Source organism: Streptomyces sp. NPDC049915, assembly GCF_040656475.1.
Taxonomy (GTDB): domain Bacteria; phylum Actinomycetota; class Actinomycetes; order Streptomycetales; family Streptomycetaceae; genus Streptomyces.
In genome coordinates this window covers 55,435-110,827 of the sequence record NZ_JBFAMH010000017.1, presented here as the reverse complement: position 1 = coordinate 110,827, position 55,393 = coordinate 55,435, and the positions used below count along the sequence as shown (strand labels likewise).

Annotated in this window: 51 protein-coding genes and 1 pseudogene (2 of these 52 running past the window's edge); 32 read left to right on the top strand and 20 right to left on the bottom strand. The window is 73.0% G+C overall.

Translation table 11 applies throughout. The features are described 5' to 3' along the window. Together AB0J12_RS26495 and AB0J12_RS26490 are read left to right on the top strand one after the other, a co-directional pair. A protein-coding gene (locus tag AB0J12_RS26495) for an MFS transporter (RefSeq protein WP_363266911.1) crosses the window boundary here: on the top strand, positions 1-1,442 show its 3' portion. The gene continues 160 nt to the left of window position 1, outside the view; only the last 1,442 of its 1,602 coding nucleotides appear in the window; the start codon falls outside the window, past its left edge; the stop codon is at positions 1,440-1,442. A gap of 110 nt (positions 1,443-1,552) precedes the next feature. Continuing rightward, positions 1,553-2,722, top strand: a complete 1,170-nt coding sequence (locus tag AB0J12_RS26490; protein ID WP_363266910.1) for an acyl-CoA dehydrogenase family protein — start codon at positions 1,553-1,555, stop codon at positions 2,720-2,722. Positions 2,723-2,761: 39 nt separating this feature from the next. Here the strand turns inward: AB0J12_RS26490 and AB0J12_RS26485 are convergent, their stop codons facing one another. Further along, positions 2,762-3,199, bottom strand: coding sequence for a cell division protein SepF (locus AB0J12_RS26485; RefSeq protein ID WP_363266909.1), 438 nt, complete (start codon positions 3,197-3,199; stop codon positions 2,762-2,764). Positions 3,200-3,447: 248 nt separating this feature from the next. Between AB0J12_RS26485 and AB0J12_RS26480 the strand changes: the two genes are divergently transcribed. Beyond that, on the top strand, positions 3,448-4,611 hold the full coding sequence (locus AB0J12_RS26480) for a DUF5685 family protein (protein WP_363266954.1): 1,164 nt from the start codon (positions 3,448-3,450) through the stop codon (positions 4,609-4,611). Positions 4,612-4,625: 14 nt separating this feature from the next. On the opposite strand, the gene AB0J12_RS26475 is transcribed toward AB0J12_RS26480, so the two are convergent. After that, positions 4,626-5,576 (bottom strand): ABC transporter substrate-binding protein, encoded by a 951-nt coding sequence (locus tag AB0J12_RS26475; protein WP_363266908.1) that lies wholly within the window; start codon positions 5,574-5,576, stop codon positions 4,626-4,628. 433 nt (positions 5,577-6,009) lie between these two features. On the opposite strand from AB0J12_RS26475, the gene AB0J12_RS26470 reads away from it, so the two are divergent. The 7 genes and pseudogenes from AB0J12_RS26470 to AB0J12_RS26440 all read left to right on the top strand — a co-directional run bounded on the left by AB0J12_RS26470 (position 6,010) and on the right by AB0J12_RS26440 (position 13,089). Beyond that, positions 6,010-6,867, top strand: a complete 858-nt coding sequence (locus AB0J12_RS26470) for an amino acid ABC transporter permease (RefSeq protein ID WP_363266907.1) — start codon at positions 6,010-6,012, stop codon at positions 6,865-6,867. Beyond that, positions 6,864-8,618 carry an FAD/NAD(P)-binding protein gene (locus AB0J12_RS26465; RefSeq protein ID WP_363266906.1) on the top strand — a complete coding sequence of 585 codons (1,755 nt, stop codon included), beginning with the start codon at positions 6,864-6,866 and terminating at the stop codon, positions 8,616-8,618. Before AB0J12_RS26470 ends, AB0J12_RS26465 begins: the two co-directional genes overlap by 4 nt. 45 nt (positions 8,619-8,663) lie before the next feature. Beyond that, positions 8,664-9,425, top strand: coding sequence for an amino acid ABC transporter ATP-binding protein (locus tag AB0J12_RS26460; RefSeq protein WP_363266905.1), 762 nt, complete (start codon positions 8,664-8,666; stop codon positions 9,423-9,425). A 23-nt stretch (positions 9,426-9,448) separates the two neighbouring features. Next, positions 9,449-10,276 carry an FMNH2-dependent monooxygenase gene (locus AB0J12_RS26455; RefSeq protein ID WP_363266904.1) on the top strand — a complete coding sequence of 276 codons (828 nt, stop codon included), beginning with the start codon at positions 9,449-9,451 and terminating at the stop codon, positions 10,274-10,276. Further along, positions 10,273-11,073, top strand: coding sequence for an LLM class flavin-dependent oxidoreductase (locus AB0J12_RS26450; RefSeq protein WP_363266903.1), 801 nt, complete (start codon positions 10,273-10,275; stop codon positions 11,071-11,073). The genes AB0J12_RS26455 and AB0J12_RS26450 overlap by 4 nt, the downstream gene beginning before the upstream one ends. Positions 11,074-11,077: 4 nt before the next feature. Beyond that, positions 11,078-11,946: pseudogene (locus AB0J12_RS26445) on the top strand (DUF1684 domain-containing protein). A 237-nt stretch (positions 11,947-12,183) separates the two neighbouring features. After that, the gene (locus AB0J12_RS26440) at positions 12,184-13,089 is read left to right on the top strand and encodes a S1 family peptidase (protein ID WP_363266902.1); all 906 of its coding nucleotides are present in this window, start codon (positions 12,184-12,186) and stop codon (positions 13,087-13,089) included. A 237-nt stretch (positions 13,090-13,326) separates the two neighbouring features. Here AB0J12_RS26440 and AB0J12_RS26435 read toward each other — a convergent pair whose 3' ends face one another. After that, positions 13,327-14,388 (bottom strand): DUF3533 domain-containing protein, encoded by a 1,062-nt coding sequence (locus AB0J12_RS26435; RefSeq protein WP_363266901.1) that lies wholly within the window; start codon positions 14,386-14,388, stop codon positions 13,327-13,329. A 123-nt stretch (positions 14,389-14,511) separates the two neighbouring features. On the opposite strand from AB0J12_RS26435, the gene AB0J12_RS26430 reads away from it, so the two are divergent. Then, positions 14,512-17,946 (top strand): DNA polymerase III subunit alpha, encoded by a 3,435-nt coding sequence (locus AB0J12_RS26430; protein WP_363266900.1) that lies wholly within the window; start codon positions 14,512-14,514, stop codon positions 17,944-17,946. Then, a complete protein-coding gene (locus AB0J12_RS26425; RefSeq protein WP_363266899.1) occupies positions 17,943-18,911 on the top strand; it encodes a hypothetical protein in 969 nt (322 codons plus the stop codon). The genes AB0J12_RS26430 and AB0J12_RS26425 overlap by 4 nt, the downstream gene beginning before the upstream one ends. Positions 18,912-18,944: 33 nt before the next feature. On the opposite strand, the gene AB0J12_RS26420 is transcribed toward AB0J12_RS26425, so the two are convergent. Then, positions 18,945-19,319 (bottom strand): cupin domain-containing protein, encoded by a 375-nt coding sequence (locus tag AB0J12_RS26420; protein WP_363266898.1) that lies wholly within the window; start codon positions 19,317-19,319, stop codon positions 18,945-18,947. A gap of 84 nt (positions 19,320-19,403) precedes the next feature. Here AB0J12_RS26420 and AB0J12_RS26415 point away from each other — a divergent pair, with 84 nt between their 5' ends. Together AB0J12_RS26415 and AB0J12_RS26410 are read left to right on the top strand one after the other, a co-directional pair. Next, a complete protein-coding gene (locus AB0J12_RS26415) occupies positions 19,404-19,850 on the top strand; it encodes a MarR family winged helix-turn-helix transcriptional regulator (protein ID WP_363266897.1) in 447 nt (148 codons plus the stop codon). A gap of 195 nt (positions 19,851-20,045) precedes the next feature. Then, a complete protein-coding gene (locus tag AB0J12_RS26410) occupies positions 20,046-20,903 on the top strand; it encodes an alpha/beta fold hydrolase (protein ID WP_363266896.1) in 858 nt (285 codons plus the stop codon). A 59-nt stretch (positions 20,904-20,962) separates the two neighbouring features. Here the strand turns inward: AB0J12_RS26410 and AB0J12_RS26405 are convergent, their stop codons facing one another. Next, positions 20,963-21,976 (bottom strand): lytic polysaccharide monooxygenase, encoded by a 1,014-nt coding sequence (locus AB0J12_RS26405; RefSeq protein ID WP_363266895.1) that lies wholly within the window; start codon positions 21,974-21,976, stop codon positions 20,963-20,965. A 168-nt stretch (positions 21,977-22,144) separates the two neighbouring features. Here AB0J12_RS26405 and AB0J12_RS26400 point away from each other — a divergent pair, with 168 nt between their 5' ends. After that, positions 22,145-22,594 (top strand): GNAT family N-acetyltransferase, encoded by a 450-nt coding sequence (locus AB0J12_RS26400; protein WP_363266893.1) that lies wholly within the window; start codon positions 22,145-22,147, stop codon positions 22,592-22,594. A 25-nt stretch (positions 22,595-22,619) separates the two neighbouring features. Here the strand turns inward: AB0J12_RS26400 and AB0J12_RS26395 are convergent, their stop codons facing one another. Continuing rightward, the gene (locus tag AB0J12_RS26395) at positions 22,620-22,754 is read right to left on the bottom strand and encodes a hypothetical protein (RefSeq protein ID WP_361625759.1); all 135 of its coding nucleotides are present in this window, start codon (positions 22,752-22,754) and stop codon (positions 22,620-22,622) included. A 140-nt stretch (positions 22,755-22,894) separates the two neighbouring features. Between AB0J12_RS26395 and AB0J12_RS26390 the strand changes: the two genes are divergently transcribed. Then, positions 22,895-23,509 carry a class I SAM-dependent methyltransferase gene (locus AB0J12_RS26390; protein WP_363266892.1) on the top strand — a complete coding sequence of 205 codons (615 nt, stop codon included), beginning with the start codon at positions 22,895-22,897 and terminating at the stop codon, positions 23,507-23,509. 25 nt (positions 23,510-23,534) lie between these two features. On the opposite strand, the gene AB0J12_RS26385 is transcribed toward AB0J12_RS26390, so the two are convergent. Continuing rightward, positions 23,535-24,035 (bottom strand): DUF402 domain-containing protein, encoded by a 501-nt coding sequence (locus AB0J12_RS26385; protein ID WP_363266891.1) that lies wholly within the window; start codon positions 24,033-24,035, stop codon positions 23,535-23,537. After that, positions 24,016-24,945, bottom strand: coding sequence for a GNAT family N-acetyltransferase (locus AB0J12_RS26380; protein ID WP_363266890.1), 930 nt, complete (start codon positions 24,943-24,945; stop codon positions 24,016-24,018). The genes AB0J12_RS26385 and AB0J12_RS26380 overlap by 20 nt, the downstream gene beginning before the upstream one ends. Positions 24,946-25,016: 71 nt before the next feature. Here AB0J12_RS26380 and AB0J12_RS26375 point away from each other — a divergent pair, with 71 nt between their 5' ends. Further along, positions 25,017-25,385 (top strand): GntR family transcriptional regulator, encoded by a 369-nt coding sequence (locus tag AB0J12_RS26375; protein WP_363266889.1) that lies wholly within the window; start codon positions 25,017-25,019, stop codon positions 25,383-25,385. Positions 25,386-25,460: 75 nt separating this feature from the next. On the opposite strand, the gene AB0J12_RS26370 is transcribed toward AB0J12_RS26375, so the two are convergent. Both AB0J12_RS26370 and AB0J12_RS26365 read right to left on the bottom strand, forming a co-directional pair. Next, entirely contained in the window at positions 25,461-26,231 is a 771-nt protein-coding gene (locus tag AB0J12_RS26370; protein ID WP_363266888.1) for a DUF72 domain-containing protein, read from the bottom strand. A 29-nt stretch (positions 26,232-26,260) separates the two neighbouring features. After that, positions 26,261-27,370, bottom strand: a complete 1,110-nt coding sequence (locus AB0J12_RS26365) for a DUF5925 domain-containing protein (RefSeq protein WP_363266886.1) — start codon at positions 27,368-27,370, stop codon at positions 26,261-26,263. A 422-nt stretch (positions 27,371-27,792) separates the two neighbouring features. Here AB0J12_RS26365 and AB0J12_RS26360 point away from each other — a divergent pair, with 422 nt between their 5' ends. Beyond that, a complete protein-coding gene (locus AB0J12_RS26360) occupies positions 27,793-28,596 on the top strand; it encodes an SGNH/GDSL hydrolase family protein (protein ID WP_363266885.1) in 804 nt (267 codons plus the stop codon). A 25-nt stretch (positions 28,597-28,621) separates the two neighbouring features. Here AB0J12_RS26360 and AB0J12_RS26355 read toward each other — a convergent pair whose 3' ends face one another. The 4 genes from AB0J12_RS26355 to AB0J12_RS26340 are packed head-to-tail and all read right to left on the bottom strand — an operon-like array spanning position 28,622 to position 34,686. Next, on the bottom strand, positions 28,622-30,226 hold the full coding sequence (locus tag AB0J12_RS26355; RefSeq protein ID WP_363266884.1) for a serine/threonine-protein kinase: 1,605 nt from the start codon (positions 30,224-30,226) through the stop codon (positions 28,622-28,624). A 53-nt stretch (positions 30,227-30,279) separates the two neighbouring features. After that, positions 30,280-31,785: a nickel transporter gene (locus tag AB0J12_RS26350; RefSeq protein ID WP_363266953.1), complete on the bottom strand. Its 1,506-nt coding sequence runs from the start codon at positions 31,783-31,785 to the stop codon at positions 30,280-30,282. Between the two features lie 8 nt (positions 31,786-31,793). After that, entirely contained in the window at positions 31,794-33,200 is a 1,407-nt protein-coding gene (locus AB0J12_RS26345; RefSeq protein ID WP_363266952.1) for a tetratricopeptide repeat protein, read from the bottom strand. After that, on the bottom strand, positions 33,160-34,686 hold the full coding sequence (locus tag AB0J12_RS26340) for a DUF4331 domain-containing protein (RefSeq protein WP_363266883.1): 1,527 nt from the start codon (positions 34,684-34,686) through the stop codon (positions 33,160-33,162). The genes AB0J12_RS26345 and AB0J12_RS26340 overlap by 41 nt, the downstream gene beginning before the upstream one ends. A 206-nt stretch (positions 34,687-34,892) precedes the next feature. On the opposite strand from AB0J12_RS26340, the gene sigK reads away from it, so the two are divergent. The 3 genes from sigK (at position 34,893) to AB0J12_RS26325 (ending at position 36,690) form a co-directional block, all read left to right on the top strand. Then, positions 34,893-35,435, top strand: coding sequence for an ECF RNA polymerase sigma factor SigK (sigK, locus tag AB0J12_RS26335; protein ID WP_363266882.1), 543 nt, complete (start codon positions 34,893-34,895; stop codon positions 35,433-35,435). Between the two features lie 40 nt (positions 35,436-35,475). After that, positions 35,476-36,288: an anti-sigma factor gene (locus AB0J12_RS26330; protein ID WP_363266881.1), complete on the top strand. Its 813-nt coding sequence runs from the start codon at positions 35,476-35,478 to the stop codon at positions 36,286-36,288. A 126-nt stretch (positions 36,289-36,414) separates the two neighbouring features. After that, the gene (locus tag AB0J12_RS26325; RefSeq protein ID WP_363266880.1) at positions 36,415-36,690 is read left to right on the top strand and encodes a hypothetical protein; all 276 of its coding nucleotides are present in this window, start codon (positions 36,415-36,417) and stop codon (positions 36,688-36,690) included. Between the two features lie 9 nt (positions 36,691-36,699). Here AB0J12_RS26325 and AB0J12_RS26320 read toward each other — a convergent pair whose 3' ends face one another. Genes AB0J12_RS26320 through AB0J12_RS26310 form a run of 3 tightly spaced genes read right to left on the bottom strand, consistent with a single transcriptional unit; the run spans position 36,700 to position 39,663 of the window. After that, complete coding sequence (locus tag AB0J12_RS26320; protein WP_363266878.1) at positions 36,700-37,896, bottom strand: CaiB/BaiF CoA-transferase family protein; 1,197 nt, start codon at positions 37,894-37,896, stop codon at positions 36,700-36,702. A gap of 43 nt (positions 37,897-37,939) precedes the next feature. Continuing rightward, positions 37,940-38,722 (bottom strand): ABC transporter permease, encoded by a 783-nt coding sequence (locus AB0J12_RS26315; protein WP_363266877.1) that lies wholly within the window; start codon positions 38,720-38,722, stop codon positions 37,940-37,942. Beyond that, a complete protein-coding gene (locus AB0J12_RS26310; protein ID WP_363266876.1) occupies positions 38,719-39,663 on the bottom strand; it encodes an ATP-binding cassette domain-containing protein in 945 nt (314 codons plus the stop codon). The genes AB0J12_RS26315 and AB0J12_RS26310 overlap by 4 nt, the downstream gene beginning before the upstream one ends. A gap of 63 nt (positions 39,664-39,726) precedes the next feature. Between AB0J12_RS26310 and AB0J12_RS26305 the strand changes: the two genes are divergently transcribed. Next, the gene (locus tag AB0J12_RS26305; RefSeq protein ID WP_363266875.1) at positions 39,727-40,440 is read left to right on the top strand and encodes a TetR/AcrR family transcriptional regulator; all 714 of its coding nucleotides are present in this window, start codon (positions 39,727-39,729) and stop codon (positions 40,438-40,440) included. Here AB0J12_RS26305 and AB0J12_RS26300 read toward each other — a convergent pair whose 3' ends face one another. Genes AB0J12_RS26300 through hmgA form a run of 3 tightly spaced genes read right to left on the bottom strand, consistent with a single transcriptional unit; the run spans position 40,441 to position 43,725 of the window. Beyond that, positions 40,441-41,586: a type ISP restriction/modification enzyme gene (locus AB0J12_RS26300; protein WP_363266874.1), complete on the bottom strand. Its 1,146-nt coding sequence runs from the start codon at positions 41,584-41,586 to the stop codon at positions 40,441-40,443. It abuts the gene before it with no gap. A 12-nt stretch (positions 41,587-41,598) separates the two neighbouring features. Continuing rightward, positions 41,599-42,348 carry a GntR family transcriptional regulator gene (locus AB0J12_RS26295; RefSeq protein WP_363266873.1) on the bottom strand — a complete coding sequence of 250 codons (750 nt, stop codon included), beginning with the start codon at positions 42,346-42,348 and terminating at the stop codon, positions 41,599-41,601. Between the two features lie 42 nt (positions 42,349-42,390). Continuing rightward, entirely contained in the window at positions 42,391-43,725 is a 1,335-nt protein-coding gene (gene hmgA, locus AB0J12_RS26290; RefSeq protein WP_363266872.1) for a homogentisate 1,2-dioxygenase, read from the bottom strand. A gap of 196 nt (positions 43,726-43,921) precedes the next feature. On the opposite strand from hmgA, the gene AB0J12_RS26285 reads away from it, so the two are divergent. The 10 genes from AB0J12_RS26285 to AB0J12_RS26240 form a co-directional block, all read left to right on the top strand. Further along, positions 43,922-44,482, top strand: a complete 561-nt coding sequence (locus tag AB0J12_RS26285) for a hypothetical protein (RefSeq protein ID WP_363266871.1) — start codon at positions 43,922-43,924, stop codon at positions 44,480-44,482. A gap of 94 nt (positions 44,483-44,576) precedes the next feature. Further along, complete coding sequence (locus tag AB0J12_RS26280) at positions 44,577-45,194, top strand: TetR/AcrR family transcriptional regulator (RefSeq protein WP_363266870.1); 618 nt, start codon at positions 44,577-44,579, stop codon at positions 45,192-45,194. A 271-nt stretch (positions 45,195-45,465) separates the two neighbouring features. Next, on the top strand, positions 45,466-47,757 hold the full coding sequence (locus tag AB0J12_RS26275) for a molybdopterin oxidoreductase family protein (RefSeq protein WP_363266869.1): 2,292 nt from the start codon (positions 45,466-45,468) through the stop codon (positions 47,755-47,757). Positions 47,758-47,893: 136 nt separating this feature from the next. Next, a complete protein-coding gene (locus AB0J12_RS26270) occupies positions 47,894-49,309 on the top strand; it encodes a citrate:proton symporter (RefSeq protein WP_363266868.1) in 1,416 nt (471 codons plus the stop codon). A gap of 21 nt (positions 49,310-49,330) precedes the next feature. Beyond that, positions 49,331-50,578 carry an MFS transporter gene (locus tag AB0J12_RS26265; RefSeq protein WP_363266867.1) on the top strand — a complete coding sequence of 416 codons (1,248 nt, stop codon included), beginning with the start codon at positions 49,331-49,333 and terminating at the stop codon, positions 50,576-50,578. Between the two features lie 101 nt (positions 50,579-50,679). Continuing rightward, positions 50,680-51,336 carry a hypothetical protein gene (locus AB0J12_RS26260; RefSeq protein ID WP_363266866.1) on the top strand — a complete coding sequence of 219 codons (657 nt, stop codon included), beginning with the start codon at positions 50,680-50,682 and terminating at the stop codon, positions 51,334-51,336. Continuing rightward, on the top strand, positions 51,323-52,126 hold the full coding sequence (locus AB0J12_RS26255) for a class F sortase (protein ID WP_363266865.1): 804 nt from the start codon (positions 51,323-51,325) through the stop codon (positions 52,124-52,126). Before AB0J12_RS26260 ends, AB0J12_RS26255 begins: the two co-directional genes overlap by 14 nt. A gap of 244 nt (positions 52,127-52,370) precedes the next feature. After that, on the top strand, positions 52,371-53,705 hold the full coding sequence (locus AB0J12_RS26250; RefSeq protein WP_363266864.1) for an ABC transporter ATP-binding protein: 1,335 nt from the start codon (positions 52,371-52,373) through the stop codon (positions 53,703-53,705). 284 nt (positions 53,706-53,989) lie between these two features. Beyond that, positions 53,990-55,378: an aldehyde dehydrogenase family protein gene (locus tag AB0J12_RS26245; RefSeq protein WP_363266863.1), complete on the top strand. Its 1,389-nt coding sequence runs from the start codon at positions 53,990-53,992 to the stop codon at positions 55,376-55,378. Between the two features lie 10 nt (positions 55,379-55,388). Further along, positions 55,389-55,393, top strand: the 5' end (the start) of a protein-coding gene (locus AB0J12_RS26240; RefSeq protein WP_363266862.1) for a Zn-dependent alcohol dehydrogenase. The gene runs 1,075 nt beyond the window's last position; 5 of the gene's 1,080 nt are visible here — the first part of the coding sequence; its start codon is at positions 55,389-55,391; its stop codon lies beyond the right edge, outside the window.

The following is a 55,393-nucleotide window of genomic DNA, read 5'->3' as shown; positions in this document are numbered from 1 at the left end:
GGCCCGGCGCCATCGAGCTGCTCTGGATCGTCGACACCTACCCCCTCGTCTGCGCCTCGCTGCTGATCCTGTTCGGCACGCTCGGCGACAAGGTCGGCCGCAGACGCGTTCTGCTGCTCGGTTACGCCCTCTTCGGCGTGGCCTCGGCGCTCGCGGCCTTCGCTCCGAACGCGCAGGTGCTGATCCTGGCGCGGGCCCTCCTCGGCGTGGGCGGCGCGATGATCATGCCCGCGACGCTGTCGATCCTGCGGCAGGTCTTCCCCGACCGGCGCGAGCGGGCCCTCGCGATCGGCGTGTGGAGCGCCGTCGCCGCGGTCGGCGCGGCCGTCGGCCCGCTGCTCGGCGGCTTCCTGCTGGAGCACTTCTGGTGGGGATCGGTCTTCCTCGTCAACATCCCTCTGATGCTGATCAGCCTGCCGGTGGGCCGGCTGCTGCTGCCCGAGTCGACCGGAGGGGACGACGGCCCCTGGGACGTCGTCGGCGCCCTGATGGCCGCGGCCGGACTCTTCGGCGCGGTGTTCGGCGTCAAGCGGCTGGGCGGCGGGGAGCCGGCGGGCAGCGCGCTCACGGTGCTGCCCCTGGCCGTCGGCGCGGTCCTGCTGGTCCTCTTCGTGCGACGGCAGAGGCGGCGCCGGTATCCGCTGGTGGACCTCGGGATGTTCGCCCGGCCGGCGTTCAGCACCTCCGTCGGATGCATCGTGCTGGCGATGCTCGCCCTGGTCGGCCTCGAGCTGATCGCGGCGCAGTATCTGCAGCTGGTGCTCGGTCTGTCGCCGTTGCAGACAGGGCTGCGACTGCTGCCGCTGACCTTCGCGGCGATGGCGGCCGGGCTGCTCGGGGCGCGGATGCTGCGCCGGTTCGGTCCGCGCCGGATGGTGTGCGCCGGGTTCTGTCTGACCGCGGCCGCGGTGGTGGCGCTCACGGCGATGGGCGCGACCGACAACGTGCCCCTGCTGCTGGCGGGCTTCGTCCTGCTCGGCTTCGGACTGGAGACGACGCTCTTCGGGGCGTACGAGTCGATGCTGAGCGAGGCGCCGGCCGAGCAGTCGGGCGGCGCGGCGGCGATCGGTGAGACGTCGTACCAGCTGGGGGCCGGGATCGGGATCGCGCTGCTGGGCAGTGTGATGAACGCCGCGTACTCGCCCGGGCTCGCGGACGTGCCGGGCGTGCCGACGCCGGCCTCGGCGGCGGCCGGGCACTCGCTCGGGGAGGCCTACGAGGTCGCCGGCCGGCTCGGCGGGACGGCCGGGGACGCGCTGCGCGCTGCGGCGCGGGCGTCCTTCGTTCACGGGCTGCACGTGACGCTGCTGGTGAGCGCGGGCCTGTTGCTGTTGGGCGCGGTGATGGCGCTGCGGCTGCCGCGCGTGATGCAGTGCGGCGAGCCGGAGCCGGTGGAGCTGCCGGCGCCCCGCGAGGCGCAGAGGTCGCGCGTCTCGGCGTGAGACCGCGCCGACGCACCCTGGGACTGGACGTACGGGACACCGCGTCGTAACGTCAGCGGCACCAATCGTAACTAGCGGTGCTAGTTTTCGCGTTCGCCGGAGGATGTGCCATGTCCTTTGACCCCACCGATCCCCTGGGGATCGACGACCTTCTTCAACCCGAGGATCTGGCCATCAGGGACACCGTCCGCAGCTGGGCGGCGGACCGCGTGCTGCCCCACATCGCCGAGTGGTACGAGAAGGGGGAGCTGCCCGGCATCCGCGAGCTGGCGAGGGAACTCGGCGGGATCGGCGCGCTCGGCATGTCCCTGGAGGGCTACGGCTGCGCCGGCGCCTCCGCGGTGCAGTACGGCCTCGCCTGCCTGGAACTGGAGGCCGCCGACTCCGGCATCCGGTCCCTGGTCTCGGTGCAGGGCTCGCTCGCTATGTACGCCATCCACCGCTTCGGCAGCGAGGAGCAGAAGCAGACCTGGCTGCCGCGCATGGCCGCCGGTGAGGTCATCGGCTGCTTCGGGCTGACCGAGCCCGACCACGGCTCCGACCCCGCCTCCATGCGGACGCACGCCAAGCGCGACGGCACGGACTGGGTGCTCAACGGCCGCAAGATGTGGATCACCAACGGCTCCGTCGCCGGTGTGGCCGTCGTATGGGCGCAGACCGAGGACGGCATCCGCGGGTTCGTCGTGCCCACCGGAACCCCCGGCTTCTCCGCCCCCGAGATCAAGCACAAGTGGTCGCTGCGGGCGAGCGTCACCAGCGAGCTGGTGCTGGACGACGTACGGCTGCCGGCCGACGCGGTGCTGCCGGAGGTCACCGGGCTGCGCGGACCGCTGAGCTGTCTGTCCCACGCCCGTTACGGGATCGTCTGGGGGGCCATGGGCGCGGCCCGGTCCTCGTTCGAGGCCGCACTGGAGTACGCGAAGACGCGCGAGCAGTTCGGCCGGCCCATCGGCGGCTTCCAGCTCACGCAGGCCAAGCTCGCCGACATGGCGGTCGAGCTGCACAAGGGGATTCTGCTCGCCCATCACCTCGGGCGGCGCATGGACGCCGGCCGCCTGCGTCCCGAGCAGGTCAGCTTCGGCAAGCTCAACAACGTACGGGAAGCGATCGAGATCTGCCGTACCGCGCGCACCATCCTCGGCGCGAACGGGATCTCGCTGGAGTACCCCGTGATGCGGCACGCGACCAACCTGGAGTCGGTGCTCACCTATGAGGGCACCGTCGAGATGCACCAGCTGGTGCTGGGCAAGGCGCTCACCGGACTCGACGCGTTCCGGTGACGGACCCCGAGCAGGGCGGGGCCGGTGAGCGGCCCCGCCTCAGCTCTGGTTGAAGAAACCGTCCGAACGGTGTGCGGCCGGCTCGCCGCAGATGATCTCCGTGTCGGCCGGGGACAGCAGGAACACGCGCGTGGAGATCCGGTCGATCGAGCCGCGCAGCCCGAAGATGAGCCCCGCCGCGAAGTCCACCACGCGCTTGGCGTCGGTGGGCTCCATGGCCGTGAGGTTCATGATGACCGGGACTCCCTCACGGAACAGCTCGCCGATCGCGCGGGCGTCCCGGAAGCTGTCCGGGGTCACCGTGCCGATCCGGCGGCCCTTGTCCTCGGCCGTGTCCGTTGCCACCTTCACCCGGGGGTCGGTGACCCAGGCGTCCCCGGACTCGGTCCCCTCGGTGTAGTCGTCGTCGTAGTAGCGCTCGTCATCGTTGTCGTCGACGAGGCCGAGCCACGCACTCGCCTTGCGCACCGATCCCATGGACGCCTCCTCTCACAGCGGCCTTGTCTTGCCTTCCGCATTCCCCATGGTCGTCCATGATGCGGATGTCGCGCCAAGTGGATAGACGCCGTGCGGGGGGTTTGTGACGGTACTGGTGCACAGCCGATCCGTCGAGAGCCCGTGTTTCCCAAGGGGCGCGCCCCAAACGGCTGCTGACTGTGAGTGAAATATGATTCTCCCCGGCGTCCGGGTGACGGGCGGGGCGTATGGGTGAACGGGGGCGCGTGGTGTTCGGAATCGTCAGGCCCTGCAGGCATCGGCTCGGTGAGGCCCTGGGTGTCCAGTGGACGGCCCATCTGTGCGGGCTGTGTCTCGCGCTGCGCAAGGACCACGGACAGTTCGCCCGCATCGTGACGAACTATGACGGGCTGCTCATATCGGTTCTGACGGAGGCTCAGGCCGGGAAGATCCCAGGTGGATGGCGTACGGCAGGACCGTGTCCGCTGCGCGGCATGCGGACCGCCTCCGTCGCTCAGGGTGAGGGTGCGCGGCTGGCCGCCGCCGTGTCGCTGGTCCTCGCCGCCGCCAAGGTGCACGACCATGTCGCCGACCGTGACGGGCTGCTGGCCCGGCGGCCCGTGGCGCTCGCCGCCCGCCGGGTCGCCGCAGGGTGGGCGCGGGCCGGGGAACGCGGCGGCGCCGCCGTCGGTTTCGACACCGCCGTCCTCGTCGACGCCGTCGACCGGCAGACCGGCCTGGAAGTGCTGGCCGGTCCGGGCACACCGATCCTGGCCGTCACCGAACCCACCGAGACGGCCACCGCGGCCGCCTTCGCGCACACGGCCGTGCTGGCCGGCCGCCCGGGCAACGCCGCACCGCTCGCCGAGGCCGGCCGGCTCTTCGGACGGCTCGCCCACCTGCTGGACGCGGTCGAGGACCAGGACGCCGACGCGCAGTCGGGCGCCTGGAACCCGCTGACGGTCACCGGCACCTCCCTCGCCGATGCCCGCCGGCTCGCCGACGACGCCGTGCACGGCATCCGGCTCGCGCTGCGCGATGTGGAGTTCAGCGACGCCGCTCTCGCGCACCGGCTGCTCGTGCATGAGCTGCGCGCCTCCGTCGACCGCGCCTTCGGCACCGCCGGCTGCACCCACGCCCCGCAGGCCGCGGGGCCGTACGCGCCCCCCGGCGGCCCGGGCGCACCGTTGCCGCCCGGGCCGCCGCGCCGCGACCGGCGCGGACTGCTCGCGGGCTGCGCGGTGTGGATGGGGCTGGCCTGCACGTGCCAGATGTGCTGCGGAACGTTCGAGGATCCCTGGAGCCGGGAGCGCAGGGACGGGCTGTGCTCGCAGTGCGACTGCAGCGACTGCGGGGATTGCAGCGGCTGCTGTGACTGCTGCAACTGCTGCGGGGACGGGTGCGACTGCTGTGACTGCGGGTGTGACTGCTGAGGGTTGCCGGACCGTCAGTTCCTCAGCTCGGGCGGCGAGATCTGTGACGCCTTGATCGCCGAGCCCGTCGTCCCCCACTTCTTCAGGATCGCCTCGTACGTGCCGTCCGCGATCAATTTGTCGACCGCCGCCCGGAAGGCGGGCGCCAGCTTCGTGCCCTTCTTGAAGGCGAAGCCGACGTCGAGACGGTGGTACTCGCCGAGGAACTTCAGTCCGCTCTGGTGGGCGACGTCGTAGCGCAGGCCATTGATGGTGGACATCACGGCATCGCTGCGGCCCTGCTGCACCGACGACCACAGCGCGCTGTCCTCGCTGTAGGTCTGCACCCGGTAGGGCTTCTTGCCGGCCTCGGTGCACCGCTGCTCGTTCTTCTCGAGCGTGGCCTCGAACGTCGTGCCCGCGCCGGTCGCGACGTTCAGGCCGCACAGCTGCGTCAGATCGGTGATCTTCGGCAGGTCGCTGTCCTTGCGGGCGGCGAAGCCCTGCCCGTCGTTGATGTAGGTGACGAAGTCGATGGTCCTGCGGCGCTCGTCGGTGACGCCGAAGTTGCTCGCGCCGACGTCGTACTTGCCGCTGTCCAGCGCGGGCAGGATCGCCTCGAACCCGGCCTGCTCGACCTTCAGTTCGAGGCCCAGCACGCGGGCGACGGCCCGGGTGAAGTCGACGTCCTGGCCGGTCAGCGTCTTGCCATCGTCCAGGAAGGCGGTGCCGGGCGGTCTGCCGCTGACGCTGAAGGCCACCGTGAGCCGGGTGACGCCCGCGGGCAGCAGCTTCGCCACGGCCGGATCCTCGGTGACACCGGAGACGACATCCGTGGTGGGGAGCGTGTCGGCCGCCGCAGCCGCGCCGGCCGCGTTCGCCGAGCCGGCGGAGCCGGAACCGCACGCGCTGAGGAGCAGAGCGGCCGAGGTGATCAGGGTGAACGGGGCGAAATGCCTCAAGCGGGTACGCGTGGACGTACGCATGGTGTGCGGTCTCCTGTGAGCAGCAGAAGGGGCGTGAAAAGACGCGAGGGGAGGGGTGCGCGTGTGAAGGCATGCGGAAAGAGACGCGGAGAGAAACGCGGGGAGAAACGCGAAAGAGCGCCCGCCGGATCAGGGCAGCGGGACGCGCAGGGGGTCAGCTCAACAGGAAGAGGACCACACGCGACCGAAGTCGATGTGGGAGCGCGAGACCAGCCACTGCGGATGCATGGGCCAAGTGGAACAGCTCTCCGGTTGTGCGTCAACCGACTTGAGACGTACGGCTCATACTCTGGACATCCTTGACAGCGAGGGGAAACAGCCCCGTACAGTCGTGCGACGGCCCTGCTGAGGGGCTCGGCCGTACCGCGCCGCTCGGCGCGTCCCGTGTGAAGGCACCACCCGTGTTCGACCTTTCTGGTCACGGAGCCTTCGCATGTCTTCTGACACCCTCGCCAAACTGCCCGCGGCCCCCGGCATACCGGAAGCGGCCGCCATCCCCCGGATCGTCCCCCGGCGCCGCTACGGCCAGTGGGCGGCCGCTGTCGTCGTCCTGGTCCTGCTCGCCCTCGCGCTCACCTCCGTCGCCCGCAACGACGCCTTCCAATGGGGCGTCGTCGCCGAGTACTTCACCACCGCGTCCGTGCTGCGCGGACTGTGGCTCACCCTGTGGCTGACCGCCGCCGTGATGGTGCTCGGGTTCGCGCTCGGCACCCTGCTCGCCGCCGCCCGGCTGTCCGCCAACCCCGTGCTGCGCGCGGTGAGCTGGGGATACGTCTGGCTGTTCCGGTCCATCCCGATCCTGGTGCAGCTGCTGCTGTGGTTCAACATCGGGGCGCTCTACCCGCAGATCCTCGGCGTGCGGACGGTCGACCTGCTCAGCCCGGTCGCCGTCGCGGTCATCGGCCTGACCCTGCACGAGGCCGCGTACGCCGCCGAGGTGGTGCGCGGCGGCATCCTCGCCGTCGACCGCGGCCAGATCGAGGCCGCCCAGGCGCTCGGCCTGAGCCGCCGGCGCCGCTGGTGGCGGATCGTACTGCCGCAGGCGATGCGCTCCATCGTGCCGCCGGCCGGGAACATGCTGATCGGCACCCTCAAAGGCACCTCCATCGTCAGCGTCATCGCCGTCAACGACCTGCTGTTCTCGGCGCAGTTGATCTACCACCGCACCTACCAGGTGATCCCGCTGCTGATGGTCGCCACCCTCTGGTACACCGTCGTCACCTCGCTCCTCGGCGTCGGCCAGACCTTCGTCGAGAAGCGTTACGCGCGCGGAACGGAGCCGCGGCGATGAGGCCCGCCCTGGTCGTCGTCGGCGCCGGTCCGCGGGGGACCGGTGTCGTCGAACGGATCGCCGCCAACGCCCCCGAGCTGTACGCCGGTTCGGGCCTCGACATCCACCTCGTCGACCCGTACCCGCCGGGCGCCGGACGCGTCTGGCGCACCGCGCAGTCGCCCCTGCTGTGGATGAACTCGCACGCCGCGGACATCACCATGTTCACCGACGACACCGTCGACATGGCCGGCCCGGTCCGCCCCGGCCCCACCCTGCACGAGTGGGCCGGCCTCGACGGCCGCACCTTCGCCGGCCGGCGGCTGCAGGGGGCCTACCTGAGCTGGGTGCACCAGCAGGCCCTGGCCGCGCTGCCCCCCGAGATCACCGTCCACCACCACCGCCGCCGCGCCCTGCGCGTCAGCGGCCCCCGCGAGGGCCGCCAGCAGGTGTGGCTCGAGGGCCGCCCCCGGCCCCTCCTCGCCGACCTGGTGGTGCTCACCGTCGGCCATCTCGACGCCGAACCCGACGACGAACAGCGCGCGTTGACCGCCTACGCCCGCCGGCACGGCCTGGTGCACCTGCCGCCGGACTACACCGCCGACAGCGACCTGTCCGCGCTCGCGCCCGGCGAGAGGGTCCTGGTGCGCGGCTTCGGGCTCGCCTTCTTCGACCTGATGGTGCTGCTCACCGAGGGCCGCGGCGGCCGCTACGACGGCGACACCTACGTCCCGTCCGGGCGCGAGCCGGTGCTGTACGTCGGGTCGCGGCGCGGAGTGCCGTACCACGCGAAGATCGGCTACGACCTCACCGGCGTGCGGCCGCCGCTGCCGCGCTTCCTCGGGCCCGCGCAGATCGACGAGCTGCGGGCCCGGCCGGGCGGCCACGACTTCCGGCGCGACATATGGCCCCTGGTGGCGAAGGAACTCGGATTCGCGCACTACCACCGCCTGTTCACCGCCCATCCCGAGCGCACCGCCGTGTCCTGGGCCGTCTTCGAGGAGAAGTACGCCGCGGCCGGCGGCGCCGACCTGGACGCCCTCGTCGCCGCGGCCGTGCCCGACGTACGCGACCGGCTCGACCTCACCGCCCTCGACCGGCCGCTGGACGGTGTGCGGTACGCCTCGCACGAGGCCCTCCAGGAAGGACTGCGGGCGTCCGTGGAGGAGGACCTCCGGCGCCGGCACGACCCGGCGCACAGCCCGGACCTGGCCGTCTTCTACGCCCTGCTCTCGGTGTACGGGCAGCTCGTGCGGCTCGGCGACGTCGGGCCCTGGTGGCACGGCTTCTTCAGCTACCTGGCCTCCGGCCCGCCGGGGCCGCGGCTGCGGCAGTTGCTCGCGCTGTCCCGCGCCGGGATCGTCCGGTTCGTCGGCGCCGACATGACGGTGGCCGCCGAGGACGGGGTGTTCCGCGCGTCCAGCCCCACCGTGCCCGGACTGCGGATCGAGGCGCGGGCCCTGGTCGAGGCACGGCTGCCCGCACCGACCGTCGGCCGCAGCCGCGATCCGCTGCTGCGCGAACTGCACGCCGACGGGGCCGCCGAGACCCCGGACGGGCTGCTGCGCGTCGACCCCGCCGACGGGCGGATCCTCGACCGCGCCGGGCGGCCCCACCCGCGCCGCTTCGCGCTCGGCCCCCACACCGACGCCCGCTCCTCCGGCGCGTTCACCCGGCCCCGCACGGGCGGGCCGGCGTTCCGGCAGAACGACGCCACCACACGCTCCGCGCTGGCCTTCCTGCGGTCCCTCGCCGAGTGCGCGGCCGCCTGACCCCTTTCCGGTCCTTCCGACTTTTCCGACACCGAAGGAACCCCCATGAGCGTCATGGTCGACATCCAGTCCGTCCACAAGAGCTTCGGCCCGCTGAAGGTGCTCGACGGCATCGACCTGCAGGTGCGCACCGGCGAGGTCACCGTCGTTCTCGGCCCCTCCGGCTCCGGCAAGTCCACACTGCTGCGCACCATCAACCACCTGGAGAAGGTCGACCGGGGCGCGATCAGCGTCGACGGCGCGCTGGTCGGCTACCGCCGCTCCGGCGACCGGCTGCACGAGCTGCCCGAGCGCGAGATCCTCAAACAGCGCACCCGGATCGGCTTCGTCTTCCAGAACTTCAACCTCTTCCCGCACCTGACCGTCCTGGAGAACGTCACCGAGGCGCCGGTCGCCGCCCTCAGGCGCCCCCGGCAGGAGGCCGAGGAGACGGCCCGCCGGCTGCTCGACCGGGTCGGGCTCGCCGACAAGGCCGACGCCTACCCCCGCCGGCTCTCCGGCGGCCAGCAGCAGCGCGTCGCCATCGCCCGCGCCCTCGCCCTGGAGCCGCGGCTGCTGCTGTTCGACGAGCCGACCTCCGCCCTCGACCCCGAGCTGGTCGGCGAGGTCCTCGACGTCATCAAGGACCTGGCCCACCAGGGCACCACGATGATCGTCGTCACCCACGAGATCGGCTTCGCCCGCGAGGTCGCCGACACCGTCGTCTTCATGGCCGACGGCCGCATCGTCGAGCAGGGCCCGCCCGGTGAGGTGCTGGACGCCCCACGGCACGAGCGCACGCGGGCGTTCCTGTCGAAGGTGCTGTGAGGCGGGTGCGGGGGAGTTCCGGCATGGGCGCTCTTGTGCACCTCGGCGCCGCGATCGACCAGCCGGGGGTGTACGACGCCGGTGCCTACGCCGAGCTGGCGCGCCTCGCCGAACGCGGCGGGCTGGACTTCGTGAGCGTGGACGGCGGCTTCGCCGGACCCGGCCTCGACACGGCGGGCGTGCTGGCCCGTCTGGCCCCCGAGACCGGCCGGATCGGCCTGGTACCGGCGCTGACCGTCCCGGGCCGCGAGGCGGACGCCGTCACGGTCCTCGACTGGGTCAGCGGAGGACGGGCCGGTCTGCTCGCCGCCGACGCGGTCCTCGGGGGTCGTGCGGCGGGGCATCCCGTGGTACTCGTCGACGCCACCGACCGGCCGGCCCGGGTCGCGGCCGCCCGGTACGCCGACGTGGCCCTGGTGCGGGCGGTGAGCGCGGCGCAGGCCGCCGAGCTGCGCGGTCAACTGGCCGCGCTCGCCACGGAACACGGCCGTGATCCACGCGACCTGAGAGTGCTGGCGAGCCTGCGGATCGATCTCGGCGACGGTGAGCGCGCCGCCGAGCCCGGCCACGGGGGCGGTGGACCCCGGCCCACCGCACAGGGCCCGCTGTACCGCGGCGGGCCGGTCGACCTCGCCGAGCTGATCGCCGTATGGCATGCGGAAGGGGCCGTCGACGGCTTCCACTTCGTGCCCGTCGAGCCGCGCCGGGATCTGGAGCGGCTGGTCAACGGCACGGTGGCGGTGCTGCAGCACCGGGGGCTGTTCCGCACGTTCTATCCGGGCGCGACGCTGCGCGAGCACCTCGGGCTCGCGCGGCCGGTGGCCGTCAGTTACGCCGGGAGCGTGGGATGAGCCGGCGGCTGCATCTGGCGGTGCGGGTGGACGGTGCCGGCGGCCCCGGGGGGTTTCCCGCGCTGGCGCGGCCGGCGCGGACCGCCGAGCGGGGGCTGTTCGACTTCGTCCTGGTGAGGGGCCGGCGTTCGCCGGTGCCTGAGCCGGTGACCCTGCTCGACGCGCTCGCGGCCGTCACCGCGCACACGGGGCTGGCCGCGACCGTTGACGTGTCCGGTGTCGAGCCCTTCCAGCTGGTCCGCCGCCTCGCCACCCTGGACGGGCTCAGCGGAGGACGGGCCGGCTGGCACCCCGTGTTCGGCGGGACGTCGTACGTGGACACGGTGCGGGAGGTGTCGGAGACGGACTTCGCGGTGCCGTCCTCCCCGCAGGGGCGGCCCGTCCTGATCGTGACGGGGGAGTGCGAGGAACAGCGGGAATGCGCCGCCGCCCGCGCCGACGTGCTCGTCACGTCCTACGGCCCGGTGGAGGCCGGGCGCGCCGTGTACGCCGACGTCAAGCGACGGTTGGCGCGGTACGGGCGGAGGGCGGGGGAGCTGAGGATCCTCGCCGACGCCGGGCCGGCCGGGGGCGTGTTCGACGGTACGGCCACGGGGGCGCGGCGATCGGCCGCCGAACTGGAGGCGTTCGTGCGGGAGGGCGCCGCCGACGGGTTCCTGCTCGGGAGCGGCGGCCTCGAGGAGTTCGTGGACCGGGTCGTGCCGCTGCTGCAGGAGCGCGGCGCGTTCCGTACGGCATACGAGGGCGCGACGCTGCGCTCGCATCTGGGGCTCGGCGCCCCGGCGGGAAAGGGATGAGGACATGACGGATCAAGTGCCGCCGGTCGCGGTGGATCAGGTGTCACCGGTCGCGGTGGACGAGTGGAAGCGGTGGCACGAGCGCCGTGTCGAGGCGGTGTCGGGCCCCTACGGGCCGCCGGCGCTCGTCGGCACCCTCCCCCAGTGCCTGAACGGCCTGGGGGCACCCCCTGGCTGGAAGACCATCCGGAGGGGCGACTTCCGGACATCCCCGGGCGCTGGGCCGTGCGGGACGGCGGGGTCGTGGTCACCGCCGGCGCCGGGGACGGGCTGACGCTGGACGGGGAGCAGTTCAGCGGAAAGGCGCGGCTCGGTGCCGACGTGGGGGCGGTCGCGGGCGCGCGGGTCGGGCACGGCGAGCGGCGGCTGGTGGTGCTGGTGCGGGAAGAGGCCTGGGGAGTGCGGGACTTCGACCCCGGTGCCGAGGCGCGCCGGCGGTTCCGCGGCATCGACGCCACGCCCCACGATCGGCGCTTCGTCGTACCGGCGCGCTTCACGGCGTACGGCGAGAGCCGCACCGTGCGGGTCGAGAACGCCGACGGATGTGAGCGGGGGCTCGGGTTGGGAGGTGAGCTGGCCTTCGCCCTCGACGGGCGGGAACTGACGCTGAGGGTGTCGGTGCGGGACGACGGGACGCTGTGGTCGGTGTTCGCCGACGCCACCAGCGGGGTGAGCAGCTTCCGCTTCCGGTTCCTGTATGCGGCGGCGCCCGACGCGCAGGGGCGGACCGTCGTGGACTTCAACCGGGCCCAGCTGCCGCCGTGCGCCTTCGCGGACCACTTCCTCTGCCCGTTCCCGCCGCCGGGGAACACGCTCGGGGTCGAGGTGGGGGCGGGGGAGCGGAACGTGGCGCGCGGTCCGAACCCGGCCTGACCGCCGGGCGGTTGAGCCTGGTTCGACTCCCGGGGGAGCCGGTCGTCGGGTAAAGGTGGTTCAAAACGCGACGGCCGAAAGGCACTCTTGCGCCAACCGGCCGTTCGGCCGAATACTCCCCCTCAGCGCTTGTCAGGGGCATGTGAAAGCCCGGTATCCCGGGCGTCCTGGCCCTGGCTGCGCCTCACGGGCCCCGACCCCACGCGGGCCCCCGACTTCCCATGGAGGGAACGACACGTGAGGATCAAGCGCACCACCCGCAGCGGCCTGCCGAGACGGACCCGGCTGATCGCCGTCTCCACCGGACTCGTGGCCGCCGCCGCGATCGCGATCCCCAGCGCGAACGCGTCCGACGCCCCGACCACCTTCAGCGCCGCGCAGCTGACCAAGGCGAGCGACTCGGTGCTGAAGGCCGACATCCCGGGCACCGCCTGGGCCGTCGACAGCAAGAGCGGCCGCGTGGTCGTCACCGCCGACAGCACGGTGACGCAGGCCGAGATAGCCAAGATCAAGGAGCAGGCCGGCGCCAACTCCGGCGCGCTCACCATCAAGCGCACCCCGGGCAAGTTCAACAAGCTGATCTCCGGCGGCGACGCCATCTACGCGAGCAGCTGGCGATGCTCGCTGGGCTTCAACGTCCAGGACTCCAGCGGCAACTACTACTTCCTGACCGCCGGTCACTGCACCGACGGCGCGGGCACCTGGTGGTCGAACTCCTCCCACTCGACCACGCTCGGCTCCACCGCCGGTTCGTCGTTCCCCGGCAACGACTACGGCATCGTGCGCTACACGAACTCCTCGGTGACCAAGTCGGGCGCCGTGGGCAGCGTGGACATCAAGAGCGCGGCCACGCCGTCGGTCGGCACGACCGTCTACCGGCGCGGTTCGACCACCGGCACGCACAGCGGGCGGGTCACCGCGCTCAACGCGACCGTCAACTACGGCGGCGGCGACGTCGTCTACGGCCTCATCCAGACCACGGTCTGCGCGGAGCCCGGTGACTCCGGCGGGCCGCTGTACTCCACCGGTGGGGTGGCGTACGGGCTGACCTCCGGGGGCAGCGGTGACTGCACCTCCGGTGGGACGACGTTCTTCCAGCCGGTGACCGAGGCGCTCAGTGCGTATGGAGTGCACGTGTACTGAGGCGCTCGCGCTTGCGTGAATGTGTGAAGTGCTGGCCCCCGTGCGTGGTTGCGCGCGGGGGCCTGCGGCGCTTCGGCAGTTTTTCGTCTGCGAGTTCGCTGTGGCTGGTCGCGCCGTTCCCCGCGCCCCTTTTGTGCCTGCGGCGGCCCCTTGCGGTGCGTGGTGGGCTGGTGTCGCGCCCGCGGTTCGTTGTGGGCCGGGACCGGGTGGTGGGTGCGGCAACGCCGTGGTGCGCGGTCAGACGCCGGGTGCCTTCGTCGGGTGTCCTTGGCGTACTCGGGAAGCGACGAGTGTGATCACGATGCCGGCCAGCGCCCACGCGCCCAGGGTCAGGAGGGCCGTGGTCATGTCGTTGGAGTTGAAGTACGCGATCGAGCGGGCCGCCCATGTGCCGGCGCCCGGTGGTAGGGCGGGGCCGATCGCCTGCCAGAACGGGGGCAGGAGCGGCAGCGGGAACGCGCCGCCCGCGCTCGGGTTGCCGGCGATCACCACCAGCAGGATCGCCAGGCCGATGCCGACGATGCCGAAGAGCCCCTGGAGGGCGAGCGTCGCGGCGCCCACCGTGAAGGTGATCAGGGCGCCGAGGCCCCACAGGGCCGGCACGCCGCCGGGCAGGGCGTCCAGGATCGGGCCGACGATGATCGCGCCGCCGAGGCCGCCGACGACGGCGACCAGGGCCAGGGCGCCCAGGCGGATCACCGCGCGGCGCGGGTTCGCGGGGCGGGCGCCGGTGCTGATGGCGAGGATCGAGGCGCACAGGTAGCCGCCGACGCACCAGCCGACGACCAGGTAGAAGGACGTCAGACCGTTGAAGTCCGTGCGGGATGCCGGGGCCACGTCGACCGTGCGGATCGCGCGCTGCTGTGACGCTTCCAGGGCCGTCGTCAGGTTCTCCAGCACCGTGGCGAGGACCCTGCCGCCGCCGGAGGCGACCAGGAGGGTGTCGGTGCGGCCGGCCGGGTCGATCACTAGGGCGCCGTCGATGTCCCGGTTCTCGATCTGGTGGCGGGCTGTCGCCGCGTCGGGCAGTGCCCGGGGGTCCAGGGGGGAACCGGGGAGGTGGTCGAGGCGGGTCACCGCCTGGCCGGCCACCGCGCGGGGTGCGACCACGCCGAAGGGGATGTCCCTGGGCTTGGGGTTGTGCAGGGCGCCCACATAGGAGGCGATGAAGAGGAGCTGGAGGGCGAGCACGGCGATCACCAACAGGGTGGCCCGGGGAGTGACGGCGTCCTTCACCTCGCTGAGAAAGGAGGTTCCGGAGGGGCTACGCGGTGTGTCGGCGTCGGTGGTCTGCGTCATGGTTCCACCGTTTCGGTGAGGCGGTGTTTGTGCAGGTGGGACGCGGCTGAACGGATGTCGTACAAGTGTTCGGGGATGGGGGTATGGTGGTGCTGTTGGGAACTGATGTTCGAGGAGGTGTGTGTGCCGGGCTTTGCGCATCTGCACACCGTCTCCGGGTTCTCCCTGCGGTACGGGGCCTCGCACCCGGAGCGCCTGGCCGAGCGCGCCTCCGAACGGGGCATGGACACCCTCGCGCTCACCGACCGTGACACCGTCGCCGGGACCGTGCGCTTCGCCAAGGCCTGCGCCAAGGCAGGGGTCCGTCCGCTGTTCGGGGCGGATCTCGCCGTGCGGGTGCGCGAGGGCGGCCCCGGGGAGGGCAGGCGCCGTACTCCCGTCCGGGGCGGGGCGTTCGTGGACGAGTCGGCTCCCCGGGTCACCTTTCTCGCCGGGGACGGGGCCCGTGGGTGGGCCGACCTGTGCCGGATCGTCACGGCGGCGCACGCGGGGGAGGCCGACACACCGCTGCTGAGCTGGGACGACAACCAGGGGGACGGGCTCGTCGTGCTGCTCGGGCCCGACTCCGATGTGGGGCGGGCGCTCGCCGCGGGGCGGCCGGACCGGGCCGCGCGGCTGCTGGGGTCCTGGCGTGAGGTCTACGGGGACGCGCTGCGGCTGGAGGCCGTCTGGCACGGGCGGGAGGGGACGGGCCCCGGGTCGCTGCGGCTCGCCGCGCGCACGGTCGGGTTCGCCGCGGAACAGGGCGTGCGGCCCGTGCTCAGCAACGCCGTCCGGTACGCCGATCCGGGGATGGGCCCGGTCGCCGACGTGCTGGACGCCGCGCGGCGGCTGGTGCCCATCGCCGGGGAGCTGGATTCCGGTGAGGCCTGGCTGAAGGGCGCGGGGGAGATGCTGGGGGTCGCCGAGCGGGTGGTCGAGGCCGCCGGCTACCGGCGGGACACCGCTCATCGGCTGCTGGAGCAGACCCTGGCCACCGCCGCCGAGTGCCGGGTCGATCCCGAGGACGATCTGGGCATCGGGACGGTGCGGTTCCCCGAGGCCCACCTGGTGGGTGCCGGGCGGCGCACTGCCCAGCGGGCGCTCGCCTCGCGGGCCGTTGCGGGCATGCTGCGGATGGGGTATGCGGGGCGGTCCGCGTACTGGGAGCGGATGCACGACGAGCTGGACATCATCGCTCATCACGGTTTCGCCTCCTACTTCCTGACGGTCGCTCAGGTCGTGGACGACGTACGGCGGATGGGGATCCGTGTGGCCGCACGCGGGTCGGGCGCGGGGTCCCTCGTCAACCATCTGCTGGGGATCGCCCATGCCGATCCGGTCGAGCACCGGCTGCTGATGGAACGCTTCCTGTCCAAGGAGCGGGTCGTCCTGCCCGACATCGACATCGACGTGGAGTCCGCGCGCCGGCTGGAGGTCTACCGCGCGATCATCGACCGGTTCGGCACCGAGCGGGTCGCCACGGTCGCCATGCCCGAGACGTACCGGGTGCGGCACGCGATCCGGGACGTGGGGGCCGCGCTGTCCATGGACCCCGCCGAGATCGACCGGATCGCCAAGTCCTTTCCGCACATCCGGGCACGGGACGCCCGGGCGGCCCTCGGCGAGCTGCCCGAGCTGCGCTCGCTCGCGGCGGAGCGGGAGAAGTACGGCAAGCTGTGGGAGCTGGTCGAGGCGCTGGACGCTCTGCCGCGCGGGGTGGCCATGCACCCGTGCGGGGTGCTGCTGTCCGACGCCTCCCTGCTCGCGCGTACGCCGGTGATGCCCACCAGCGGCGAGGGCTTCCCGATGTCGCAGTTCGACAAGGACGACGTGGAGGAGCTCGGGCTGCTCAAGCTGGATGTGCTCGGGGTGCGGATGCAGTCGGCGATGGCGCACGCGGTCGCCGAGGTCGCGCGGGTGAGCGGGGAGAGGGTCGACCTCGACGCGGCGCCGGAGGGCGACCCGGCCACGTATCAGCTCATCCGGTCCACCGAGACCCTGGGGTGCTTCCAGATCGAGTCGCCGGGGCAGCGGGATCTGGTGGGGCGGCTGCAGCCCTCCACGTTCCAGGATCTGGTGGTCGACATCTCGCTGTTCCGGCCCGGTCCCGTCGCCGCCGACATGGTGCGGCCGTTCATCGAGGCCCGGCACGGGCGCGCGCCGGTGCGTTATCCGCATCCCGACCTGGAAGGGCCGTTGAAGGAGACGTACGGGGTCGTCGTCTTCCACGAGCAGATCATCGACATCGTCGACATCATGACCCGGTGCGGGCGCGGTGAGGCCGACCGGGTGCGGCGCGGGCTGTCCGACCCGGAGTCACAGGGGCGGATCAAGGTGTGGTTCGCGCAGCGTGCGGCGCAGAACGGGTACGACGCCGAGACCATCCGGCGCACCTGGGAGATCGTCGAGGCCTTCGGGTCGTACGGCTTCTGCAAGGCGCACGCCGTCGCCTTCGCGGTGCCCACCTATCAGTCGGCCTGGCTGAAGGCGCATCACCCGGCCGCCTTCTACGCCGGGCTGCTCACCCACGACCCGGGCATGTACCCCAAGCGGCTGCTGCTGGCGGACGCGCGGCGGCGCGGGGTGCCGATCCTGCCGTTGGATGTGAACGCGTCCGGGGCCGCCCATCGAATCGAACTGGTGTCCGATCAAAGGTCCGAGATGTGGGGGCTGCGGCTGGCCCTGTCCGATGTGCACGGCATCAGCGAGGCCGAGGCGGCGCGGATCGCCGACGGACAGCCGTACGCCTCGCTGGTGGACTTCTGGGAGCGGGCCCGGCCCAGCCGGCCGATCGCCCAGCGGCTCGCCCAGGTCGGCGCGCTGGACGCCTTCGGCGCCAACCGGCGTGATCTGCAACTGCATCTGACCGAGCTGCACCGGTCGGCCCGGGGCGCCGGCGGGGCCCAACTGCCCCTCGCCGGAGGGCGGAAGACCGCCGCAGCGGGCCTGCCCGACCTGTCCGACGCCGAGCGGCTCAGCGCCGAACTGGGCGTGCTGTCGATGGACGCCTCACGCAATCTGATGGACGACCACCGGGAGTTCCTCAAGGAGCTGGGCGTGGTATCGGCGCGGCGGCTGCGCGAGGCGCGGCACGGGGAGACCGTACTCGTCGCGGGCGCCAAGGCGGCCACCCAGACGCCGCCGATCCGGTCCGGCAAACGGGTCATCTTCTCCACGCTGGACGACGGCACGGGCCTGGTCGACCTCGCCTTCTTCGACGACTCGCACGACGCCTGCGCCCACACCGTCTTCCACTCCTGGCTGCTGCTGGTGCGGGGCGTGGTGCAGCGGCGCGGGCCGCGCAGCCTGAGTGTGGTGGGGTCCGCCGCCTGGAACCTCGCCGAACTCGTCGAACTGCGCGCCGAGGGCGGTCTCGAGGAGGTCGCGGCCCGGCTGGCGGCACCGGCGGCCGAGGGCGACGAGAGCGCTGATCCGACGGGTGGGCGGCGCATCAGGCTGTCCACCGGCTACGAGATGCATCCGTGGGCCGACCTGCGGCCCGCGGGGCAGGAGGCCTCACAAGGGCCCTCTGCCGTACGGAAGTTGTGGCACCAGAGTCCGGGGAGTGCGGGATGACCATCCTCTGCGTACGTTTCCAGCTGCCGCCGATGTGCGAGGCGGCCCTGCCGGGGCTGCTCGCGTTGCTGGAGGAGTTCACCCCGGTCGTCGAGGCGCTGCCGCCGGACGGGGCGCTCGCCGATCTGCGGGGCGCCGAGCGGTACTTCGGGCGCAGCGCCGTGGAGCTGGCCGCGGTGATCCGGGTGCGCGCCCTCGCCCGGTACGGCGTCGACTGCATGATCGGTGCCGGGCCGGGCCCGATGCTCGCCCGCATGGCGCTGCGCGAGGCCCGGCCCGGGGTGACGTGCGCGGTCTCCGGGGCGCAGGCCCCGGACTTCCTCACCGGCCGGCCCGTCGCCGCGCTGCCCGGCGTGGGCGCGGCGACCGCACGCACCCTGTGCGAGTACGGCCTGGACACCCTCGGCCGGGTCGCCGCCGCGCCGCTGTCCACCCTCCAGCGGCTGCTCGGCGCGAAGGCCGGGCGCGAGCTGCACGAGAAGGCGAACGGCGTCGACCGCGGCCGCGTGGTGCCCAACGCGGTGTCCCGGTCGCTGGCGACGGAACGCGCCTTCGACCGCGACGAACTGGACCCCGGCATGCACCGCCGCGCCCTGCTGTCGGCCGCCGACGAGATCGGTGCCCGGCTGCGGGCCGTGGAGAAGGTGTGCCGCACCCTGACCCTGACCGTCCGCTACGCCGACCGGTCGGCGACCACCCGCACCCGCACCCTGCCGGAGTCCACCGCGCACTCGCCGGCGCTGACCCGGACGGCGTACGGCCTGTACGAGGCGCTGGGGCTGCAACGCGCCCGGGTGCGGGCGATCGTCCTGCGCGCGGAGGGACTCGGGCCGGCCGAAGCGGCCTCCCATCAGCTCACCTTCGACCCCGTGGACGACCGGGTCCGCCGCATCGAGGAGGTCGCGGACCGCGCGCGAGCGAGGTTCGGACCACGGGCGGTGATGCCGGGGGCGCTGGCCGCCTAGCCTCGGTCCGGGGGGTGTTCGGTCCGGGGGCGTTCAGTTCGCCCACGGCGGCGTGATGCGGGTGCCGTCGGCCAGTTCGGCTTCCAGGCCGATCGAGGTGGTGACCCAGGAGATCGCCGTGTGGTCGGTCGGGTTCTCGACGGCCAGGGTCGCGCCCGGGTTGACGATCACCGTGTCGCCCGCCGTGATGCGGTCGGTGCGGCCGTCGAGGGTGATCAGCAGTTCGCCGACGAGGAGATGGAAGATCTCCTCCCGGTTGACGGTGTGTGCCGGTGCCCTGGTGCCGGCGGGGATCTCGCCGCGCCAGGCGCACAACTCCTTGCTGCCGGTCAGCGGGGTGGCGTAGGAGACGAAGCGGGCGCCGTGGATCTCATGGGTGCGGGCGTGCGACGAGCGGACGACGGGCATGGGTACTCCGTTTCAAGTGGTCAAGCTGCTTGACTATATAGTCAAGGAACTTGACCACTTTGGCAATGGTGTTTCAATGCCTCCGTGCAGAACTCCGACGCCCTCGCCCTGACCGCCACCCTGCTCGCTGCCGCCGGCGACCTCACGCAGCGCATTCATGACGGCGTCGTGGCCCGCGGTTTCGGCGACGTGCGGCCCGCCCACGGGTTCGCCTTCGCGCGGCTCGCCCCGGGTGGGGCGACGGTCACCGATCTGGCCGCGCACCTGGGGGTCACCAAGCAGGCGGCGAGCCAGCTGGTGGACGAGATCGTGCGCAAGGGGTACGCCGAGCGGCGGCCGCATCCGGGCGACGCGCGGGCCCGGCTGATCGTGCTCACCGAGCGTGGGTGGGCCTGCACCCGGGCGGCGGAGGAGGCCGCGGCGGAGGCCGTGCGGGCCTGGGCCGACGTGCTGGGCGAGTCCGAGGTGCGGCTGCTGGCCCAGCGGTTGGGGCGGCTCCCCGTCGAAGGGCCCATCCGGCCCGCTTGGTGAGGTCCTGTCAGACGCCGTAGCGGGAGCTCTATCAGGAGATCGACGTCGTCGCGGCTATCAGTGGAAGTTTTTACCGACGCGTAACTTCACACTTCAGCTACTCGTTCGTAACTTGACGAATGAACAGCATCCTCGTGATCCGGGTCACAGGGCGTCATGCCGTCGTACTCCCTTGAGCCGCAAGGAGATCACCCGATGCTGCCCTTCAAGCGCCTGCTCAGACCACTGGCCGCGCTGCTGCTGACCGCCGCCGCCGTCACCGTCCCGGCCACCGCCGCCCACGCCACCGCACCGAGCACCGGCTGGAACGACTACTCCTGCAAGCCGTCCGCCGCCCATCCGCGCCCCGTCGTCCTCGTGCACGGCACCCTCGGCAACTCCGTCGACAACTGGCTCGGCCTCGCGCCCTACCTGGAGCACCGCGGCTACTGCGTCTTCTCCCTGGACTACGGCCAACTGCCGGGCGTCCCCGTCTTTCACGGCCTGGGCCCGATCGACCGGTCGGCGCAGCAGCTGAAGGAGTACGTGGACCGGGTGCTCACCGCCACCGGCGCCGCCAAGGCCGACCTCGTCGGCCACTCCCAGGGCGGCATGATGCCCCGCTACTACCTCAAGTTCCTCGGCGGGGCCGCCCGGGTGAACGCGCTCGTCGGCATCGCGCCCAGCAACCACGGCACCACCCTGAGCGGACTCACCCAGCTGCTGCCGTACTTCCCCGGCGCCGCGGACCTGCTGAACGCGGCCACCCCCGCGCTCGCCCAGCAGGTCGTCGGCTCCGACCTGCTGACCAGGCTGAACGCGGGCGGCGACACCGTACCCGGCGTCCACTACACGGTCCTCGCCACCCGGTACGACGAGGTCGTCACGCCGTACCGCAACCAGTACCTCAGCGGGCCCGACGTGAAGAACGTGCTGCTGCAGGACCTGTGCCCGCTCGACCTGTCCGAGCACGTCCTCGTCGGGCTGACCGACCGGATCACCTTCCACGAGGTGGCCAACGCCCTCGACCCGGCCCACGCCACCGCGACCACCTGCGCGTCCGCCGTCGGCTGACGCCCGGCGCACCGGAGGGGGCCCGACCGGCCTGAGCCGCCGGTCGGGCCCCCTCACGCTCACTTGCGGACCGTCCCCCTGCGGCGCACCGACACGAACAGGGCCGCCGAGCCGAGCGCCAGCGCCGCCGCGCCGCCGACCGCGACGTACGGGGTGCTGCTGTCGCCACCGGTCTCGGCGAGGTGCTCGCCGGCGCCCGCCGCCTGCGGCTGGTTCGGCCGCGCGGCCTTCAGCGCCGGCGTGGGCTCGGCCGACGTCCGCGCGTCCGCGTCCCCGTGGCCGTGGTGCTCGATGGTCGACTTGTCGGCACCGGCCGCGATCTGCTCCTCGGACGGCACCGAGGCGCTCGGCGCCGGGACCGCGGCCGGGGAGCCCGTACCACTTGATGCCGTACCGCTGGATGCCGTGCCACCGGACGCCGTGTCACCGGACGCGGCGCCGCCGAACGTGACGTCCGAACAGGAGTAGAACGCCTCCGGGCTGTCCGAGCGCTGCCAGACGGCGTAGAGCAGCTGACGGCCCGTACGCTCGGGCAGGGTGCCCGTGAACGTGTAGAAGCCGCCCGCGGCGACCGGGTCGGTGGCCGTCGCCACGGGGTGCTCCAGATCCAGGTCGTCCCAGGTCAAAGGGCGCGCGGGATCGTAACCGGGCTTGGTGAGATACACCGTGAAGGTGCCCTTGTGCGGGGCCGTCACCCGGTATCTGAAGGTGTACGCACCGCTGTGCACGCCCGTCGCGGGCCAGTCGGCGCGGGCCAGGTCCAGGCCCTTGAACTCCTCGTTGTTCGCGCTGCACAGCTTGCCGTCCGGGATCAGCTGCCGGTGGCGGCCGGCGGCGTCGCCGACGCGGATGCCGTTCCAGTCGTACAGCGCCTGCGTGCCGCCGGCCGCCACCGCCGCCCTGCACGCCGCCGACTTGGGGCTCTCGGGGCCCTCCGCGTAGCACTGCGACACCCGGCTGACCGGGTCGCCCATCGTGCCGTGCGCGGCGGCGGGCGCGGCCGCCAGGGCGGTCAGGGCGAGCGGGACCAGGCCGAGGGCTGCGGTGGTGGCGGCCGTGCGGCGAGCACGCATGGAGGAACTCCTCGAAAGAGCCGGGGACTTGGACCGGGAACCCGTGGGGGGTGATCCGAAGCTAGCCCCGGCGCTGCGCGAAATCGCCTGCTGAGAGCGGCTGGAGGAGATCCTTATGGTCGCGTTAAGGGAGTGCTCAGTCTGCGATCAGGTAGCTACCGTGGCCCCATGATCGACAAGGAGATCCGGCCCGCCGTCGCCGCCGACGTGCCCGCCGTGAAGGCCGTGACCGACGCCGCCTACCACCGCTACATCGAGCGCATCGGCGTGGTGCCGCAGCCCATGGAGGCCGACCACGCGGCCGAGGTGGCGGCAGGGAAGGTGTTCGTGACGGGGGACCGGGTGGTCGGGCTGATCGTGGTCGAGCCATGCGCCGGCCATCTCTGCCTGGACAGTATCGCCGTCCACCCCGACGCGCACGGAAGAGGCGTGGGGCGGCGGCTGCTGCACTTCGTCGACGCACACGCGCGTGCGCTCGGCCTGCCCGAGGTCAGGCTCTACACCAACGCGTTGATGTGGGAGAACCAGAAGATCTATCCCAAGTACGGGTATGAGGTCGTGGAGCGGCGGGTGGACGGGCCCTACGACCGTATCCACTACCGCAAGCGGCTCGGCTGAGGGGCGTGCGCCGGGCGCGGCCCTCTCACCCGTCGGGCCACCAGGTGCGCGCGATGTCCTTTCGCACCTCGGGGCGGCCGGCGGGGCGCTCGTCGGTCTCCTCACGGACCCGGCGGGTGTCCGTCTTCTTCAGGGGCTTCTGCACGGTCATACGGCGCATGGCTGCCTCCTTCAGGATCCACCGGGTTCCGCGTTCTCACGGAGGTAGACCCTTTCGGCGAGAGTTCCTCATCGGCGCCGCCCTGTCAGTGGCGGCCGTCACGATCCGGGATGTCAGTGGCGGGTGTCATTGTCGGCGTCATGGCAAACACGAGTGATCCTGTGATTCCCCCATCTGCCGACTGGAATGCGCAGGCGGCCGAATTCGATGAAGAACCCGATCACGGGCTGCGCAGCCCGGAGGTGCGGGCGGCCTGGGCGGACCGGCTGCGCTCGTGGCTGCCGCCGCGCCCGTCCGATGTCCTGGATCTCGGATGCGGCACCGGCAGCCTGTCACTCCTCGCCGCCGAACAGGGACATCGGGTGACCGGCGTCGACAGCGCGCCCGCCATGCTGGAGCGCGCCCGAGCCAAGCTCGCCGGCCGTGACGCGCAGTTCCTCCTCGGTGACGCCGCGGCACCACCCGTGGGGGAGCGGGCGTACGACGTGGTGCTGGTCCGGCATGTGCTGTGGACGCTGCCCGAGCCCGCGCGGGTGCTGGCGCACTGGCGGCAGCTGCTGCGCCCCGGTGGCCGGCTGGTCCTGGTGGAGGGCGTGTGGGGCACGCTCGATCCGGTCGGCATACCCGCGGACCTGCTCACCTCCCTGCTCGCCCCGCTCGCCGCCGAGGTGCGCCTGGAGCGACTGTCGGAGGATCCGCTGCTGTGGGGGCGCGCGGTGGACGACGAGCGGTACGCCGTGGTGGCCCTGGTCTGATCCCGGCAGCGCCGGGCGGATGCGGCTAGGCGAGCAGGTCCGTGAAGTGGTCGCCGTGGGCCAGGGTCTCGAGTGTGTCGAGGGCGGCCACCGCGGCGGCCGCCGCCTCGGGGTCCGACTCCGTCAGGCCGCTCGCCGCAAACTCGTCCTCGTCCAGCCGGCGTACGTCGCGGCCGTCGGCGGACCGCCACAGGTCCAGGTCGAGGTCCTCCACGACGAGTTCCGTACCGGTCAGGGTGGCGGGGCGGGTGATGTCGCAGTACCAGCCCTTCACCTCGCCCGCCGCGTCGCGGACCTCCTTCACCGAGTACCAGCGGTCCCGCCAGTAGTACTCCGTGAACACGTCCCCCGCCTCGAAGCGCACGAAGCCGAAGTCGCGGACGGCGTCACCCGCCCACGGCGCCCGTACGGCGATCCGGGTGCCGTCGTCGGCGAGCAACTGCGCCGGGTAACGGATCTTCGTGCGCCCCGCCTTGACGAGCACCACGTCCACCGGGGCGGTGCCGTCAGCCGAGTTCGCGGACATACCTGACCTCCGTCGCGCAGATGTCGTACCCGAGCCGCTTGTTGATCGCGAGCATCGGTTCGTTCCCGGTGTCGTTGCCGGTGAAGGCCTGTGTGCAGCCGGCCGCCCGGGCGCGGTGCAGGGACGCGGTCTTCGCCAGCGTGGCCAGGCCCCGGCCGCGGAAGGCGCGCGCGGTGCCGGTCATCGCCGTGCAGTAGCCGCCCCGGCCGTCGGTGTACGCCACGCTGAAGGCCACGGGGCGGCCCTCGGCGACCGCGACGACGGTCAGGTCCTTGTCCAGGAGCGGATGCTTCCAGTACTGGTCGGTCCAGTTCGCGTACTCCGACACCGAGGAGTCGACGTCGCTCGGTTCGTCCGCCATGGTCTCCGCCTCCAGCTCGAACACCGGGCGCGGATCGTCGGTGAAGTCGGCGGCCGTGCGCAGTTCCACGCCCGGCGGCACCGGGGGCACCGGCGGCAGCACGGGGTCCACCAGGTCACGGCGCAGGAAGTGCGCGGACCGGCTGCTGCGGTAACCGTGCCGTTCGGCGAAGGCGCGGTTGGCCGGCTCGTCCAGCACCCACGCGTACAGCCTGACGGCGCCCAGGCCTGCCAGGTATTCCTCCGCCGCGCGGACCAGCAGACGGCCCGCGCCGCGGCGGACGTGGTCGGGGTGCACATAGACGTTGACGAAGCCCTGGCCCGGCTCCGCGCTCTCATGGGCCAGTCCCACCTGGGCGGTGCCGATCACCTCGCCGTCCTCCTCGGCGACCAGTGACCGGAAGCGGGCGGCCGCCGGCATGTGGGCCAGGTTGTGCCGTACCGCGTCGGCGGTGAACAGGATGTAGGGCAGGGCGGCGTGGCGGACCCGGGCGAACCCTTCGAGGTCCGCCAGGACGTCGGGGCGCAGGTCACGGACGATCACTGTCATGGGGGCGCACGCTACGGGGCGGGACGGGGCGGATGCCTCTCATTTTCCGGCGGGTGCGGGACAATCGGCCCGTGAGCCTGAAGATCCGCATCGATGACAGCGCGCCGCCGTACGAACAGGTGCGGGCGCAGATCTCCGAACAAGCGCGGTCGGGCGCGCTGCCGGTGGGATACCGGCTGCCGACCGTGCGCGGCCTCGCCGAGTCGCTGGGGCTGGCCGTGAACACCGTGGCCAAGGCCTACCGGGCGCTGGAGGCCGACGGCGTGATCGAGACGCGCGGCCGGCACGGCACGTACGTGGCCGCCGCCGGTTCCGCTGCCGAGCGGGAACTCGCCGCCGCCGCGCAGGCGTACGGGGAGCGCGCCCGGCGGCTCGGCCTCACACAGGACGCGGCGCTGGCGGCCGTACGGGATGCCCTGCGGGCGGCTTACGGCGCCTAGCGGGATGCCCTGCGGGCGGTGTGGGGGGCTGGCGGGATGCCCTGCGGCGGCGCAAGGGGATCAGGGTGGGTGGGGTCACCGGCCCAGGACGAGCCCCGGTGTGCGGGTCACCGTCAGCCCCGCCTTGCGGGCCGCCCTGGCGAAGACCTCCGCGTCCCCCACCGCCGCCGCGTTCGGGTCGTTGTTGAAGTACGCGTACACGTCGTGGTCGTCCGTCCAAGTCGTCGCGATGCGGTCCACCCAGGTCTCCAGGGAGCGGCGGCCGTAGTGCGGCCAGGCCGCCGCACGCCCCTGGTGGAAGCGGACGTACCCCCAGCCGGTGGTGCGCCACAGCGGCGTGACCGGGCGGGCCAGGACGTCCGCCCAGCACAGCGCCGCGCCCCGGGACTCCAGGACCGCGCGCACCTCCGGCGTCCACCACGACTCGTGCCGCGGCTCCACCGCGACCCGGGTGCCCGCGGGGAAGCAGGCCAGGCAGGCGTCCAGCAGTGCCGGGTCGCAGCGCAGGGTGGGCGGGAGCTGGAGCAGCACCGGGCCCAGCCGGTCGCCGAGACCCGCCGCACGGCTCATCAGCCGGTCGACCGGCTCCTCGGGCTCCTTCAGCCGCTTGATGTGGGTCAGGTACCGGCTCGCCTTGACCGCGACCACGAAGTCCGCCGGCACCCGCGCGGCCCACGCCTCGAACGTCTCCCGCGCGGGCAGCCGGTAGAAGGCGTTGTTCACCTCGACCGTGGCGAAGGCGCCCGTGTACTCCTCGAGCCACAGCCGCTGCGGCAGGCCGGACGGGTACAGCACGCCCCGCCAGTCCCGGTACTGCCAGCCCGACGTACCGACGAAGAGGGTCATACCCCCATCAAAGCACCCCGATCACGGCATCACAGGTACAGCCCCGCGTCGGCCCCGCCCCGCGGCTCCGGCACCGCCGTGGGGGAGGTGCCCCGGCGCAGCGCGTACAGCTCCGCCAGCGTCGCGCCCTCCCGGCCGATCTCCTCCTCCCGGCTGTGGGCCTCGCTGCCCAGCCAGGCCACCGCCTCCGCCCGGGTGAGCCGGCCGACCTCGATCCGGGCCAGGCAGCGGCCCGGGCGCACCACCGCCGGGTGCAGCCGCTCCAGGTCCTCGTTGGTGGTGACGCCGACCAGGACGTTGCGGCCCTGCCCGAGCAGCCCGTCCGTCAGGTTCAGCAGCCGGGACAGCGCCTGGCCCGCCGTGTGCTTGGCCTCGCCGCGGATCAGCTCGTCGCAGTCCTCCAGGAGCAGCAGCCGCCAGCGGCCCTTGCCCGCCGCGTCCTCCTCGCCGATCGCGATGTCCATCAGATAGCCGACGTCGGAGAACAACCGCTCGGGGTCCAGCACGCAGTCCACCTGGCACCAGTCCCGCCACGAGCGGGCCAGCGTGCGCAGCGCGGACGTCTTGCCGGTGCCGGGCGGGCCGTGCAGCAACAGCAGCCGCCCGGCGATGTCCTCGGGCGTCGTCTTCATCAGGCGGTCCATCGCCGCGGCGACCGGCGCGGTGTAGTTCGCCCGCACCTCCTCCCAAGTCCCCGCGGAGATCTGCCGGGTCGTGCGGTACGGGCCGCGGCGCGGGGAGACGTACCAAAAGCCCATCGTCACGTTCTCCGGCTGCGGCTCGGGCTCGTCAGCCGCGCCGTCCGTGGCCTGGTCGAGGACCTTCTGCGCGAGTTCGGCGCTGGTCGCCGTCACCGTCACGTCGGCGCCGCGGCTCCAGCGGGAGACCAGCAGCGTCCAGCCGTCGCCCTCGGCGAGGGTGGCGCTGCGGTCGTCGTCGCGGGCCACGCGCAGCACCCGCGCGCCCGGTGGCAGCAGCGTCACGCCCGAACGGACCCGGTCGAGGTTCGAGGCGTGTGCGAACGGCTGCTCGCCCGTCGCGAAGCGGCCGAGGAAGAGCGCGTCGACGACGTCGGAGGGGGAGTCGGAGTCGTCGACGGTGAGCCGGATCGGCAGGGCGTCGTGCGGCTGTGCAGGCATGGCGCCCATGATCCGGCACGGGGACCCGCCGTGCACCCGGTTTCCTCCCGGAATCTCCGCAGGAGGTCGGCTGGACGTGGTTTCCACCCGTTGTTGCCACCCTTACCGCTGCGCTCCCGTGCGGTGGCGGCACGGCCGGCACGACACCCGATGGCGGACAAGGCGGACGGCACGCCCGTGAGTCCGGGCGGACGTCCGGCGCCGGACGTCGACCGGGCTTCACCCGCACGCGCCCTGAGGGGGCGTCAAGGCGCCCCCGAGCCGACGTCGTTGTTCGTTCGGAGTTGAACGACGTATGGCCACCCGGGGAGCGCCGGCACCCGGTTGTGAAGGCTTCCGGAAATTATTGACATGGACACTTCCCGTCAACACGCGTAGTTGGTACCACGGTTACAGCAGAGATCCTGCTAAAGGGAGGTTCCATGAGACGTTCCCGACTTGTCGTATTCGTCAGCTCACTCCTCCTCGCCGCCGGCGCCGCCCTCACCGGAGCCGGTGCGGCACAGGCCTCCGAAACCGCCGCGGCCACCGGGTATGTGGCCCTCGGTGACTCCTACTCCTCCGGTGTGGGCGCCGGCAGCTACATCAGTTCCAGCGGTGACTGCGACCGCAGCACGAAGGCGTACCCCTACCTGTGGAACGCCGCCCACGCACCCTCGTCGTTCGCGTTCGTCGCCTGCTCGGGCGCCCGAACGGATGAAGTCATGGCGAACCAGATCGGCTCGCTCAGCACCTCCACCGGACTGGTCTCGATCACCATCGGCGGCAACGACGCGGGATTCGCCGACGTCATGACGACGTGTGTGCTCCAGTCCGACAGCGAGTGCCTCGCCCGCATCGACACCGCCAAGGCGTACGTCGACTCCACGCTCCCCGGCAAGCTCGACACCGTCTACTCGGCGATCAGCTCCAAGGCCCCCAACGCCCACGTCGTCGTCCTCGGCTACCCCCGCTTCTACAAGCTCGGCACCAGCTGCCTCGGCCTGTCCGAGACCAAGCGCTCCGCCATCAACGGCGCCTCCGACTACATCGACGCCGCCATCGCCCGCCGCGCCGCCGCACACGCCTTCACCTTCGGCGACGTCCGCACCACGTTCACCGGCCACGAGATCTGCTCCGGCAGCTCCTGGCTGCACAGCGTCAACTGGCTCAGCGTCGGCGAGTCCTACCACCCCACCGCCGCCGGTCAGTCGGGCGGCTACCTGCCGGTGCTGACCAACTCCTGAGGCCGGCCGGCCGAGTCCCCACTCCTCACGGGGATTCGGAGGCCGAAGGCGTGGGGGAGGTCCCGCCCGTCGGGGTCTCCTCCACGCACGTCACCGAGAACGGCACCGTGTCCGACGTGGCCCGCACCGGGGCGCGCACCTCCACCCCGAGCGCGTTGCGGTACGTGCCGCTCGCGTCGTACGTCGTCACGCTGACCCGGTCCTGCCGCGTGCGCTCCCCGCCCTCGGGGAACGACAGCGTCTTCCAGCCGGTGTCCGTGACCTCACCGTCCCGCGCCACCCACCGGTACTCCACCTGCGCGGGCAGCCGTCCCACCGTGAACGTCGCCGTGAACGACGGCGTCCGTGCGCCCGGCGGCGGGCAACTCCCGGTGTAGTCCGTGTGGGTCCCCGTCACCGTCACCGTGACGGACTGCGGGGGCGCCGAGGACGTCGGCGGCGCGCTGCTGTGGCTGGGCGTGGGGGTCGGTGTCTCCTGCCGCCGGGTGTGCCGCTGACCGGGCGTCGGCGGCGGGGTCTGTCCGGTGGTAGTGGCCGCGGCGCTGCCGCCCTGGTGGCCGCCGCCGCCGTGCAGCAGCGCGTACGTCAGCCCGCCGGCCGCCAGCGCGAGCGCGGCCAGGCCCGCGACCAGCACCGCGGCACGCCGGCGGCGACGGTACGGCTCGGGCTCCGCCTCCTCCTGCGGTGCGGGTGCGGGCACGGGCAGCGGGGGTGTCGGTGCCGGTTCCCCGTGGTGGGCGATCGTCGTCGGGGCCGTCGTCGGGGCGTACGGCCCGACCGGCATGGCCGGTGCGCCCGGGTCACCGCCCGCCCCGATCACCCTGAGGTCCCGCTCGGCCGCGTCCGCCGGCAGTCGCTCGGCCGGGTCCTTGCGCAGCAGCCCGGCGATCACCGGGGCGAGCGGCCCGGCGCGGTGCGGCGGCGGCAGTTCGTCGTCGACGATCGCGCGCAGTGTGCTCAGCGGGGTGTCGTGGCGGAACGGGGAGTGGCCCTCGACCGCCGCGTACAGCAGTACGCCGAGCGCCCACAGGTCCGACTCCGGGCCCGGCCGGCGGCCCAGCGCCCGCTCGGGTGCGAGGAACTCGGGGGAGCCGATGACCTCCCCGGTCATCGTCAGCGCCGAGCTGCCCTCGACCAGCGCGATGCCGAAGTCGGTCAGCACCACCCGGCCGTCGTTGGACAGCAGCACGTTCGCCGGCTTCACGTCCCGGTGCAGCACCCCGACGTCGTGCGCGGCCCGCAGCGCGGCCAGCACCTCGGCGCCGATGTGCGCGGCCCGCCGCGGGGCCAGCGGTCCCTCGGCGTCCAGCAGCTCGGCCAGCGAGATGCCGCGGACCAGCTCCATCACGATCCACGGGCGGCCGTCCTCGGTGGCCACGTCGTACACCGTGACCACGTTCCGGCTGGTCACCCGGGCCGCCGCCCACGCCTCACGCTCCAGGCGGGCGTACATTCGCTCCACGTCGGAGGCCGGCAGCCCGGCGGGGGCGCGCACCTCCTTGACGGCGACCTCGCGGTGCAGCAGCTCGTCGCGGGCCCGCCACACCGTGCCCATGCCGCCCTGGCCGAGCGGGGACAGCAGACGGTAGCGACCCGCGATCAGCCGTTCACGGCCCGGCTCTCCGGACACGGGCGCCCCCATTCGTATCCGGGCGGACATCCCTGCTCCTTCATGAAAGTAACTCACCCGAGGGCCGTTGCCGCCCCTTTGAGCACCAATCCGGCCCCCAGCGCCACCACGACGGACGCCGACCCCAGCGGAGCCGCCCGGCGTAGCAGCGCCGCCGCCGCGCCGCCGGCCCAGCGCGGACGCCGGTCCAGAACGCGCGCCGCCGTGCCGCCCAGCCGGACCACGGCCACCCCGGCGGCGGTCAGCGTCAGCGCGAGGCCGGCGCCGTACGCCACGACCAGCAGCAGTCCGAACCACGCCCGGCCCAGGGCCGCCGCGCCGACCAGTACGACCACGGCCGACGGGCTGGGCACCAGCCCCCCGGCGAAGCCGAGCAGCAGCGTGCCGCGCAGGCCGGGGCGTGGGTGATCGTGCTCACCGTGTTGGTCGTCGTGGTCGTGGTCGTGGGGGTGATCGTGTTGGTGGGGGTGAGCGTGATCGTGGCCGTGCCCGCGGTCGTGCCAGGCCCGTCGTACGAGGGTGACACCCGCGGCGGTCACCAGGGCGCCGCTCGCGACGCCCAGCCAGGCGATCACCGAGGGCGCCGCCGCGGAGCCCGCGGCGACCAGGAGGCCCAGGACGACCACGCCGAGCGTGTGGGTCACGGTGACGGACGCGGCGAGCGGCAGGACGTCCCGCAGCCGGGCCCGGCCGCCGCGGGCGGTCGCCGTCGCCGCCATCACCGTCTTGCCGTGGCCCGGCGCGAGCGCGTGCAGCGCGCCCAGACCGACCGCGACGAGCAGGGCGAGGGCGGCGAAGCCCACGGTCAGGTCATGGCGGGCGACCAGGCCGTCCAGCGCGCGCGTGAAGCGGTCGGCGCCCCGCGGCAGTACGGAGGCGGCGGGTGCGTCCCCCGTCTGCCCGGCCGCGGCGAGGGCGGGTCCGCCGGGCCGCACCCGCAGGGCCGCGGTCGTCGTGTCGGCCGGCGAGGAGAGCAACTCCCGCGGGTAGCGCGTCAGTCCGTGCGAGGAGGACTCCTGGGGCACGTCGGACGCGGTGAGCGTCATCCGGTCGCCCCGCGCGGTGATCTCCCGCCAGCCCGGCCCGGAGGTGGGACCGGCGCTGCGGAACGCGACGGCCACGGCCCGGCCCTGGGGCAGGGGAGCGGTGAACCGGCACTCCACCCGCAGCGTCCGCAGGCCCGCCTGCCCCGGCCGTTCCCGGGCCACGCCGCGTCCGACGGCGAGGGCGAGACGGCGGCCGTCCACGGTGACGCCGCTGCCGTGTGCCGCCGCGGCGCACCGGGCCCGGGCCCAGCCGGTCAGGCCCAGCCGTTCGATCTCCGGCCCGGCCTGGGCCGCCGGGATCTCGGCCAGGTCCTCGACGTGGTCGACGCGCAGCTCGCCCGGGGCGGCGACCAGGCCGTCGTAGCGGTTCACGGTGAAGTTGCCCAGGGGATGGGCGCCGGCGTCCGGGGCGGTCAGCAGGGTGACGGCACCGGCGGCGATCAGCACGGCGGCGCCGGGCAGGAGCAGGCGCCGCACCGGGCCGGACACCGGGCGCCTCACCACGCCGTACATCAGGCGCCTCACCGGGTCACCTCCGCACGCGCCGCACGCGCACCCAGCGGCGAGAAACCGGAGTTCAGCCTCAGGGCTGCCCGCAGGTGGGCGTCCCCCTCGGCCCGGTGCCCGGTGGCGCGCTCGATCATCCCGAGGTGGTACAGGAACACGGCGTTGCGGTAGCCCGTGGTGAGGGCCTGCCGCGCGTGCGGCAGGGCCTCGGCGTCCCGCCCGTTGACGTGCAGCGCCCAGGCGAGCGCGTCCTCGGTGTGCACCGTGCGGCGACGGGCCCACTCCGCGCGTGCGGCGCGCAGGGCCGCCGCCCGGTCGCCGTGGTCGGCGGCCGCGAGCGCGGTGTCGAGGTCGGCGTCGACCCCGTTGGCGCGGGCCAGCGCGGTCCAGGCGTCGACCAGGGCGTACTGCGCGCGCGCCCGCGCCCGGTCGCCGCGGTCCTCGTACAGCTCGCCGAGCGCGACGAGCGGACCCGGCAACGGGGCCCGGGCGACGACCTGTTCCAGACCCCGGATCGCGGCGGCGCGGTCGCCGAGGGCGGCCTGGGCGCGGGCACGGCCCTCCAGGGCCGGAAGGTAGCCGTCGTCGGCGGCCAGTGCGCGGGCGTAGTGCCGCAGCGCGCCGGCGTGGTCGCCCTGGTTCCAGGCCAGCTGGCCGAGCTGGGTGGCGACGTAGGCGACGTCGCCGGGCGCGGTCGCGGCGGCGAGGGCCTGCTCCAGGACCCGCCGGGCCGTGGCCACGTCGCCCCGCAACTCCCGCACGTACGCGTACCGGGTGAACACCGGCACTCCCGGCCGCCGCGCGTCCGCCGTGTCGGCGGCCCGCGCCGCCTCGTCGTACCGGCCGAGTTCGACGAGTGCGTCGATGCGGCTGCACAGGGCGCGCTCGCTGTAGGGGTTCCGGGTGAGGGCGCGGTCGGCGTCGGCGAGGGCGCCGGCGAAGTCGTGCCGGGCCGCGGCCAGGGCGGCACGGCCCGCGAGGGCGGCGTCGTTGCCCGGGCGCAGGGCCAGGGAGCGGCGCAGCGCCTGGGCCGCCTCCGGGTAGCGGGAGGGGTCGGCCGTGGTCCGCGCCTGCTCGACGTACGCCAGCCCCAGGGTCGCCCAGCCGGTGAAGTCCCGGGGCTGGGCGCGCAGCCCGGCCTGCAGCGCCTTGACGCTTCCGTCCAGGTCGCCGCCGCGCAGCAGGGCCGGCGAGATCGCGGCGCCGGGCGCGGCGGCGGCACTCACCCCCGTGCCGTCCCGTGCGCCGCCCAGCGCGACGCTCCCTCCGGTCAGCGCCACGGCCAGCAGCGCCGCGCACCCGGCGATCCAGCGCAGCCTCGGCCTGTGGGTCCTCTTGTCGTCCATCAGCGGCGAGGTCCTCTCCGTCCGGGTCCGCGCATCAGTACGGCCGCCGCACGCGCCGGCGCCACCACGCCGCAGCGGTGCCGATCAGCAGGACCCCGGCGGCGCCCGAAGCGGCGGACGCGGCGATCAGGGTGGTGTTCCGTCCGCTCCCGGCGGGCTGGAGCGCGTCGCCCAGCTGGCTGCGCACGTCCGCACCGCCGCTCGTGCCCTGGGCGACCGGTCCGCGTGACCCCTCGCTCGGCTCGGCCAGGTACGGGAAGGAGTGGCCGAACTCCTTGTCGTTGGCGTCGACCGCGTCGCCCAGGTCGTTCTTGGAGCCCACCAGCTCGCCCTCGACGACCTGGAGCGCGGCGTCGATCACGTCGTCGGTCAGCCGGCGGCCGTTGGGGAAGCCCGCGTTGTCCCCGTCGAGGACGCCGAGCCGCTTGGGGTGCATGGAAGGCTTCACGGAGGTGTTCAGGCGCAGTTCCTCGGCGGGCGTGACGTGCGGCGGCTGGTTGAGGCCCTGGACGCCCTTGAGGAACACGTCGACCAGGTCGTTGCGCGGCTCGGCCGGTGCCTTGATCTTGTAGATCCCCTCGATGAGCCTGGGCAGCTCCGGGTGGGTGACGTTCTTCAGGAACCGCGCGTCCTCCGACGGCGAGGAGGCGTTGAACGTGTCCTTGTCCTTCTGCGGGTTGACCACCTCGTTGACCAGCGGGTTGCCCAGCCGTGAGACCTGCGCCCAGTGGCCGCGCGCGTTCTTGCGCTGCGTGGTGGACCAGATGCCGACGACCGGCTGGTGGGGCGATTCGGTGATCATGGCGGTGGGGACCTGCAGGGCGATGGAGTTGACGTTGTAGCCCTTGAGCGTGTCGTTGCCGACCTCGGACAGGTTCCCGCCGTACAGCAGGTCGAAGACGCGCAGGTCCAGGAAGAACGGGTCGTCCGCCTGCCCGGCGAACGTCACCGCTCCATTGGGCAGCTTGTGCACGGCCTGGTCGCGCAGCGTGCCGTAGTGGGGCATGGACGCCTTGCCGACGTCGGACGGCGCCACCGGCACATCGTCGGCGATCTTCGTCTTCGACGCCATGTGCTGGTGCTTCAGCCGGATCAGGTCGACGTCGTACGTCTGCGTCACGTTCAGGTCCGGGTCGTCGAGGCTGTCGACCGGACCGGTGTTGTACAGGAACGTGTCCTTGTTCTTGGTGTGCGTGGTGAACGTGTAGCGGAAGAGCAACTCGTCCTGCGCGTCACCGTCGTTGTCGATGTGCAGGTCGTACTGGGCGTCCTCCGCGAAGGGGTAGAAGTTCGGGCCGCCCGCCGGTTCCTCGAAGGGGATCCAGTTGGCGACGATCGTCGTCGTGTCCGGCCGGTCCGGGCTGACGAACGCGTACAGGTCCGTGTTGTCGTACTGCGGGGTGCCCGAGATCAGCGGGGCCTCGCGGTGGCTCGAGGCGTACGCCGCGTGCGGCGCCAGCGCGCTGGTGCCTGCTGCCGCGAGCCCGGCGGCCGCGAGCGCCGCGCACATCAGCGCCGCGAGAGGGCCGCGCGTCCGGCCACTGCTGGAGATGGGTGCCATACCGTCCGTCCTGGGTGCCGACTTGCCTGACGTTCTCCATTCGCAGCGCGGGCGCCACCGGATTGGTCCGGCGTCGGATTTGTTTCGGCACCCGCCCGACCCGCGTTTTCGCCCCCGCGATCCGTACCTTCCGTCCGGAGGTGCGTTCGGTGCGAATGCCTGGTGTGCGGGGACGGGGCCGGTGCGGCCGGCGAGAGGGGGACCGGGTGGCGGCGGACGAGCTGCTGCTGCGCGTGGCCGGGGGTGACGAACGGGCCTTCGAGGAGCTGTACGTCCTGGTCTCCGGGCCGGTGTTCGGGCTGGTGCGGCGAGTGGTACGCGACGCGGCGCAGGCGGAGGAGGTGGCGCAGGAGGTGCTGATCGAACTGTGGCGGTCCGCCGCCCGGTTCGACCCCCGGCGGGGCAGCGCCCTGGCCTGGGTGCTCACCGTCGCCCACCGCCGGGCCGTGGACCGGGTGCGCAGCGCCCGCGCATCCGGGGAACGCGAGCGGCGCGAGGCCCTGCGGGCCGCCCGGGCGGACTTCGACCAGGTCACCGAGGAGGTCGAGGCCGGTCTCGAACGCGAGTGGGTGCGCCGCTGCCTGGACCGTCTGACGGCCCTTCAGCGTCAGTCGGTCACCCTCGCCTATTACGACGGCTACACCTACCGCGAGGTCGCCGACCGGCTGTCGCTGCCGCTCGGCACGGTCAAGACCCGCATGCGCGACGGCCTGACCCGGCTGCGCGAGTGCCTCGGGGGGACGGCATGACCCACCGCGTACGGATCGTCTCCCTCCCGGAGGGTGCCCTGTGAGCCTGTTCGGACGCCTCGCGGGGCGTAACGCTCCCCACTCGCTCGCCGCTCCCTATGCGCTGGACGCCCTCGAACCGGCCGAGCGCGTCCGCTTCGAGAAGCACCTGGCACGCTGTCCCCGCTGCGCCGCCGAGGTGCGCGACCTCGCCGAGGACGCCGTCCGGCTCGCCTGGTCCGCGGCCGCCCCGGCGCCGCCCGCGCTGCGCGAACGGGTGCTGGCCGCCGTACGCGCCACCCCGCAGGAACCGGCACCGGCCCCTGCCCACGCGCCCCGGCTGCCCCCGCACGTGTGGGGGACGCAGCCGCCTCCGGCGCGCTCCCGTGCGCCCCGGCCGCGCCCCCTGCTGGTGCCGCTGGCCACCGCGACCGCCGCCGCGGCGCTCGTCGTCGCCTCGCTGTTCGCCGTCCAGGCCGAGCGGACCGGGGACCGGCTGGCCGCCGAGCGGGACCGCTCGCGTGAGATCGCCCACGTTCTGGCCGCGCCGGACGCGCGGTCGGCGACCGGGCGGGACGTGTACGGCCGCACGATCGGAGTGATCGCTTCCGTATCCGAGCGGCGGGCGGTGATCACGCTCCGCGGATACGGCACCCCGCCCGCCGGACGCGTCCGGCAGCTGTGGCTCATGCGCCCCGGCGCACAGCCCCGCTCCCTCGGGCTGATCGACGGCGACACGCCCTTGGTCGCGTCCGGCCTCACCCGGCCGTCGACATCACTCGCTGTGACCGTCGAACCGGACGGCGGTTCGGCGCAGCCCACCAGTCAGCCGGTTGTCCAACTCGCCCTGGATTCGCTCGGATTCGGAGAGTAATCACGATGGCATCGTCAACCCCCTTACGGGGAAGGTGAATCCTGTGGCCGCGATACACGAGTGCCTCACCGGGGCGATAGGGTTAGCCTGCCCGGGCCGGGTGGACTCGTACGGGTGGGGAGTGACATGGATCAGATAACAGTGCGCAGCAGGGCCAGGGTCCCTGCGATCACCTGCGGGAGCAGCGCGACCAGTTCGCGCCTGGACCGCCACCTCTCGGTGCTCGGCGGCCCCGCCATACCGCAACGCGAGACGGTCGAGGCGACCTCGCTCATGCGGGAACTGACGACACGTGACACCGCCCGCAGCGGTACCGGCAGGCGGTCGCGGGTGAGCGGCGTCTCGCTGTTCGCCCCGCTGCGCCGGCTGCGCCGTTCGCTGTTCGGCGGCAACCGGCACTGAGGTTCGCGCTCAGGCGGCCACACCGTCCCGGCGCAGCGCTGCGATCTCGTCGTCCGTCATCCCCACGGCACGCAGCACCGCCCCGGTGTGCTCGCCGAGCGCGGGCACGTCCCCCATCCGCGGCTCCGCCCCGCCCGGCAGCGTGATCGGGGGCAGCAGCGCCCGCAGCGGTCCGACCGGCGAACCCACCTCACGCCACCGCTGACGGGCCGCCAGCTGCGGATGCTCCGCCAGTTCCGCGAGGTCCCGCAACCGCGCGCAGGCGATGCCCGCGGCCTCGAGCCGCGCCAGCGCCTCGTCGGTGTCCAGCTTCGCCAGTGCCGCGCCGACCAGTTCGTCCGTCCGCTCCCGGCGGGCGACCCGCGCGGCGTTCGTCGCGAACTCCGGATCCGACCCGAACTCGGGCCGCTCCAGGACCTGTTCGGCCAGTCGCCGCCACTCCCGGTCGTTCTGCACCGACAGCAGCACCCGCCCGCCGTCACCCGTAGGGTAGGCGTCGTACGGCGCGATGACGGCGTGCGCCAGACCGGTGCGGGCCGGAGGAGTACCGCCGTGCAGGACGTGGTGCAGCGGGTGGCCCATCCACTCGGCGAGCGCCTCCAGCATCGACACCTCCACCGGGCCGCCCCGCCCGGTCGTCCCGCGCCGCACCAGCGCCGCCAGCACGCCCGAGAACGCGTACATCCCGGCCGCGATGTCCGCCGCCGGGATGCCCGCCTTCACCGGCTGCTCCGGCGTACCGGTCACCGACACCAGCCCCGCCTCGCACTGCACGAGCATGTCGTACGCCCGCTTGTCCGCGTACGGGCCGCTCGCGCCGTATCCCGAGATGTCCACTCCGATCAGCCGCGGGTGGAGCGCGCACAGCGTGGCAGCGTCCAGGCCGAGCCGGGCCGCGGCGCCCTGCGCGAGGTTCTGCACGAACACGTCCGCCCGGGCCACCAGTCGCCTCACGACGGCGAGGCCGCGCGGGTCCTTCAGGTCCAGCGCGATGGACTCCTTGCCGCGGTTGCACCACACGAAGTGCGAGGCCAGACCGCGCGCGGCGGTGTCGTAGCCGCGCGCGAAGTCACCGCCGTCGATCCGCTCGACCTTGATCACCCGGGCGCCGAGATCGGCGAGCTGACGGGTGGCGAACGGGGCCGCGACGGCCTGCTCGACGGCGACGACGGTGATGCCCTCGAGGGGCGGCGGGAATTGGTCCATGGACCGGATCATGACCCGCCGCCCCTGCTTTGTCAGCAGTGATTCAGCTCTCCCCGCGCGCGTACCGGCGCACCGCGAGCGGGGCGAACAGCGCGAGCAGCACCGCGCACCAGGCCAGCGAGCCGGCCACCGGGTGCGCCACCGGCCAGGCAGCGCCCTCGGGCACGGGCGCGTTGCCGAACAGGTCCCGCAGGGCCGTCGTCACCGCGCTGATCGGGTTCCACTCGGCGAGCGTGCGCAACCAGCCGGGCATGCCGTCGACGGGAATGTAGGCATTGGACAGCAGCGGCAGCATGAAGGTCGCGCTGCCCAGCTGCCCGGCCGCCTCCTCGCTGCGGCTCAGCAGCCCGAGGAAGATGCCCGCCCAGGAACAGGCGAACCGGAAGAGCAGCAGCAGCCCGAGCGCGCCCGCCGCCTGCAGCGGCGAGCCCTCGATCCGCCACCCCACCAGCAGCCCGACCAGCAGGAAGGGCACCGTCCCGGCGGCCGTGACGGCGAGATCGGCGGCCGCCTGGCCGAGCGGTACGGCGGCCCGGCTCACCGGCAGGGTGCGCAGGCGGTCCGTCACGCCCCGGTGGACGTCCTGCGCGGCCTGGAACATGCCGGTCATCAGCCCGTTCGCGGCGGTTGCCACCAGCAGCCCCGGCACCAGGAAGGAGCGGTACTGCGCGCCGGGCATCGCCAGCGCGCTGCCGAAGACGTACCCGAAGAACAGCAGCATCGTGACCGGCATGGTCTGGGTGAGGACCAGCAGGCCCGGGTTGTTGCGCAGTCGGCGCAGCTGCCGGCCCACCATCGCGCTTCCGTCGTACACCAGTGCGGTCATGCCGCGGCCTCCGTCCGGTCGGTGAGCCTGAGGAACACGTCGTCGAGGGTGGGGGGCCGGATGCCCGCGTCGAGCAGCGGCACGCCGGCCGCGTCGAGTGCGCGCACCAGGCGGGGCAGGGTGAGGGTGGCGTCCCGGGTGACCGCCGCCACGGCCTGCCGGTCGTGGTCGAAGGACGGCTCGGCGCCGGTCAGCCCGTCGAGCACGGCAGCCGCCCGCATCAGCGCGTCCGGGTCCGCGACGACGACCTCGGCCTGGGCGCCGATCAGCGCCTTCAGTTCGGCCGGGCTGCCGGTGTGCGCGACCCGGCCGCGGTCGACCAGGGCGATGTCGTCGGCGAGCTGGTCGGCCTCCTCCAGGTACTGCGTCGTCAGCAGCACGCTCGTGCCCTGCCTCTTCAGCTCGCGCACGGCGTCCCAGATCCGGTTGCGGCTGGCCGGGTCCAGGCCCGTCGTGGGCTCGTCGAGGAACAGCACGTCAGGGCGGCACACGAGGCTCGCCGCGAGGTCCAGGCGGCGTCGCATGCCGCCCGAGTAGGTGGACGCCGGGCGGTCGGCGGCCTCGGCGAGCCCGAAGCGCTCCAGCAGCTCGCCGGCCCGCGCGGCCGGCCCGCGTACCCGGTGCAGCCGGGCGAACAGCCGCAGGTTCTCGCGCCCGGTCAGGTCCCCGTCGACCGACGCGTACTGCCCGGTGACGCCGATCCGGCGGCGCACCGCCTCCGCCTCGCGGACCAGGTCGTGCCCCGCGATCCGGGCGGAGCCGGCGTCGGGGCGCAGCAGCGTGGTCAGCAGCCGCACCGCCGTCGTCTTGCCCGCCCCGTTCGGCCCCAGCAGGCCGCACACCGTGCCCGCGGGCACCGCGAGATCGAGCCCGCGCAGGGCCCGCACCTCCCCGAAGCGCTTCTCCAGACCTTCACTGAGTACAGCGTACGTAGAAGTCATGGCATGACCATAGCGCACTACGTACGGTGTACGTAACTACGATGGGGAGCGAGGTGATGATCGATGGCGGGCCGAGCGGCCGTACCCGAAGTGATCTGGGCGCGCCCCGAGCGCACCGGACGCGGTCCCAGGCCGGCGTACACCCGGGCCGGCATCGCCGAGGCCGCGGTGCGCGTCGCCGACGCCGAGGGGCTGGACGCGGTGTCGATGCGGCGGGTCGCCGCCGAACTGGGCTGCGGCACCATGTCGCTCTACAACTACGTCCCCCGTAAGGAGGACCTGTACGAGCTGATGGTGGACGCGGTCAGCGCCGAGCACGAGCTGTGGGAGCCGAGCGGCGACTGGCGCGCCGACATGCTCCGGGTCGCCCACCAGACGCGCGCGCTGATGCACCGCCACCCCTGGGTGCCGCGCCTGATGTCGCCGGTCTACGGCTTCAGCCCGAACGCCCTGCGCTATCTGGAGCACTGCCTGGCCTGCCTGGACCCGCTGCCGGCGTCGTACGGCACCAAGATGGAGCTCATCGCCATGCTGAACGGCGTGGTGACGACCTACACGGCGAACGAACTGGCCACCGCGGAGCGCACCCGGGCCCTGCCCTGGTCCCCGGAGGAGGAGACCGCCGTACGGATCGCCTACCTGGGCGCCCAGGTGGCGAGCGGCGCGTACCCGCGGATGGCGGCCGCGTTCATGGAGGACGCCGGGCCGATCGACCTGGAGGCGGTGTTCGAGCGGGCGCTGGGGCGGGTGCTGGACGCGTTCGAGCCCCCCGACTAGTCAGAGCAGCGCGAACTGGCCCTCCGGGCCCTCCTCCTGGTGGTCCAGGACGGAGGCCGGGCGGCGCGCCGACGCCGGCACCGGCAGGACTCCCGCGGCGCGCAGCTCTGAGGCGGTCACGGCCGAGGAGATCTCCCAGTCCTCCCGCTGGGAGCGGACGTCCGCCAGGAGCGCGAGGACGGTGATCAGCTCCAGCAGCTCCGACGTCCACGCCTGCGGCCACGTCGCCGGGCGGATCGCGCCCAGGGTGCCGGGCTCGCTCTCCGCGACCCGCGCCGCGAACCACTGCTCCAGCACCCGGACGCCGTCCACCTCGTAGTCCCAGGCCGCCGTCGGCACCGGCGCGACACGGCCGTCCCCCAGGTGCAGGGCCTCCTCGTCGCGGTCGTAGTCCAGCGTGAGCGGACGGGACGGCAGCGGGGCGCGGACGTACGGGCGGCGGCCGCCGGGCAGCCTGGGCCGCTCACCGTCGCGCCGCATCAGCCACAGCGCCCGCCGGCCCAGCTCCACCCCGCGCGCCCACAGCCCGGGGTCGTCGGTGAGGGGGACGCTCCGGTCGGGCCGGACGGCCGTGAGCGTCCAGGCCAGGATGTCCGGCGCGGTGACCGGGTGGCCCAGGCGCCCGGCGAGATGGGCCGCCAGACCGGGCGCGAGGTTGGGTTCCGTGCCGCCCGGGCGGCGGTACAGCGGGCGCACCCGGGCGCCCCGCAGCAGCGGGAAGCACGACGTGGCCAGCAGCGCGTCCGGCAGCTCGGCCACGAACACCTGCCGCTCGTCCGCCACCCGCCACAGCTCCGGCCGGGCCGCGTCGATCAGCCGGTGGTCGGGGATCAGCCACTGCTCGTCGAACGGTGCGACCAGCGCCCGTACCGGCTCCGGGCACGGCCCCGACGCCCGCGCGAGTCTCTGCGTACCGGCCCGCTGCCCGGGCAGCTGCCCGACCGCCGAGTGCAGGGTGCGCGCCCGCGTCGGCCCGAACAGCGCCTCGCGGTCGGGGACGGCGGCCTTCAGCAGGGCGTCCCAGCGGGCCTTCAGGGACGCGGCGTCGGGGCCCGCCGGCCAGCTGCGCCCCAGTCGCGGCGGTGCGACGGACCACGGCATGAGGTCCGCCAGCAACGGAACGTCGTCGTACGTCACGCCGGGCATCGTACGACGCGCTCAGTGGGCCTCGAGGGTGACCGTGAAGGAGAAGCGGTCGCCGCGGTAGTGGATGACCACCACGTCCAGCACCCGCCCCTGCTGGTCGTAGGTGATGCCGGTGTAGTGCAGGATCGGGCTCAGCAGCGGCACCTGGAGCAGGCGGGACGTCTCCGGGTCGGCCAGCCGGGCTTCCACGGTGTCCGTGATCCGGCTGATGTCCACGCCCACGACGTCCCGCAGCACCTTCGTCATCGGCCAGCGGGTCAGGTCCTCGGGGTCGATGCGGGCGGCCAGTTCGGGCCGCACCCAGTTGCGGGCGTGGTTGGTCGGCTCACCCGTCTTCTCGTCGCTGCGCAGCCGGTGGTACGTCGCCGCCTCGGTCAGCTCCGGGAAGAAATCGGCGAGTTCGGCCGGCACGGGACCGTGGCCGTGCTCCAGCAGCTCGGTCACCATGCCGGACTGCTGGGCCACGATCGCGTCCACCGAGCCCAGCAGCCGCACCGGGGCGCCCCGCTGGGCGGCGGGCTCGATGAACGTGCCGCGCCGCCGGTGCCGGGTGATCAGCCCCTCCTCCTCCAGCTCCTTCAGCGCCTGCCGCATGGTCAGCACGCTGACGCCGTAGTGCCCGGCCAGCTGTTCCTCGGTGGGCAGGCGCAGCGGGTCCTGGGGCGAGCGGCCGAGTATCGAGGCACGCAGCGACTGCGACACCTGATACCACAGCGGCAGCTTGCGGTTCAGGACGACGGAATCCGGGGCGAAGGAGGTCACGGGGCCATCCGTACCGGTCGGGGCGGGGTCACTGCAACCGGATCACGAAGGTGTCCGGAAGTGACGCTCCAGGCCCTGCCAGACGTCGTCGTAGCGCTGCTGGAGGTGGTCCGCGCGGGCCGCGTGCGGGGTGAGCGTCACCGGCCAGCGGGTCTCGAACATGAACGCGAGGCCGTCGTCGAGCTTCTGCGGCTTCAGCTCGGCCGCACTCGCCTTTTCGAACGTGTCCCGGTCCGGCCCGTGCGCCGACATCATGTTGTGCAGCGAGCCACCGCCCGGAACGAAGCCCTCCGCCTTCGCGTCGTAGGCGCCCTCGATCAGGCCCATGTACTCGCTCATCACGTTCCGGTGGAAGTACGGCGGCCGGAACGTGTCCTCGCCGACCAGCCAGCGCGGCGCGAAGACGACGAAGTCGACACCGGCCAGCCCGGGAGTGTCGCTGGGGGAGGTCAGCACCGTGAAGATGGACGGGTCCGGGTGGTCGTAGGAGATCGTCCCGATGACGTTGAAACGGCGCAGGTCGTAGACGTACGGCACAAGGTTGCCGTGCCAGGCGACGACGTCCAGCGGCGAGTGGTCGTACGTCGCGTGCCACAGGTTGCCGCAGAACTTGTTCACCACCTCCACCGGCCCCTCGACGTCCTCGTACGCGGCGGCCGGCGCCTGGAAGTCCCGGGCGTTGGCCAGGCCGTTGGCGCCGATCGGGCCGAGGTCGGGCAGGCGGAAGGGCGCGCCGTAGTTCTCGCAGACGTAACCGCGGGCGGCCGGCCCGCCATCGGGCACAGCGTCGAGGAGCTCGACACGGAAGCGCACCCCGCGCGGGATCAGCGCCACATGGCCGGGCTCCGCGTGCAGCATGCCGAACTCCGTGTGCAGCAGCAGCCCGCCGCGCTCCGGCACGATCAGCAGCTCACCGTCCGCGTTGCTGAAGACGCGGTTCATGGAGGCGTTGGCGTGGTACAGGTGCACGGCCATGCCGGTGCGCTGGGTGGCGTCGCCGTTGCCGCCGAGCGTCCACAGGCCGGCCAGGAAGTCCGTCTCGGGCCCCGGCTCGGGCAGCGGGTTCCAGCGCAGCCGGTTCGGGTCGGGCGCGGTCTGCGTGAACGGGGCCGTGCGCAGCGCGCCGTTTCCGGTACGGGTGAACGCCGGGTGGGCGGCCGAGGGGTGGATGCGGTACAGCCACGAGCGGCGGTTGTGCGCCCTCGGCTCGGTGAACGCCGTCCCGCTCAGCTGCTCCGCGTACAGCCCGAGGGGGGCGCGCTGGGGCGAGTTGCGGCCGACGGGCAGGGCGCCCGGAACGGCCTCCGAGCTGTGCTCGTTGCCGAATCCCGACAGGTAGGTCAGCCCCTCGGCAATCTTGCGCGCGTCCCCGCTCATGCACATCGCTCCCTTGCGCTGTTCTTGTGTGCGCTGCTCTTGCATCGTCGGATTCCGGCGACCGGAATCCTATGTATTACCGTAGGATTGCGGTTTCGCGGGCGCAAGAGGGATACCGGCCCTACCGGAGGACTACGGCCGGAACCCGACCTCAGGGGGATCCGGCGGGCCGGACGGCTGTTCTACGCTCCCGGACATGGCATGGAGGCGTGGGCTTCTCGCCGCGCTCGTGGTCACTGTCCTGCTGTTTCTCGCATCGGCGGGCTGCGGCTCGGGCGAGGCTCGGAGCCGGGAGAAACAGGGCACGGGGGACACCACCCGGCCGGTGGGCAAGGTCCTCGACGACACGGACGAGGAGGGGCGGCACTATCGCGAGATCGGCGCAAAACACGCCCCCGAGGTGGGCGTCGAGGTGCAGCCCCGCACCGGCGGCACGTGGGACGTACGGCTGATACTGCGCCGCTTCCGCCTCTCGCCGGCCGGTACGAGGGCCGAGGCGATGGCCGGGCGCGGCACGGCCCGCCTGTCCGTGGACGGCCACCGGGTCGCCGATCTGCGCACGCCCACGTACCGCCTGCCGGCCCACCTGGTCCCGCACGGCCTGCACCACGTCACGGTCCGCCTCTACGCCGACGACGGCACGGTCTGGGCGGTCGACGGCAAGGCGGTGCAGAGCACGGCGGACATCACGGCGTCGGGAGGTGCCCCGGGTCCCCTGGTGCGGGGCGCGGTGCCGGCAGGCGCGGTGCGGCGGTGAGACGCGACGGGTTCCGGCGTCCCACGATGAGCGGTGGCGGCGCTTCCGTGCGTACCGGGGGGCGAGGTTCACCGGACCCCGGCGGAAAGGCATCATGATGCCCGTGCCCGACGCGACATCCCTTCGCCGTGCGCCCGTCCAGCGGCGCAGTGCCGAACGGCTGACCAGGATCCTCGACGCATGCGCCGACCTGCTCGACGAGGTCGGCTACGACGCCCTGAGCACCCGTGCGGTCGCGCTGCGCGCCGGCGTGCCCATCGGCTCGGTCTACCGGTTCTTCGGCAACAAACGGCAGATGGCCGACGCGCTCGCGCAGCGCAACCTCGACCGCTACACCGAGCGGGCCGTCGAGCGGCTCAAGGGCGTCGCCCGGGGCGACTGGCGCGCGGCGACGGACGCGGTGCTGGACGAGTACCTGGCCATGAAGCGCACGGCACCCGGCTTCTCCCTCGTCGACTTCGGCAATCAGATACCCATCGGCACCGCGCACGCCGAGCCCAACCTGCGGGTCGCCGGCCGGCTGACGGACCTGCTGGCGGGCTTCCTGGGCCGCGAACCGGACGAGTCACTGCGCCGCACTTTCCTGGTGGCCGTGGAGACAGCCGACGCGCTGGTCCACCTGGCGTTCCGGATGAACCCTCAGGGCGATGAGGGAATCATCACGGAAACCCGGGAACTGCTGCGGGCGTACCTGGGGCGGGTCCTGGACTGAGCGGCGGTGTGCCCCGGCCCACGGACGACCGCGGGCGCTGCCGCAACCGGCCACCGGACAGCGGGCCGCCGCAGGCGCATAAGGGGCGCGGGGAACTGCGCGAGCAACCACGACGAAACCCGCAGACGAAGAACAGGCCCCCCGAGAAGTCCCCCACCGCACCCCTCCCCTTCGGGCATACCGCTCGGTATGCTCGGCCGCGTCCGCGCGTCAGCGATGACGCCGTAACGTCGCGACGCCGTGCCGCCGCGCCGCACCCCGTGGAGGACCCGTGCCCCGCACCGCCCTGCGAATCTGCCCCCTGTGCGAGGCCACCTGCGGGCTGACCCTGACCATCGAGGGCACCCAGGTCACCGGCGCCCGCGGCGACCGCGACGACGTGTTCAGCAAGGGGTTCATCTGCCCCAAGGGCGCCTCCTTCGGTGCCGTGGACTCCGACCCCGACCGGCTGCGCACCCCGCTGGTCCGCCGGGACGGCGAACTGCGGGAAGCCACCTGGCAGGAAGCCTTCGACGCCGTCGCCGCGGGCTTCCGGCCCGTCGTCGAGCGGCACGGACCGAACGCCGTCGGCGTCGTCCTCGGCAACCCCAACGTGCACACCATGGCCGGCGGCCTCTACCCGCCGGTCCTGATCGCCGCCGTCGGCACCCGCAGCCTGTTCACCGCGTCCACCGTCGACCAGATGCCCAAGCACGTCTCCAGCGGCCTCCTCTACGGCGACGCCAACCTGATCCCCGTCCCCGACCTGGACCGCACCGACCACCTCCTGCTCCTCGGCGCCAACCCGCTGGAGTCCAACGGCAGTCTGTGCACCGCCCCCGACTTCCCCGGCCGGCTCAAGGCCCTCAAGGCCCGCGGCGGAACGCTCACGGTGATCGACCCGCGCCGCACCCGCACCGCCCGGCTCGCCGACCGGCACCTCGCCATCCGCCCCGGCACCGACGCCCTGCTGCTCGCGGCGATGGCCCACGTCCTCTTCGAGGAAGGGCTCGTGCAGCTCGGCGAGTTGACCGCCCACCTCCAGGGCGTCGAGGAACTCAGGGACGCGACAAGGGACTTCACACCGGAAGCCGCGGCCGCCGCCTGCGACATCGACGCCGGCGTCATCCGCACCCTGGCCCGCGAACTGGCCGCGGCCGAGTCCGCCGCCGTCTACGGCCGCATCGGCAGCTGCACCGTCCCGTTCGGCACGCTCGGCAGCTGGCTCGTCGACGTCCTCAACATCCTCACCGGTAACCTCGACCGCCCCGGCGGTGCCCTCTTCCCGCAGGCCGCCACCGACAAGGCGCCCCGACCGGCCGGTCCCGGCCGCGGCTTCGAGCTGGGCCGCTGGCACTCCCGCGTCAGCAAGTACCCGGAAGCCAAGGGCGAGTTGCCACTGTCCGCGCTGGCCGAGGAGATCGACACCGCGACCGAGGACGGCGCACCCGTCCGCGCGCTGATCGCGATCGCCGCCAACCCGGTCCTGTCCGCCCCCGACGGCGACCGTCTCGACAAGGCCCTGGCCTCGCTGGACTTCATGATCAGCGTCGACCCGTACCTCAACGAGACCTCGCGCCATGCCGACGTCGTCCTGCCGCCACCCCCGCCCGCGCAGAGCCCGCACCACGACTTCGCCTTCAACACCCTCGCCGTGCGCAACCAGGTCCGTTACACCCGTCCCGCCGTCCCGCTGGAGCAGGACCGGATGGCCGAGACCGAGATCCTCGCCCGGCTGATCCTGGCCGCGAGCGATTGGGGTCTCCCCAGCTCGAGCGAAGCCGAGAGCTCGGGGAAGCACGGCGCCGAGCCCTCCGCGGTGGACGCGATGGTGATCGACCAGACCCTCACCAAGGCGGTCCGCGACCCGCACTCGCCCGTGCACGGCCGCGACCCGAAGGAACTGGCCGCACTGCTCACCGGCGACAACGGTCCCGAGCGCCGGCTCGACCTGATGCTGCGCCTCGGCCCCTACGGCGACGGCTTCGGCGCACAGCCCGAGGGGCTGACGCTGGAGAAGCTGCTCGCCCACCCGCACGGCATCGATCTCGGCCCGCTGCGGCCCCGCCTGCCGCAGCCGCTGAAGACGGTCAGCGGCAAGGTCGAGTTGCTGCCCGCGCCGATCGCCGGCGACCTGCCCCGGCTCCGGGCGGCCCTGCGCGAGCGGGCCACCGGGCTGGTCCTGGTCGGCCGGCGCCATCTGCGGTCCAACAACAGCTGGATGCACAACATCGCGGCCCTGACCGGCGGCTCCAACCGCTGCACCCTGCACCTGAACCCCGAGGACGCCGAACGCCTGGGAGTGCGGGACGGAGCGGCGGTACGCATCAAGGGCGCCGGGGGAGAGGTCACCGCGCCCGCCGAAGTCACCGACGCGGTCCGCCCCGGCGTCGTCAGCCTGCCGCACGGCTGGGGACACGACCGCCCCGGCACCCGGCAGAGCCACGCCGCCGCCGACCCGGGCGCCAACGTCAACCAGCTCCTCGACGGCAGCCTGCTCGACCCGCTGTCCGGCAACGCGGTCCTCAACGGCGTGCCCGTCGAGGTGTCCGCCGTGACCGAAAAGCTCACCCAGCTGACCTGAGCAAAGCTGTGACCTGGAGTTTTGCGCTTATTGCTCGCGTGTCAACGTCTTGTTAACGCTGTTTGACGCGACCTAACGTCGTCCGCACCGCCGGCCCCTGGTGGGATGTTCAAGGGCGAACGTTAGGTATCCACTCATGCTGACCATCCTCGGCTTCGCCATGATCGCGACCTTCCTGGTCCTGATCATGCTGAAGAAGATGTCGCCGATCGCGGCGCTCGTGCTCATACCGGCACTGTTCTGTGTCTTCGTGGGCAAGGGCGCCAAGCTCGGCGACTACGTCATCGACGGAGTCACCGGCCTCGCCCCCACCGCGGCGATGCTGATGTTCGCGATCGTCTACTTCGGTGTGATGATCGACGTCGGGCTCTTCGACCCGATCGTGCGCGGGATTCTCAAGTTCTGCAAAGCAGACCCGCTGCGGATCGTCGTGGGCACCGCCGTGCTCGCCGCGATCGTGTCGCTGGACGGCGACGGCTCGACCACCTTCATGATCACCGTCTCGGCGATGTACCCGCTGTACAAGCGCCTGAAGATGAGCCTGGTCGTGATGACCGGCGTGGCCGCCATGGCCAACGGCGTGATGAACACGCTGCCGTGGGGCGGCCCCACCGCCCGCGCGGCGACCGCGCTGAAGCTCGACGCCAGTGACATCTTCGTACCGATGATCCCGGCCTTGGCCATGGGCCTGCTGTTCGTCTTCGCCCTCGCCTACGTCCTCGGCCGCCGCGAGCGCAAGCGGCTCGGCGTGCTGACGCTGGACGAGGTGCTCGTCGAGGAGCCCGCCGAGCCGGAGACGGTCCTCGTGGGCGCGGGCACCGGCACCGGCAAGGGCACCAAGGGCACCAAGGCCGTCACCGGTGGCTCGGGTGGCGGCGCGGACCTTCCCGAGGAGTCCGAGGACGACGGCTTCCAGGGCCTCGACCCGCACCGCGCCACCCTGCGCCCCAAGCTGTACTGGTTCAACGCGCTCCTCACGGTCGCGCTGCTCACCGCCATGATCATGGAGTTGCTGCCGATCCCGGTGCTGTTCCTGCTCGGCGCCGCGCTCGCGCTGACCGTCAACTTCCCGCACATGCCGGATCAGAAGGCCCGGATCGGCGCGCACGCCGAGAACGTCCTCAACGTCTCCGGCATGGTCTTCGCCGCCGCCGTGTTCACCGGCGTCCTGCAGGGCACCGGCATGGTCGACCACATGGCCAAGTGGCTGGTGCACAACATCCCCGACGGCATGGGCCCGCACATGGCCTTCGTCACCGGCCTGTTGAGCATCCCGCTGACGTACTTCATGTCCAACGACGGCTTCTACTTCGGCATCCTGCCGGTCCTCGCCGAGGCGGGCCAGGCGCACGGGGTCTCCGCGGTGGAGGTCGCCCGCGCCTCGATCATCGGCCAGCCGCTGCACATGTCCAGCCCGCTCGTCCCGGCCGTCTACGTCCTGGTCGGCATGGCCAAGGTCGAGTTCGGCGACCACACCCGGTTCGTCGTGAAGTGGGCCGCGCTGACCTCGCTGGTGGTGCTCGGCGCGGCCGTCCTGTTCGGCATCATCTGACCCCTCACGGAGGAAGAACCCATGGCGCCCGGTGGGAACCGCGGCTGGCTGCTCCGCCTCGTCATCGCCTTCGGCTTCGCGCAGGGGGCGGTGTCGATGGCCCGGCCCGCCGTCTCCTACCGGGCCCTCGCGCTGGGCGCCGACGAGCGGGCGGTCGGCGTCATCGCGGGTGTGTACGCGCTGCTGCCGCTCTTCGCCGCCGTACCGCTCGGCCGCCGCACCGACCACGGCCGGTGCGCACCGCTGCTGCCGGCCGGCGTGGTCCTGATCGCCGGCGGCTGCGCGCTCAGCGGGCTCGCCGGGTCGCTGTGGGCGATGGCGGTGTGGAGCGGGGTGATGGGCCTCGGCCACCTCTGCTTCGTCATCGGCGCCCAGTCGCTCGTCGCCCGCCAGTCCGCCCCGCACGAACAGGACCGCAACTTCGGCCACTTCACCATCGGGGCCTCCCTCGGCCAGCTCGTCGGCCCGGTCGCCGCCGGCGCCCTGATCGGCGGCGCGGACATGGCCGGCAGCAGCGCCCGCGCGCTGCTCGCCGCGGGCGCGGGCGCGGCGGCCGCGTTCACGTCGTTGTGGCGCATCGAGCACGGGCGTACGGCGCCCACGTCCCGTACCGAGCGGGGGGAACCGGTGCCGGTGCGGGGCATCCTGCGCACGCGGGGCGTTCCGGCGGGCATCCTCGTCAGCCTCGCGGTGCTGTCCGCGACCGACGTCCTCACCGCCTACCTCCCGGTGGTGGGCGAGCACCGCGGCATCGCGCCGAGCGTCATCGGTGTCCTGCTCTCGCTGCGGGCGGCGGCCACCATCGCCTGCCGTCTGGTGCTCACACCGCTGCTGCGGCTGCTCGGCCGCACGCTGCTGCTGACGGTGACCTGTCTGTCGGCGGGCGTGCTGTGCGCCGGGATCGCGCTGCCGCTGCCGGTGTGGGCGCTCGGCGTGACGCTCGTCGTGCTCGGGTTCTGCCTCGGGGTGGGGCAGCCGCTGTCCATGACGACCGTCGTGCAGGCGGCGCCCGACGACGCGCGCTCCACCGCGCTCGCCCTGCGGCTGACGGGCAACCGGCTGGGCCAGGTGGCCGCGCCCGCCGCGGCGGGCCTGGTCGCCGGGGTCGCCGGAGTGGCGGCGCCGTTCGTGATGCTCGGGGCGTTGCTGCTGGTGTCGGCGGGGGTCGCGCTGCGGGCCCCGGGCGGCGGTACCCGGTCCGACGGTAGCGGGGAGACCTCGGCGAAGGTGCGCAAGCGGTCCCGGCTGCGCCGCACGAGCGATATCTGACGACGCGCCGGGCGCATTCCCGTGATCTGTCGGCCGCGTGTCGCAGAGTCCAGGACGAAAGAGCGATTTGTATGAAAATCGTCCTGACTCGGAGGAACCGTATGCCCACCCTGACACTTCCACGTCCCTTCGGCTCCCGCGCTGGCGCCGCCGTCGTCCTCACCGCCCTCGCGGCGTCCGGCGCGTCATGGGTCGCGGCGCCGGCCGCAGTGGCTCAGGGCGAGAACGGCGACATCCGGATCCACAGCGAGCGCGTGCCGTACGGCGTCTCCAAGGAAGACCCCGTGGTCTGCAAGTTCTACCTGGACGCGGTGAACTTCGACGGGCTGCCGACCGTGGCCTACACCATCGAGGCGCAGCCCCCGCTGCCCACCGCCGCCACCACCACCGGCACCATCCCGCTGGCCGGCGGCGCCGGGCACACCGACGTGCTCGGGCTGGCCGACGGCCAGTACAGGCTCACCTGGATCATCGCCGGGACGCCCAAGGAGAAGATCTTCCGCGTCAGGTGCCCCGAGAAGGGCAACCGGGGGCACGGCCCCGGCCAGATCGAGGACCGCGAGCAGCGCGGTGACGCTGCCTGGGGCGGCCACGACCAGAACGGGCCGCGCGGCGGCGTGCACGCGGGCGGCGGCGGGCTCGTCGACACCGCGGCCGCCTACACGCCGGTGACCGCGGCGGCGGGCGTCGGTGTGGTCGCCGTCGGTGCCGCGGTGTACTTCCGGATGATGCGCCGGCGCAACCATGGTGCCGCCTAGGCGCAGACGCAGGCCGTGGTACCGGACTCGTGCCTACCGCCTCACCAGGACGGCCGTACTGACGGTCGTCCTGGTGACGGTGGGGGTCCAGTGCTCGGGACACGACCACCCGGCCGCCCCGGCGCAGGCCGGCGCGCCGGGCACGGCGGCGGTCGCGGGCGCGCCGCCCGGTGGCGCCGGTGCACCGGACGCGCGCGACGGCGCCGGGACGGCCCCGCCCCGCAGTAGTCCGCCGGCGGTCCGCCCCAGCGGCAGCCCCACGGCGGTCCGTCCCCGGCCCAGTCCCAAGGTGGCCCGCGTCCGGGCCCGCCCCACACCCCCGACCGGCCCGCTGCCCCGGTCCCGGCCCACCATGTTCCGCGTCCCGTCGCTCGGGATCGACGCACCGGTCACCGGACTGCGGCTGGACGGGGACCGGGAACTGCAGACGCCCCCGGTCGACCGGCCCAAACTCGTCGGCTGGTACCAGGGCGGGCCCACGCCCGGTGAGCCGGGCACCGCGATCGCCGTCGGGCACCGCGACACCACCAAGGGCCCCGCCGTCTTCGCCGGGCTCGCCCTGGTCAAGCCCGGCAGGACCATCGAGGTGCGGCGCGCGGACGGCCGTACCGCCGTCTACACCGTGGACCGGGTGCGGGTGTTCGACAAGTCCGGCTTCCCGGACAAGGAGGTGTACGGCCCGTCCCGGCGCCCGGAGCTGCGCGTGATCACCTGCGGGGGCCTGTTCAGCCGGCGCACCGGGTACACCGGCAACGTGGTCGTCTTCGCCCATCTGACCGGCGTCAAGTGACCTGCGGTGACGGCGTCCCACCCGTGCCGCGGGTCGGCCGGTGCCGGAACCCGGGCCCCCGGCGAACCTGAATGCTCCCGTCCGCTTTCTCATCTGCTGGACGGGAGCGCGTCATGCCGCCCGGTGTCTTCCCTCGGCCGAGTGCGTTCCGTTAACTTCCGTGACTCACACGCCCCGTGCATCCCGGACGGGGCGTCCGACCACGGAGCACCTGCGCCCCCGTCTGGCCTCAGGGACGACACTCATGACACGCGCCATCTCCCTGCACGACATCAGCAAGGTCTACGCCAAAGGCGCCCGCGTGGTGGACCGGCTCACGCTGGACATCGCGCCCGGCGAGTTCCTCGTCCTGCTCGGCCCCTCCGGATGCGGCAAGTCCACCGTGCTGCGCATGATCGCCGGCCTGGAGGAGATCACCGACGGCACGCTGCTGCTCGACGGGGAGTGGGCCAACGACCTGCCGCCGTCCGCCCGGGACATCGCGATGGTGTTCCAGAACTTCGCCCTGTACCCGAGCATGACCAGCCGTGACAACATCGGCTTCCCGCTGCGCATCGAGTCCCCCGGCGCCGACCCGAGCTCCCGGGTGGACGCCACCGCCCGGATGCTCGGCATCGAGGAACTCCTCGACCGCTTCCCCGCCCAGCTCTCCGGCGGCGAACGCCAGCGCGTCGCGATGGGCCGGGCCATCGCCCGCCACCCGTCGGCGTTCCTCATGGACGAACCGCTGTCCAACCTCGACGCCAAGCTCCGCAACCACCTGCGCGCCGAGATCTCCACGCTCACCCGTGAACTGGGCGTCACCACGGTGTACGTCACCCACGACCAGGGCGAGGCCATGTCCCTCGGCGACCGGGTCGCCGTCCTGCGCGGCGGTGTGCTCCAGCAGGTCGGCAGCCCGCGCGACGTGTACGCCCTGCCGCGCAACATCTTCGTCGCCGCGTTCATCGGCACCCCGCGCATCAATCTGCTGCGCGGTCTGGTGCGCGCCCCCCTCGACGGCGCGATGACGATCAGCCTGGGCAAGCAGTTCCTGCGGCTGCCAGAACCGCTGTCCCTGGACCACCAGTTGCTCCGTGTCCAGCAGGGCCGCGAGGTCATCGTGGGCCTGCGTTCGGAGGCCGTGCGCATCGCCAAGCACAGCACAGCCCGGCCCGGGGAGGTGCCGCTCACCGGGCTCGTGGAGCACGTCGAGTTCCAGGGCCACGAGAGCCTGGTCCACTTCAACACCGGCTCCCGCCCCGCCGTCGTACCTGAACTGGAGGCCCCGCGCCCGGCGTCGCGTCCGGCGCGGCGGCGCCGGCGTGAGGGGTCCGTCCTGGAGCGGCTGCGCGAGCGGGCGGGGGCGCTGCGGGCCGGGCCGGTCGTGGTCCTGGACCACCCGGCCGAGCCCGAGACCGACCCGGCGCCGACCGCCCGCGTCCCCGGCGACCTGGTCGTCCGCACCACGCCCGACCTGCGGCTGCGCCACGGCATGCAGGTCCCGCTCCTGGTCGACCTGGCCCACCTCTTCGTCTTCGACCAGCACGGCGAACGCATCTGCCCGTCCCCCTCCCACCTCCCGGACCTCGACGAGTAGGGAACCGTCCAGTACGACGAGCTCAGGCAGCCCGCACCCCCGCCCCGGCCCCGACTCACAACCCGCCAGTAGGCGCGACGCACGCCACGACGCACCGCAACGGGCCGCCGCAGGCACAAAGGGGCGCGGGGAACGGCGCGACCAGCCACAGCGAAACCCGCACGGGCCGCCGCAGGCACTCACGCCAACCCCCACGGCGTGATGTCATGAGGCGGCGTCTGGCGCAGTAAAACTATCGCCGCTAGTTTGTGTGTCGGACGACGAGACCCGCGCGGAGGAACACGATGAAGGCACACGACGGCATGTACCTCGACGGCGCCTGGCGCCCCGCCGCCGGCGACGGCGTGATCCAGGTGGTGAATCCGGCCGACGAGCAGGTCATCGCACAGGTCCCGGCCGGCGACGCCGCGGACGTGGACAACGCCGTACGAGCGGCCCGCGCCGCCCTGCCGGCCTGGGCCGCCACCCCGCCCGCCGAGCGCGCCGCACGCCTGGCCGCCCTGCGGGACGCGCTCGCCGCGCGCAAGGACGAGATCGCCGAGACGGTCACCGCCGAACTCGGCTCCCCGCTGCCCTTCTCGCAGAACGTGCACGCGGCCGTGCCGATCGCCGTCGCCGGTTCCTACGCGGAGCTGGCCGCGACGTACCCCTTCGAGGAGAAGGCCGGCACCTCCACCGTGTACCACGAGCCGATCGGCGTCGTCGGCGCGATCACACCGTGGAACTACCCGCTGCACCAGATCGTCGCCAAGGTCGCCCCGGCCCTCGCCGCCGGCTGCACGGTCGTCCTCAAGCCCGCCGAGGACACCCCGCTGACCGCCAGGCTGTTCGCCGAGGCGGTGCACGAGGCGGGACTCCCGGCCGGTGTGTTCAACCTGGTCACCGGCCTCGGCCCGGTCGCCGGCCAGGCCCTCGCCGAGCACCCCGGCGTCGACATGGTCTCCTTCACCGGCTCCACCGCCGTCGGCCGCCGTATCGGCGCGCTGGCCGGTGCCGCGATCAAGAAGGTCGCCCTGGAGCTGGGCGGCAAGTCCGCCAACGTCGTCCTGCCCTCCGCCGACCTCGCCAAGGCCGTCAACGTCGGGGTGGCCAACGTGATGTCCAACTCCGGGCAGACGTGCAGCGCCTGGACGCGCATGCTGGTCCACCGCGACCAGTACGACGAGGCCGTCGCGCTCGCCGCGGCCGCCGCCGTGAAGTACGGCGACCGCATCGGGCCGCTCGTCAACGCCAAGCAGCAGGAGCGGGTGCTCGGCTACATCGAGAAGGGCATCGCCGAGGGCGCCCGGCTCGTCGCCGGCTGTCCCGAATCGCCGCGCGAGCGCGGCTACTTCGTCAGCCCGACCGTCTTCGCCGACGTCACCCCCGACATGACGATCGCGCAGGAGGAGATCTTCGGCCCGGTCCTGTCGATCCTGCGCTACGACGACGAGGACGACGCCCTGCGCATCGCCAACGGCACGGTCTACGGCCTGGCCGGCGCGGTGTGGGCGGGCGACGAGGCGGAGGCGGTGGCCTTCGCCCGCCGCATGGACACCGGCCAGGTCGACATCAACGGCGGCCGCTTCAATCCCCTCGCCCCCTTCGGTGGCTACAAGCAGTCCGGCGTCGGCCGCGAGCTGGGTGCCCACGGCCTCACCGAGTACCTCCAGACCAAGTCCCTGCAGTTCTAGGAGAGTTCACGTGGT

Bases quoted from the DNA above. Each gene is read 5' to 3' on its own strand.
- AB0J12_RS26320 (WP_363266878.1), bottom strand. From the start codon at position 37,896: ATGGACCAATTCCCGCCGCCCCTCGAGGGCATCACCGTCGTCGCCGTC.
- AB0J12_RS26410 (WP_363266896.1), top strand. From the start codon at position 20,046: ATGCTGCCCTTCAAGCGCCTGCTCAGACCACTGGCCGCGCTGCTGCTG.
- AB0J12_RS26405 (WP_363266895.1), bottom strand. From the start codon at position 21,976: ATGCGTGCTCGCCGCACGGCCGCCACCACCGCAGCCCTCGGCCTGGTC.
- AB0J12_RS26395 (WP_361625759.1), bottom strand. From the start codon at position 22,754: ATGCGCCGTATGACCGTGCAGAAGCCCCTGAAGAAGACGGACACCCGC.
- AB0J12_RS26420 (WP_363266898.1), bottom strand. From the start codon at position 19,319: ATGCCCGTCGTCCGCTCGTCGCACGCCCGCACCCATGAGATCCACGGC.
- AB0J12_RS26380 (WP_363266890.1), bottom strand. From the start codon at position 24,945: ATGACAGTGATCGTCCGTGACCTGCGCCCCGACGTCCTGGCGGACCTC.
- AB0J12_RS26350 (WP_363266953.1), bottom strand. From the start codon at position 31,785: ATGTACGGCGTGGTGAGGCGCCCGGTGTCCGGCCCGGTGCGGCGCCTG.
- AB0J12_RS26470 (WP_363266907.1), top strand. From the start codon at position 6,010: ATGTCTTCTGACACCCTCGCCAAACTGCCCGCGGCCCCCGGCATACCG.
- AB0J12_RS26475 (WP_363266908.1), bottom strand. From the start codon at position 5,576: ATGCGTACGTCCACGCGTACCCGCTTGAGGCATTTCGCCCCGTTCACC.
- AB0J12_RS26300 (WP_363266874.1), bottom strand. From the start codon at position 41,586: ATGCCCGGCGTGACGTACGACGACGTTCCGTTGCTGGCGGACCTCATG.
- AB0J12_RS26265 (WP_363266867.1), top strand. From the start codon at position 49,331: ATGGCGCCCGGTGGGAACCGCGGCTGGCTGCTCCGCCTCGTCATCGCC.
- AB0J12_RS26360 (WP_363266885.1), top strand. From the start codon at position 27,793: ATGAGACGTTCCCGACTTGTCGTATTCGTCAGCTCACTCCTCCTCGCC.
- AB0J12_RS26285 (WP_363266871.1), top strand. From the start codon at position 43,922: ATGGCATGGAGGCGTGGGCTTCTCGCCGCGCTCGTGGTCACTGTCCTG.
- AB0J12_RS26315 (WP_363266877.1), bottom strand. From the start codon at position 38,722: ATGACCGCACTGGTGTACGACGGAAGCGCGATGGTGGGCCGGCAGCTG.
- AB0J12_RS26390 (WP_363266892.1), top strand. From the start codon at position 22,895: ATGGCAAACACGAGTGATCCTGTGATTCCCCCATCTGCCGACTGGAAT.
- AB0J12_RS26435 (WP_363266901.1), bottom strand. From the start codon at position 14,388: ATGACGCAGACCACCGACGCCGACACACCGCGTAGCCCCTCCGGAACC.
- AB0J12_RS26450 (WP_363266903.1), top strand. From the start codon at position 10,273: ATGAGCCGGCGGCTGCATCTGGCGGTGCGGGTGGACGGTGCCGGCGGC.
- AB0J12_RS26400 (WP_363266893.1), top strand. From the start codon at position 22,145: ATGATCGACAAGGAGATCCGGCCCGCCGTCGCCGCCGACGTGCCCGCC.
- AB0J12_RS26385 (WP_363266891.1), bottom strand. From the start codon at position 24,035: ATGTCCGCGAACTCGGCTGACGGCACCGCCCCGGTGGACGTGGTGCTC.
- AB0J12_RS26255 (WP_363266865.1), top strand. From the start codon at position 51,323: ATGGTGCCGCCTAGGCGCAGACGCAGGCCGTGGTACCGGACTCGTGCC.
- AB0J12_RS26245 (WP_363266863.1), top strand. From the start codon at position 53,990: ATGAAGGCACACGACGGCATGTACCTCGACGGCGCCTGGCGCCCCGCC.
- AB0J12_RS26305 (WP_363266875.1), top strand. From the start codon at position 39,727: ATGGCGGGCCGAGCGGCCGTACCCGAAGTGATCTGGGCGCGCCCCGAG.
- AB0J12_RS26460 (WP_363266905.1), top strand. From the start codon at position 8,664: ATGAGCGTCATGGTCGACATCCAGTCCGTCCACAAGAGCTTCGGCCCG.
- AB0J12_RS26365 (WP_363266886.1), bottom strand. From the start codon at position 27,370: ATGCCTGCACAGCCGCACGACGCCCTGCCGATCCGGCTCACCGTCGAC.
- AB0J12_RS26465 (WP_363266906.1), top strand. From the start codon at position 6,864: ATGAGGCCCGCCCTGGTCGTCGTCGGCGCCGGTCCGCGGGGGACCGGT.
- AB0J12_RS26485 (WP_363266909.1), bottom strand. From the start codon at position 3,199: ATGGGATCGGTGCGCAAGGCGAGTGCGTGGCTCGGCCTCGTCGACGAC.
- hmgA (WP_363266872.1), bottom strand. From the start codon at position 43,725: ATGAGCGGGGACGCGCGCAAGATTGCCGAGGGGCTGACCTACCTGTCG.
- AB0J12_RS26370 (WP_363266888.1), bottom strand. From the start codon at position 26,231: ATGACCCTCTTCGTCGGTACGTCGGGCTGGCAGTACCGGGACTGGCGG.
- AB0J12_RS26310 (WP_363266876.1), bottom strand. From the start codon at position 39,663: ATGACTTCTACGTACGCTGTACTCAGTGAAGGTCTGGAGAAGCGCTTC.
- AB0J12_RS26260 (WP_363266866.1), top strand. From the start codon at position 50,680: ATGCCCACCCTGACACTTCCACGTCCCTTCGGCTCCCGCGCTGGCGCC.
- AB0J12_RS26340 (WP_363266883.1), bottom strand. From the start codon at position 34,686: ATGGCACCCATCTCCAGCAGTGGCCGGACGCGCGGCCCTCTCGCGGCG.
- AB0J12_RS26270 (WP_363266868.1), top strand. From the start codon at position 47,894: ATGCTGACCATCCTCGGCTTCGCCATGATCGCGACCTTCCTGGTCCTG.
- AB0J12_RS26250 (WP_363266864.1), top strand. From the start codon at position 52,371: ATGACACGCGCCATCTCCCTGCACGACATCAGCAAGGTCTACGCCAAA.
- AB0J12_RS26455 (WP_363266904.1), top strand. From the start codon at position 9,449: ATGGGCGCTCTTGTGCACCTCGGCGCCGCGATCGACCAGCCGGGGGTG.
- AB0J12_RS26280 (WP_363266870.1), top strand. From the start codon at position 44,577: ATGATGCCCGTGCCCGACGCGACATCCCTTCGCCGTGCGCCCGTCCAG.
- AB0J12_RS26325 (WP_363266880.1), top strand. From the start codon at position 36,415: ATGGATCAGATAACAGTGCGCAGCAGGGCCAGGGTCCCTGCGATCACC.
- AB0J12_RS26425 (WP_363266899.1), top strand. From the start codon at position 17,943: ATGACCATCCTCTGCGTACGTTTCCAGCTGCCGCCGATGTGCGAGGCG.
- AB0J12_RS26490 (WP_363266910.1), top strand. From the start codon at position 1,553: ATGTCCTTTGACCCCACCGATCCCCTGGGGATCGACGACCTTCTTCAA.